We start from the raw sequence: 57671 nt of genomic DNA on the forward strand, positions 1-57671 counted from the left end.
GCCGGGGCCGGGGCGGCAGCGACGCCGCCGAGCCGGCCACGGCCGAAGACGCCTGATCAGCTTTATCGCACGTCGACGGTGAATTCAGCGCGGTGGACCTGTCCACCGCGCTGAAACTCGAAATAGAGGCGGTAGCGGCCGACGCTGGGCGCCGACAACCAGAACTTGACCGCCCCGCCGACGAGCTGGTCCTCGGGGTGCACGTGCAGGTAGCCCAGGTCACCGTCGCGCAGGACGACCAGGTGCCCGTAGGCGCCGAGGTAGCGCTGCAGGTCCGTGACGGGCGTGCCCGACGCCAGGACCCGCAGTGACAGCGGCTGGGTGGCGTTGACCGCGGGCGTGCCTTCGAGGGTCACCGTCATCCCGCCGGCTTCCGCGGTACGCACCGGGTCGGGCAGCGTGACCGGCCGGTAGTCCCCGGCGACCGTGGCGTCGACCGCGAGCGTGACCGGCGTCTGTGTGCCCGTCGGGTCGAAGGTGACGAAGTCCGTGTAGATCCGCCAGATGCCGGGGGACGGCAGGCTCAGCGGCACCGACCAGGTGCCGTCCGGCGCCATCTCCGGGTGCAGGTGCTGGAAGCCGGACAGGTCGTGCCGCGCCACCACCAGGTGCATGAGCTTCTCGTGGTTGAGCACGAAGCGGGTGACCGCCTTGCCGTCCGGGCCGAGCACCCGGAACGTGAAGGGCTGCGCCGCCGCACCTGCGCCGAACGTCGTGGTCGACGGGACGAGGGTGAAGCCACCGGCGCTGAGCGACAGCCCGCCGAGGTCGCCCGCGGTGGCGCCGCCGTGGGAGTGCGAGGGGATGGCGGTCGGGGCGGCGGCCGGCGGCGACTCGTTCGCCGTCGACCTCGCGATCACGAAGCCCAGGAGCAGCGCCAACACGAGTCCACCAGCGACGACCGGGCCCTTCATGCCAAAGACCGTAACCGTCGTCCCGTCCTACCACTCCACCGGGGGACATTTGGTGACGTTTGTCCAAAATGTTTCGTTAGTGGAACGTGGGGTCAATCCGGAACTCGCGTAGCACCGCCGTACTCGCCGCCGCAGCGCTCGTCGCCGGGCTCGCCGTCGGCGCGCTCGCCGCGCCCGGCGCCGGGCACGCGGACCCGGTCACGGACCGGCAACGCCAGCTGGCGACCGCGTGGCAGGAGCTCGAAGGTGTCATCGAGCGGTTCAACGCCGTCCGGGACGATCTGCGCACCACCGACGCCCAGCTCGAACGGGTGAACTCCCGCACCGGCCCGCTCCAGGCCCGCGTCGACGCCGCGCAGCGCGACACCGACGAGGTCGCCGCCGCGCTCTACCGCAGCGGCGCCGTCACCAGCACCGCGGTGCTCATCAGCGCGCCGTCGCCCGGGTCGTTCATGGACCAGTTGGCCACGCTCGATCACCTGCAGCGCCGTCGTACCGACGCGCTGCGCCGGCTCAAGGCCGACAAGGACGCCCTGCAGCGGGAGCACGACGAGCTCAACGGCCTGAAGGTCCGGCAACGCGCCCAGCAGCAGGAGCTCGGCCAGCGCAAGGCGACGATCGAGGCGCAGGTCAAGCGGCTCGGCGGCGACCGTGCGGCGCGCGGCGCCCGCACTCCCTCCGGGGCCCTGCACGACGGCTACGTGCCGGTCTTCACCGACGACGCCGCGGGCCGCGCGGTCCGCTACGCCTTCTCCCAGCTCGGCAAGGTGTACCGGTGGGGCGCCGACGGCCCCGACACGTTCGACTGCTCCGGACTGACGATGGCGGCGTGGAAGGCGGCCGGCGTGGTCCTGCCGCACAACGCGGCCCGGCAGAAGAAGACGGTCACCCCGATCAAGCGCGAAGACCTGCGCCCCGGCGACCTCGTCTTCTACTACAAGGACGTCAGTCACGTCGGCATGTACATCGGTGACGGCCGGGTCGTCGAGGCGCCGCGCGCCGGCGAACGCATCTCGATGCGGCTGCTCGACTACGCCCCGATCGTGGGCTACGGCCGCCCGGACTACGCCGCGGGATGACCCCGAAGGGGATCGATCGGCACGGGAAGTGATGACGTGATCGCGAACTGCTGATCAACTCCGTGCGGACCGGCTACGACGGTCTTGTTTGTGTCCTAACGGACGAGGCGCGCCAGTCAGCTTGGCGACAGCATCGATCGGACAGGGGACATCTACTGGCTGTTCCCCCAGCGCGTCCGCATCCAGGAGTGCTCGCATGAGGCGTCGTCGCCGCTCTCGTTTGACCTTGGGCCTCGTGCTCGCGCTCTGCGTGCCCGCATCGGCGGCCTTCACCGCGCCGCAGTCGGCCGGCGCGGCGACCACGCTGCCGAACGGCTTCTCCGAGCAGATCGTGCTGTCCGGGCTGACCCACCCGACCAAGCTGGTGTTCGCCCCCGACGGCCGGGTCTTCGTCGCGGAGAAGGGCGGCACGATCCAGGTCTACGACAGCCTGTCCGACCCGACGCCGACCCTGTTCGCCGACCTCAGCGGGCGGGTGCACGACAACGAGGACAAGGGCCTGCTCGGCCTGGCGCTGCCGCCGAACTTCCCGTCGAACCCGTCGGTGTACGTCACGTACACCACGACCACGCCGATCGGCGGCGGCCTCGACATCGGCGACACCTGCCCGACCCCCGGCACCGGCTGCATCGTCAGCGGGCGGCTGTCGAAACTCACTGCCAGCGGCAACACCTGGACCGGCACCGAGCAGGTGCTCATCAACGACTGGTGCCAGCAGTTCGAGACCCACTCGATGGGCGACGTGCGCTTCGGCCCCGACGGCGCGCTCTACGTCAGCGGCGGCGAGGGTGCCAGCCCGGTCTTCACCGACTGGGGCCAGCAGGGCAACCCGGTCAACCCGTGCGGCGACCCGCCCGGCGGCGTCGGCGCGGCGCTCAGCCCGCCCAACTCCGAGGGCGGCGCCCTGCGCTCCCAGGACGTGCGGACCCTGGGCGACCCGACCGGGCTGAGCGGCACCATCATCCGCGTCGACCCCGTCACCGGCGCGGCCAAGACCGACAACCCGCTCTACAACGCGACCACCGACCCGAACGCCCGGCGGATCGTGGCGTACGGCCTGCGCAACCCCTTCCGCTGGACCTTCAAGCCCGGCACCAGCGAGATCTGGATCGGTGACGTCGGCTGGCGGACCTGGGAGGAGATCAACCGGCTGCCCAACCCCCTCGCCACGCCCGTCACCAACTTCGGCTGGCCGTGCATGGAGGGCAACTCGCAGCAGCCCGGTTACCGCGACGCGAACCTGAGCCTGTGCACCACGCTGTACAACACCAACATCGCGACCGGGCCGGTCTACACGTACGGGCACCACCAGCAGGTCAACGACAACGACGGCTGCCCGACCGGCGGCTCCAGCCCGACCGGCGTCGCGTTCTACCCGACCTCCGGCGGCAGCTACCCCGCCCAGTACCAGGGCGCGCTCTTCTGGGGTGACTACGCCCGCCGCTGCATCTACGCGATGCTCCCGACGAACGGCACCCCCGACCCGAGCAAGATCCAGACCTTCGCACCCGGCGCGGCCGGCCCCGTGGACCTGGAGATCGGGCCCGGCGGCGACCTGTACTACGTGGACATCGACGGCGGCACGGTGCGGCGGATCAACTACAGCGCCGGCAACCAGCCCCCGGCGGCGGTGATCGGCGCCGACAAGACCTCGGGCGCGCCGCCGCTCGCGGTGCAGTTCACCTCCGCCGGCACCAGCGACCCGAACGCCGGTGACGTCCTCACGTACCAGTGGGACTTCACCAACGACGGCACCTATGACGCGACCGGGCCGGCGGCGAGCTACACGTACACCACGGCCGGGAACTACACAGCCAAGCTACGGGTCACCGACGCGGGCGGGCTGTCCGACACCAAGACACTGCAGATCCTCGTCGGATCCGACGCGCCCGTGCCGGTGATCGACACCCCGGCCGCCGGCTTCACGTGGGCCACGAACGACACCGTCAGCTTCACCGGCCACGCCACCGACGCCCAGGACGGCACGGTCCCTGCGGCGAACCTGCACTGGCAGCTGATCCTGCAGCACTGCGCCACCCCCGACAACTGCCACCAGCATTACATCAGCGAGGTCGACGGCGCGTCCGGCTCCTTCGTCGGACCCGACCACGAGTACCCGTCCTATGTGGAGCTACGGCTCACGGCGACGGACAGCAGCGGGCTCAGCACGACGGTCAGCCGCCGGCTGGACCCGAAGACGGCGACCATGACGTTCAACTCCGTGCCGAGCGGGCTCAACGTCACCGTCGGCTCGGTCTCCGGCGTCACCCCGTTCGTCGCAACCGTCATCCAGAAGTCGACGCAGACGGTCTCCGCGCCGACGCCGCAGACGCTCAACGGCACCCAGTACACGTTCGGGTCGTGGAGCCAGGGCGGCGCCGCCACGCAGGTGATCACCGCGCCGACCACGGCGGCGACCTACACCGCCACCTACACCGCGACCGGCGGTGGGACGTGCTCGGACAGCTTCGGCTACGTCTGCACCACTTCGACCAGGCCATTCGTCAACGCCGACACGACGGTGCTGGCCCTGACCGGCGACGACGCCGTGCAGCAGATCTCCCTGCCGTTCCCGGTCAAGCTGTACGGCCAGACCTACAGCACCGCCTGGATCGACACGAACGGCCTCGTGAGCCTGGTCAACCCCAACGGGTACAAGTGGGACAACACGACGCTGCCGAACCCCGCGCTGGCCAACGCGGCCGTCTACGCCTTCCACGACGACCTCGTCATGGACGGCAGCGCGTCGGTGCGCACGACCACGACCGGCACCGCACCCAACCGCCAGTTCGTCGTCGAATGGCGTAACGGCTACATCTACGGCAGCACCAGCCGGCGGATCACCTTCGAGGCGATCCTGTCCGAGAACGGTGACGTGATCACCAACTACGCCGGCCTCGACAACGACATCGAGAAGGGCAACGCGGCGACCGTCGGCATCGAGAACGCCGACGGCACCGTGGGCCTCGCGTACTCGGTGAACACGCCGAAGCTGCTGTCCGGCCGGGCGGTCGTCTTCACCGCCCCGGGCGGGACGACCCCGCCGCCCCCGCCGCCGCCGTCCACCGGGACGGTCAGCGGCACGGTGACGGTCGCCGGCGGCGGCGCCGTGGCCGGGGCCACCGTGACCCTCACGGCCGGCACGACGGCCACCACCAACGCATCGGGCGGGTACAGCTTCGCGGACGTGGCCTACGGGTCGTACACCGTGACCGCCGCCGCAAACGGGCAGACGGTGTCGGCCGCGGTCACCGTCGACGGTGCCGAGACCGTCAACCTCACGCTGCCGGCACCCCCGCCGCCGCCCGGGAACTACGGGATCACGACCGTCGCGACCCCGTTCGTCCCCGCCGACGCCACGGTGCTCACGCTCACCGGCGACGACAACATCCAGCAGGTCACCCTGCCGGGGCCGGTCACGCTGTACGGGCAGACCTACACCACGGCCTGGATCGACACCAACGGCAAGGTCTCGTTCGTCAACCCGGGCGGCGCCTATGTGGAGCACTCCGCGCTGCCGTCGACCGCGGCGCCGAACGCGACCGTCTACCCCTTCTGGGACGACCTCGTGGTCGACGGCTCCGCGTCGGTCCGCACGGCGCTGGTCAACGGTGCCGTGGTGATCGAGTGGCGCAATCCGTACATCTACGGCAACGGCGTCCACAACCGGGTGACGTTCTCCGTGGCGTTCGGCTCGGACGGGGTGGTGACGTTCTCCTACTCCGGCCTGGACAACGACGTGGAGAAGGGCAACGGAGCCACCGTCGGCGTCGAGAACGCGGCCGGCACGGTGGCCGCGCAGTACCTGTTCAACCAGCCGCTGCTGGCATCTGGCACGGCGGTTCGCTTCACGCCGTGAGTTTGTGTCATACCTGGTTGCTAGGTTCGTGGGGTGCGATCTGAGGCGTCCCAAGTCCTGAAGAAGCTCGCTGGTCCTTCCGCCGAACTGCGGGAGGACCAGTGGGTGGCCATCTCCGCCCTCGTCGCCGAGCACCGGCGGGTGCTGTGCGTGCAGCGCACCGGGTGGGGCAAGTCGGCGGTGTATTTCGTCGCCACCGCCCTGCTGCGGGCCCGCGGCGCCGGCCCGACGGTCATCGTGTCGCCGCTGCTCGCCCTCATGCGCAACCAGGTCGACGCCGCCGCCCGGGCCGGCATCACCGCCCGCACGATCAACTCCGCCAACCTGGAGGAGTGGGACCAGATCACCGCGGAGATCGCCGCCGGCGGCGTCGACGTCCTGCTCGTCTCGCCCGAGCGGCTCAACAACCCCGACTTCCGCGACAACGTGCTGCCCAAGCTCGCCGCGACCACCGGCCTGCTCGTCGTCGACGAGGCGCACTGCGTCTCCGACTGGGGCCACGACTTCCGCCCCGACTACCGGCGGCTGCGCACCCTCCTGCTCGACCTCGCCCCCGACACCCCGGTCCTGGCGACCACCGCCACCGCCAACGCCCGCGTCACCGCCGACGTCGCCGAGCAGCTCGGCGACGCCCTCGTCCTGCGCGGCTCCCTGGACCGCGAGTCGCTGCGCCTGGGCTCCCTGACCCTGCCGTCGGCACCGCACCGGCTCGCCTGGCTCGGCGAGCACCTCGGCGCGTTCACCGGCTCCGGGATCATCTACACGCTGACCGTCGCCGCCGCCCACGAGACCGCCGCCTACCTGCGCGCCTGCGGCTACGAGGTCGCCGCCTACACCGGGCAGAGCGAGGGCGCCGACCGTCTCGCCGCGGAGGAGGACCTCCTCGCCAACCGGATCAAGGCCCTCGTCGCCACGTCCGCGCTCGGGATGGGCTTCGACAAGCCGGACCTCGGCTTCGTCGTGCACCTCGGCGCCCCGTCCTCCCCGATCGCCTATTACCAGCAGGTCGGCCGCGCCGGCCGCGCCGTCGACAAGGCCGACGTGCTGCTCCTGCCCGGCACCGAGGACCTCGCCATCTGGCGCTATTTCGCGTCCCTGGCCTTCCCGCCCGAGCCGCAGGTCCGCGCCGTCCTCGACACCCTCGCCGAGGCCGGCCGCCCCCTGTCCACCGCCGCCCTCGAGACCCGCGTCGAGCTGCGCCGCACCCGCCTCGAGCTGATGCTCAAGGTCCTCGACGTCGACGGCGCCGTCCACCGCGTCCGCGGCGGCTGGGAGTCCACCGGCATGCCCTGGCGCCACGACACCGAGCGCTATGACCGCATTGCCGCCGCCCGCGCCGCCGAGCAGGACGCGATGCGCGACTATGCCGCGCTGACCAGGTGCCGCCTCGAGTTTCTCCGCGAGACCCTCGACGACCCCGGCGCCGCCCCCTGTGGCCGCTGCGACAACTGCGCCGGCATCTGGTATCCGGACGCCGTCTCCCCGGCCGCCCTCGCCTCGGCCCGCGCCCACCTCGGCCGCACCGGCGTCGAGATCACCCCCCGCCGCATGTGGCCGACCGGCCTCTCCGCCATCGGCGTCCCCCTCACCGGCAAGATCCCGCCGGCTGAGCAGGCCCTCCCCGGCCGCGCCATCGGCCGGCTCAGCGATCTCGGCTGGGGCGACAAGCTCCGCAAGCTCCTCGCCGCCCCCGACGCCGCACTCCCCGACGACATCTTCACCGGCGTCGTCGCCACGCTCACCGAGTGGGCGAAGGGCGACGACCGCTGGCCCACCCGCCCCGCCGGCGTCGTCATCCTCGGCTCGCAGAGCACCCCCACGCTCCTGCACTCCCTCGGCACCCGCATCGCCGCCGTCGGCCACCTGCCCCTGCTCGGCACCATCGAGCCAGCCCACGCCGCGGACGCCGCCTCCCGCACCAACAGCGCCCAGCGGGTCCGCGCCCTGCATGACGCCTTCACCGTCCCGCCCGCCCTCGCCGCCCAGCTCTCCTCCCTGCCTGGCCCGGTCCTCCTCGTCGACGACCTGGTCGACAGCGGCTGGACCATGGCCATCGCCGCCCGCCTGCTGTGCCGGGCCGGCGCTCCGGGAGTGTTGCCGTTCGCCCTGGCCCTGTCCGCCTGACCCGGTCGGCCACTCCGCTGTTCGCCGGGCCTGCCGGTTCGTGCGCCCTGCCCGGTTTGCCGCCCGCCGGTCGCCGCCCTTCGGGTTGACCGCCACCGGCCCGCCCGCCGCCTTTGGCCGGTCCGCTGCCTTTGGCCCGCTCGCTGGCAGCGGTCCCGTGCCGGCTGGCGGTGGTGCTTGCGCACTGTCCGCTTCCATTCGGCCTGTGCGGCACGGTCCTTCGCCACGCTCGTTGCCCACCACCTGGCGGTGGTCCTTGCGCACTGTCCGCGTCCGCTCGGCCTGTCCGGCATGGGTCCTTCGCCATGTTCTCGTTGACCACCAGGGCCGTTCGCCGCTGGCGTCAGCCTCCGCACCTCTTTGCCCGCTGCCACGGCTCGCCTGCATGCTCTGGCCGCGATCGACTCGACGTTCGCACGTCGCGCGCTGCTTGCCCGTCGCGCGGCCCTCACAACCCGGTGGATCACTGATCGCCGAGGAACAGGGATCCACCGGGTTGCGGGATCCACTGGGTTGTGGCGCCCGGGTGCGGCTCGGCCCAGCGGCACGCCAAGGAGCCTGTTTGGTCACGGGCGTCGACCCTGACCTTCGATCGTGGCCGGGCCGTCAGGACAGATCGCGGCGTTACTCCGGAGCCGGGGCGGGGTCGGTGGGGTCGTCCTCGGGCCACCACACGGCACGGCGCATGTCGACCTTGTCCGACTTCAGCGGAGTGCCCTCCAGCTTGTGGCGGCGGAGGGCCTCCTGCTCGTGGCCTGGGACCAGGCGGCCGTTGGCGGCCACGACGCGGTGCCAGGGGACGCCGCCGCCGTAGTGGGACATCACCGCGCCGACCTGGCGGGGGCCGCCGCGGCCCAGGTATTCGGCGATCGCGCCGTAGGACATGACGCGCCCCGGTGGGATGCGTTCGACCACGGTGAGGACCAGTTCGGCATAGTCGTCATCGGCCACGATATGGGAACCTACCGTGGGCCGAGGCGGGCGAGGCGGCAAGATAGGCGGCGTGCGGGAACAGGTCACCGAGGCTCGACGGATCGTGGTCAAGGTCGGGTCGTCGTCGTTGACCACCGCGGCCGGTGGCCTGGACGCCAAGCGGGTCGATGCGCTCGTCGACGCGCTTGCGGGAAGCCCGGCGGAGGTTGTCCTCGTGTCGTCAGGGGCGATCGCGGCCGGGCTGGCGCCGCTGGGGTTGTCGCGGCGGCCGCGGGATCTCGCGACGCAGCAGGCCGCGGCGAGCGTCGGGCAGGGGCTGCTCATGCGGGCGTACAACGACGCGTTCGCCAGGCACGCACGGGTGGTCGGGCAGGTGCTGCTGACCGTCGACGACGTGACCCGGCGGGTGCACTACCGCAACGCGTACCGGACCCTGCGGCGGCTGCTGGACCTGCGGGCCATCCCGATCGTCAACGAGAACGACACCGTGGCCACGGAGGAGATCCGGTTCGGCGACAACGACCGGCTGGCGGCGCTGGTCGCCTCGCTGGTGCACGCGGACCTGCTGGTGCTGCTGTCCGACGTCGACGGCCTCTACACCGGGGACCCGTCATTACCGGATTCGACCGCCGTGACCGACGTGCGCTCGCCGGACGACCTGGCGCGGATCGACGTGAAGCGGCCCGGCAAGGCCGGGGTCGGCACCGGTGGCATGGTCACGAAGGTCGAGGCGGCGAGGATCGCGACGACCAGCGGCATCCCGGTGGTGCTGACGTCCGCGCCCAACGCGGGAGCGGTCCTGGCGGGGGAGCCGGTAGGCACGCTGTTCCACCAGTTGCGGAAGCGGCCGCAGGCGCGGCTGTTCTGGCTCGCGCACGCGACCAGCCCGCGCGGCCGGCTGCACCTCGACCCGGGCGCGGTGCAGGCCGTCATCCAGCGGCACGCCTCGCTGCTGCCGGCCGGGATCACCGCGGTGGACGGCAGGTTCGCGGCGGGGGATCCGGTGGACCTGGTCGACATCGGTGGGGTGCCGATCGCCCGGGGCCTGGTCAACTACGACGCGACGGAGCTGCCGCCGCTGCTGGGCCGCTCGACCGGGGAGCTTGCGGCCGCGCTGGGTCCGGCGTACGAGCGGGAGGTCGTCCACCGCGACGATCTAGTGCTGCTGTAGCAGGCGCCCCACGCCACCGCGGCGCGGGTCGCCGGCCGCGCCGGCCAGGCCGACGGCACTGACCCCGCCGAAGTAGTGATCGAGCCGGTCCCACTGCCGCACCGTATAACCGGCGGCGGCGAAGGGCGTGGGGTCGCAGCCGGGCTCGACGTGCACGCTGCGGGCGCCGTCGACCGACACCGGGTGGAAGCGGGGGCGGCGGATCGCGGTCGTCATGTCGTCGCCGTGCACCAGGACATTGGTGAGGGTCTGGATCAGCGCGGTCCGGATGCGGGTCGCGCCGGCCGAGCCGATCGCCATCACGAGACCGTCGGCGCCGTCCAGGACCACGGTCGGGCTCATGCACGACGCCATCCGCTCGCCGGGCAGCGTGCCGGGCCGGATGAGCTCGCCCTCGCCGAGCATGGAGTTGAGGTGGACACCGAGGCCGGGCAGCCACACCCCGGCGCCGATGCCGAGCGTCATGGTGATCACGCAGGCGTTGCCCGAGCCGTCCACGACCGAGATGTTCGTCGTGTCGCCCAGCCGCTGTGAGCCGTACACCAGGAGCGCGTCGGCAAGCTCGAGCGGCGAGAATCCGGTCGGCAACGCGGCAATGGTGCGAATGGTCTCGTTCAGGTCCGACCGCGCCAACACCCGATAGGGTCCGAACGGCGCGGCGGCGACCGGCACCTGCAGCACCCGGTAGGAGGCCAGGTCGCGGGCGCTCAGCACGCCGCCGCCGGCGTGGACCTGCGCGAGCATCAGCTGCCCGACCGGCCCGGTGTAGAAGGCGGCCGGCCCTTCCGAGGACAGGATCCCGAATGCGGTGTCCAACCCGGGGTGGTGCAGCAGCTCGCCGCCCTCGAGCAGGCGGCCCTCCGGCGCGTACACGGTCGCTCCGAACCCGGGCAGCATCGCCGGTGCCAGCGACACCAGGGTGCGCGCATGCGGGCCCGGCAGGAGCACCCCGCTGTGGGCCAGGTTGAGCGCCGGCGCGACGACCCGCTGCCACGGCAGCCGGCCCCACCGGCGGTGGATCTCGCCGGCACCGGCGGGGATGCCGGGCACGCCCACGCTGGAGGCACCGATCTCGTACTGCTGCGGTACCCCACCGAAGGAGATCTTGATCGGCACCATCGGCGCCGCCGGGGCGGTGCTGTCCAGGCCGGGGACCGCGCAGAAGAAGTCGAGGCAGGTGGTGGCGCCGGTGGCGGCGTCGAAGTAGGTGGCGAACCCACCGCCGGCCAGGCCGGTCAGGACACTCTCCGTGGCGCACCCGGCCAGCATCGCGGCAACGGCCGCGTCGGCGGCGGATCCGCCCGCCGCGAGGACCCGCAACCCGACCTCGGTCGTGGCGGGGTGCCCGGCGGCGACCCCGGCCGGGACCGTTGCCCGGGGACGCGAGTGGGCCGGCAGCAGGGCGGTCGACAGCGGAGGTTCCTTTCCGAGATGGTGATCGCTAGCATTCGTGGACCATGGCCCCAGTCGTGCAAACCCAGGTCCTGCCGGGACGTGTGCGGGCGGGCTATGCGCTCGGTTCGCTGGTCACCGGCGCGTTCGGCACCGTGCCTGGGCTGCTGCTGCTGCCCTACCTGACGGACACCCTCGGCGTCGCTGCCGGGGTCGCCGGGCTGCTGGTGCTGGCGCCGAAGGCGTGGGACGTGCTGATCAACCCGGTTGCCGGGAGGATTTCCGATCGTACTCGCACTTCGATGGGTGCCCGGCGACCATTTCTGCTCCTCGGCGGCCTCGCGCTCGCGGTGCTCTTCGCCGGCATCTTCGCCGCGCCGCTGCGCACCGGCCAGGCCGCCTACGCGGCCGTGATGTTCCTGCTCGCGGCGACCGCGTTCGCGTTCTACCAGGTGCCCTACGTGGCGATGCCGGCCGAGATGACCGACGACTACGCCGAGCGGACCCGGCTCATGAGCTGGCGGGTCGCCATCCTCGCGGTCGCGATCCTGGTCTCCGGCGCGCTGTCGCCGATGGTGACGAAACAGTTCGGCGGCGGCATCCCCGGTCACCGGGCGATGGGGGTCTTCGTCGCCGCGCTGATTCTGGTCGGCACGTTCGGCTCCTTCTTCGGCACCCGCGGCGCCCCGGTCGGCAAGGTCCTGCCGAGCGAGCCGTCCTTCGCCGCGCAGCTGCGGGTGGTGCGGGCCAACCGGCCGTTCCGGCTGCTGCTGATCTGCTTCGTCGTGCAGGCCGCGGGCATCGCCACGATGCTGGCCGGGGTCAGCTACTTCGCCACGCAGATCCTCGAGTCCCCGGACACGGGCGCGACCCTGCTGTTCGCGTGTTTCGTCGGCCCGGCGCTGCTGGTCATGCCGCTGTGGACGCGGGTCGGCCAGCGCGTCGGCAAACTCAAGGCCTACGTGTTCGCGTCGGTGCTGTTCGCGGCCGCCGCGGCGCTGCTGGCCCTCGCCCCGTTCCTGCCGGCCGTCGCCGTGTACGTGCTGACGGGGCTGGTCGGCAGCGGGTACGCCGGCCAGCAGGTCTTCGGCATGGCCATGCTGCCGGACTGCATCGCGTTCGACGCGCAGCGCACCGGGCGGCGCCAGGCGGGCGTCTTCACCGGCCTGTGGACGGCGGGCGAGACGTTCGGCATGGCGCTCGGCCCCGGCATCTTCGCGGTGCTGCTCGCCGCCTTCGGCTACGTGTCCAGCTCGTCCGGTGAGGCCGCGGCCCAGTCCGGCACCGCGAAGGTCGGCGTGCTCATCGGGTTCACCCTCGTGCCGGCCGTCGTCGTGGCATCGGCACTCATCGGTCTGCGAGGCTACGACCTGGACGAGCGGCGTCTGACCGAGGGGGTTTCGTGAAGGGCATTCCGGCCGAGCAGGTCCTGCAGGAGCTGGCCGAGCTGCGCAAGGGGGACCTGCCGACGCACGGCGGGCGGCTGTTCGCCTACGTCTACGACCCGGCCGTGTCCGGCCTCGACGAGCTCGCCGCCGCCGCGTACGCGACGTCCGCGCACGTCAACGGGCTCGACCCGACCGCGTTCCCGTCGCTGCTGCGGATGGAGAACGACCTCGTCGGCATGGCCGCCGCCGTCCTGGGCGGCGGACCGGACACGGTCGGCAGCGTCACCAGCGGCGGCACCGAGTCGCTGATCCTTGCCGTGAAGGCGGCCCGCGACGGCGCGCCCCACATCGCCGAACCGCGCCTGGTGATGCCGGTCACCGCGCACGCCGCGCTCGCCAAGGCCGCGGCCTACCTTCGGGTGGCGTTGGATGTGGTACCGGTGGGCGCCGACCTCCGTGTCGATCCTGCCGCGGTGGCCGCCGCGATCGGACCCTCCACGGTGCTCGTGGCGTGCTCGGCGCCGTCCTACGCGCACGGCCTCGTCGACCCCGTCGAGCCGATCGCGGCCGCGGCCGCCGCCGCCGGGGTCCGCTGCCACGTCGACGCCTGCTTCGGCGGGTGGACGCTGCCGTTCCTGCGACGCCTCGGCGAGCCGGTCCCGCCGTTCGACCTGTCCGTCCCGGGCGTCACCAGCATCTCCGTCGACCTGCACAAGTACGCGTACGCGCCGAAGGGCGTCTCCGTCCTGCTGCACCGCGACGAGGCGCTGCGCCTGCCGCAGTACTTCGGGTACGCCGACTGGCCCGGCTACACGATGGTCAACCCCGTCATCTCCTCCACCCGCTCCGGCGGGCCGATCGCGGCCGCCTGGGCGACGCTGCGGCACCTCGGCGACGACGGCTACCTGGCGCTGGCCGACACGACCCGGACCGCGGTGCGTGGCCTGGCCGCCGCGGTGTCAGCCGTCGACGGCCTGGCGCTGCTGCCGGTCGAGTCGACGGTGGTCGCGTTCCAGTCCACGGACGTCGACCTGTTCGTCCTGGCCGACGAGCTCGCCGCCCGCGGCTGGCACACGCAGCCACAGTTCCGGCACGGGGACATTGCGCCGTCGGTACACCTGACGGTGACGGCATCCGTCGCACCGAGGGTGGCCGAGTTCGCCGCCGACCTCGCCGCATCCGTGGACGCCGCCCGCGCGCTCGGGCCCGTCGAACTACCCGACGGGATCTTCTCCCTGGTCGGCGACGTCTCGTCGCTGGCATCGGCGCTCGGGGTCGGGTCCGGTTCGTCGGTGCTGCCTGCACGTATGGCCGTGATCAATTCCTTGTTGAACGCGGCGCCACCGGCCGTGCGCGAGCAGTTACTGGTCGCGTTCCTCAGTCTGTTGCAGCGGCCGACGAGCGTAGGCTGACGTATATGTCGAGTGTCCTGGGCGACCCGATCAAGTTCGTGCTCAACTGGGGGCGCCGCTATTCGCTGTGGGTGTTCAACTTCGGTCTCGCCTGCTGCGCGATCGAGTTCATCGCCACCTCGATGGGGCGGCACGACTTCATGCGCCTCGGCGTCATCCCGTTCGCGCACGGGCCGCGCCAGGCTGACCTCATGGTCGTCTCGGGCACCGTCACCGACAAGATGGCGCCGGCCGTCAAACGGCTCTATGACCAGATGCCCGAGCCGAAATACGTGATCAGCTTCGGCGCGTGCAGCAACTGCGGCGGGCCCTACTGGGACTCCTACTCGGTGACCAAGGGCGTCGACCAGATCATCCCCGTCGACGTCTACATCCCCGGCTGCCCGCCCCGCCCCGAGGCGCTCCTGCACGGCATCATGAAACTCCAGGACAAGATCGCGGGGGAGCAGTCGGGTCTCGGCGGCGTCAACCGGACCGACGTCAAGGCGCTGACCGCCCCGCCTGTGCGGAGGCCCTGACGTGGATTTCGAGGAGCTCGGTGCGCTGTTCGGCGAAGGCGCCACCGTCAGCGAGTCCGCCGGGGGCGGCCGCTTCGCCCGGCCGACCGTCGACGTGCCGCCGCAGCGCTGGCGCGACGCGTTGCTGATCGCCCGCTCACAGTTGGCCTGCGACTTCTTCGACTGGCTGTCCGCCGTCGACGAGCTGCCCGGCGGCTTCACCGTGGTCGCACACGTCTATTCGACGTCGCTGCTGCACGGGCTGCTGCTGCGCACCGAGCTTCCACGGGTCGCGCCCGCCGTTGATTCCGTCGTCGAGGTGTATCCGGGCGCCGCCTGGCACGAGCGCGAGACGCACGAGATGTTCGACATCGACTTCGTGGGCAACGACCAGCTCACGCCGCTGCTGCTCCCGCCGGAGTTCGAGGGGCACCCGCTGCGCAAGGAGTTCGTCCTCGCCTCCCGGGTCGCGAAGCCGTGGCCGGGCGCGAAGGAGCCGGGGGAGAGCGAGCACACCGTGAACAAGCGCGCCCCGATGCGACCGCCGGGCGTCCCCGACCCCAGCGAATGGCCGGGAGGCCGGGTCTGATGCCGATCTGGTTGGAGCTGGCCCTGCGGGTCCTCGTCGTCGTCGGCGCGTTCCTGACCCTGCCGCTCATCGTCGGCCAGGCCGAGCACAAGGTGATGGCGCACATGCAGGGCCGCCTCGGCCCCATGTATGCCGGCGCGTTCCACGGCTGGGCCCAGCTGGTCGCCGACGGGGTCAAGTTCGTGCAGAAGGAGGACATCACCCCGCGCGCCGCCGACCGGCAGGTCTTCCGGCTCGCCCCGGTCGTCGCCCTCCTGCCCTACCTGGCCGTCCTGCTCGTGATCCCCCTCGGCCCGCACGGCCTGGTCGCCCAGCCGCTCGACGTGGGGCTGTTCTTCGTCCTCGCGGTCGTCGGCATCGGCGTGATCGCCGTGCTCATGGCCGCCTGGTCGTCGGCCAACAAGTATTCGCTGCTCGGCGGGCTGCGGGCGGCCGCGCAGCTGCTCGGCTACGAGCTGCCTTTCGTGCTGTCGGCGGCGTCGGTCGCCATGGCCGCCGGCACGCTGTCGCTGTCCGGCATCGTCGAGGCGTGGCGCCCCTGGTGGCTGCTGTGGCAGCTCCCGGCGATGCTGATCTTCTTCACCGCCGGCCTCGCCGAGATCCGCCGCCCGCCGTTCGACATGCCGATCGCCGACTCCGAGCTGGTCTTCGGCTACCTCACCGAATACACCGGCCTGCGGTTCGCCTTCTTCCTGCTGGCCGAGTATGTCGGCATCGTCGTCATCTCCGCCCTCACCACCGTGCTGTTCCTCGGCGGCTGGAAGGGGCCGTTCGACGACCAGCTCGGCTGGCTGTGGACACTGCTCAAGGTGTTCGCCGTCGCGTTCGTGGTGATCTGGCTGCGGGTCGCATATCCCCGCCTGCGCGAGGACCAGCTGCAACGGCTGTGCTGGCTGATCCTCGTCCCCCTCGCCCTGCTGCAGCTGGTCGTCACCGCCGCGGTCAAGGTCGCACTGTGAGATTGGACGGGACCCATGGAACTTCCCGGTAAGGGCCTCGTCAAAGGGCTCGCCGTCACCCTCGGCACGATGACCCAGCGCTCCGGCACCCAGCAGTATCCCGACGTCGAGCCCGACCTGCCGCCGCGCACCCGCGGCGTCATCGCGCTCATCGAGGAGAACTGCACGGTCTGCATGCTGTGCGCCCGGGAATGCCCCGACTGGTGCATCTACATCGACTCCCACAAGGAGGAGGTCGTCGTCCCGGGCGCGGCGCGGGCCCGGCAGCGCAACGTGCTCGACCGGTTCGCGATCGACTTCTCGCTCTGCATGTATTGCGGGATCTGCATCGAGGTGTGCCCCTTCGACGCGCTGCACTGGACGCCGGAGTTCGAATACGCCGAACACGACATCCGTGACCTGCTGCACGAGAAGGACCGGCTGGAGGAGTGGGTCGCGACCGTGCCCGCCCCGCCGGCCCACGACCATCGCGGCGAACCGGCCAAAGAGCAGACCGCCGCCGCAAAACGCTCAGGTCAGGGCGCCGCCTGACCGATCCGAGAGATGAGTCGCGCCCACGGCGCGGCCGACTGCTCGGAGGTGGCGGCATGTCCCGGCTGGGGATCTCGCAGAAGCTCTTCATCAGCTTCCTGCTCGTCTCGGTGGTGACGGTGGTGGTCGGTGTCTACGGCATCACCCGGTTGCGCGTCCTGAACCAGGCCACCGACGACGTCTACGCCACCGCGGGCGCGCCGGGGTACTCCGCGCAGCGGATGCAGAACCACTGGACCGAGACGCAGCTGCTGATGTACGCCGCGGTCCTCAGCCCGCCGGCGAACCTGGAGCAGATCGTGTCCGGGTACATCAAACCGGTCGACGCCAGCTTCGACCAGGCGTACGCCGACTACCTGGCCAGCCGGCACACCGCCGAGGGCAAGACCCTCGCCGACGAACTGGCGCGGCAGATGGCCACGATCCGCAAGATCCGCGACGAGCAGATCCTGCCGGCCGTCCGGCAGGGCAACCCGCCCGCCGCCATGGGGGCCCTGTTCAACCCCGACATGGGCGCGATCCTGGAGGCGCAGCAGAACGTCGGCAGCAAGATCGCCGACATCGAGCAGGCCAACGCGAAAACGATCTCCGAGGACGCCACCGACACGTACGACGCGGCCCGCACCGGCCTGATCGTCATGCTGGTGCTCGGCGTCGTGCTGTCGATGGGGCTCGCCGGGCTCGTCGCCCGGTCGATCGTGCGTTCGATGCGTCGCGCCAAGCTCGTCCTCGACGAGGTCGCCGGCGGTGACCTGACCACCCGCATGGACGTGACCAGCGGTGACGAGGTCGGTCAGATGGGACGGGCGCTCAACGAGAGCCTTGACCGGATCGCCGAGATGGTCCGCCTCGTCGGCACGTCGGCCACGTCCCTCGCGGGCTCGTCGACCCGCCTCACCGGCGTGGCCCGCACCATCGCCGCGGGCGTCGACGACGCCGCCGAGCAGGCCACCGCCGTCAGTGGCGCGGCCGGCGAGGTGTCGCGCAACGTGCAGACCGTCGCCGTCGGCACCGACGAGATGAACGAGAGCATCCGGGAGATCGCGCAGAACGCCACCGAGGCCGTACGGGTGGCGAACGAGGCCATGGAGGCCGCCAACGAGACGACCCGCACGATGGCCAAGCTGGGCGAGTCCAGCGCCGAGATCGGCAACGTCATCAACGTGATCACCAGCATCGCCGCGCAGACCAACCTGCTCGCGTTGAACGCGACGATCGAGGCCGCCCGCGCCGGCGAGTCCGGCAAGGGCTTCGCGGTCGTCGCGAACGAGGTGAAGGACCTCGCGCAGGAGACCGCGAAGGCCACCGAGGACATCAGCCAGCGGATCTCGGCGATCCAGGCCGACGCGGCGAGCGCCGTGGCCGCGATCAGCCGCATCAGCGAGGTCATCGAGAGCGTCAACGGGTATCAGACGACGATCGCCTCGGCGGTCGAGGAGCAGACCGCGACGACGAACGAGATGGGGCGCAACGCGGCGAACGCGGCCAGCGGCAGCACCGAGATCGCGGCCAGCATCGACCGGGTGGCGCGGGCGGCCCAGTCCACCAGCGCCGGCGTGCAGGAGACCGAGTCGGCGGCCGCCGAGCTGGCCGGGATGTCGCAGGAGCTGAGCCGGGTCGTCGCGCGGTTCCGCGCATAGGTTTTTCTACGTCTTGTCGCCCGGCCGGTCGAATCCTGTCGGACCCTGATGGCAGGATGTCGGCCATGAGGGTGGCATCCGGATGACAGCGGCGGACGTGCTGCTCGCCGCGCTCGGCGCCGTCGCGCTGGGCGCGGGCCTGCTGGTCGTGACGACCCGGCACGTGGTCCGCGCCGGGCTGTGGCTCGTCGTCACGCTGGGCGCGGTCGCCGGGCTCTATCTCGTCCTGTCCGCGGAGCTGCTCGCCTGGGTCCAGGTGCTGCTCTATGTCGGCGCCGTCGTGGTGCTGCTGCTGTTCGCCGTGATGCTGACCCGCGCGCCGATCGGCGCCAGCGACGACCTCGACCGGGTCCGCTGGCCCGGCGCGCTCGTCGGCGCCGGCGCCGCCGCCGGCCTCACGGTGCTCTTCATCGACGCGTTCCACTGGAGCCGGGTGGGGCTGCCCGCGCCCGGCACCGCCGAGGCGATCGGCGGCGCGGTGTTCCGCACCTGGGTGCTGCCGTTCGAGCTGGTGTCGGTGCTGCTGCTGGCCGCGCTGGTCGGTGCGATCGTGGTGTCCCGCCCCGACGTCAGCGCCGGCGGCCGCTCCGGCGACACCCTAGATCGGGGGCGCTGATGCATCCGGTCCTGCCGTTCACGATCGCGGCGCTGCTGTTCGGCATCGGCGTCTATGGCGTCATCGTCCGGCGCAACGCCGTGCTGCTGCTGATGGCGGTCGAGCTGCTGCTCAACGCGGTGAACCTGGTCCTCGTCACCGCCGACGCGACGATCCGGTCGCTGGTGCCGCACAGCGGCCAGTCGTTCACCCTGTTCATCATCGTGCTCGCCGCCGCCGAGATCGGCGTGGGCCTCGCGCTGATCCTCCAGCTCTATCGGCTGCGCCGCTCCGTCGACGTCGAGGAGCTGCCGCTCACCGAGACCGCCCCCTCCGCTCCCGCTGCTCCCACCGCCCCCTCCGACGTCGAGCAGGAGGTGGCGCGGTGAGGGTCGACCTGCTCGGGCTCGCCCTGCCCGCCGTTCCCCTGGTCGCCGGCCTCGCCGGGCTGCTGCTGCGCTATCAGCGCCGCGGGGTCGCCGCGGCGCTCGGCACCGGCGCCGCGGCCGTCGCGCTGATCTGCGCGGTCGCCGTCGCCCTGCGCGGGGCGCGGGAGGCCGACACCGGGATCGTCGTCGCCGACTTCGGGCGGCTCACCGTCACCTTCGGCACCTGGCTCGACGGCACGGCCGGCCTCGTCGCGATCGCCGTCGGCGTGGTCGCGCTGTGCGTGCAGATCTACTCCGTGGCCTACCTGCACGACGACGACCGCTACGCGCCCTATGCCGCGCAGGTCAGCCTGTTCACCGGCGCGATGCTGCTGGTGGTGGTCTCCGGTGACCTGATCGCCCTGCTGGTCGGCTGGGAGGTCATGGGCATCTGCTCCTATCTGCTGATCGGTCATGACCGGCGGCTGCCGGAGGCGCCCCGCGCCGCGGTCAAGGCGTTCCTCGTGACCCGCGTCGGCGACGTCGGCTTCCTGCTCGGCATCGTGCTGCTCGGGCTGCGCGCCGGGAGTTTCCGCATCGCGGACGTGTTCGACGCCGACCTGTCCGCGGGCACCGTCACCGCCGCCTGCGTGCTGCTGCTCGCCGGCGTCGCCGGCAAGAGCGCCCAGTTCCCGCTGCACACCTGGCTGCCCGACGCGATGGCCGGCCCGACCCCGATCTCCGCCCTGATCCACGCCGCGACGATGGTCGCCGCCGGGGTCTATGTCGTGGCCCGGCTCTATCCGCTGTTCGAGCGCTCCGGTGCGGCGCTCACCGTGCTCGCCGTCATGGCGTCGATCACGATGCTGCTCGGCGCCCTCGCCGCCCTCGGCCAGGACGACATCAAACGGGTCCTGGCCTGGTCGACGGTCAGCCAGCTGGGGTACATGACCGGTGGCCTCGCCGTCGGCGCACCCGATGCGGCGCTGTTCCACCTGCTCACCCACGCCGCGTTCAAGGCACTGCTGTTCCTCGCCGCCGGGGCGGTCATCCACGCCGTCGGCACCAACCTGATGGCCGCCATGGGCGGACTGCGCACCCGCATGCCGGTCACGTTCTGGACGATGACGGCGGGCCTCGCCGCCCTCGCCGGCGTCCCGCCCCTGGCCGGCTTCTTCAGCAAGGACTCGATCGTCGAGGCCGCCTGGCACGCGGCCCGCGGCGAGTCCCTGCACTTCCCCGCCGGCACGCCCCTCGTCGCGGCCCCGGTGTCCACGGCGACCGCCTGGCTAGTGTTCATCGCCGCCGCACTCACCGTGCTGCTCACCGCCGCCTATGTCGTGCGCCTGTGGCGCCGCACGTTCCTCGGCGAGCCCCGCAGCGCCGCCGCCCGCACCGGGCACGAGCCACCGTGGGCGATGCGCGGCCCGCTGCTCGTCCTCGCGGTGCCGACCGTCCTGCTCGGGTTCGCCGGCTTGTCGGCCGCCTTCGCGCGGCGGCTCGGCGGTGTCCAGGCCATCACGGAGATCGGCCCGTTCGCGCTGGTGCCGTTCGCGCTGCTGCTCGCCGGTGCCGCGCTCGCCTGGCGCCGGGACCCGGCCGCAGACCTGCCCGACACCGCGCTCACCCGGCTCCTCGCCAACGCGTTCTACCTCGACGCCGTCCAGGACGCACTGGTCACCCGCCCGGTGACCGCGCTCGCGCGGTTCGCCCGGCGCACCGACGAGAGCGTCGTCGACGGCGCCGTCGCCGCGACCGGCACCGGGGCCACCGGCGCCGGCGGGCTCCTCGCCAGGGCGCACTCCGCCGGGCTGCCCCGCGCCACCGGCGCCGTCCTCGGCGGCGCGGTCATCCTCGCCGCCGCCATCGCCTTGGTCGTGGGGGTGTCCTGGTGAGCACCGGTCAGACCCTGCTCCTCGCGCTGCTGATCCTGCCCGCCATCGGCGCGCTGTTCGCCGCGGCCATGCCGGCCCGGCTCGACCGCGCCGCCCGCGTCGGCGGCACCGCGTTCGCCGCCGCCACCTTCGGCGCCGCCCTGTTCTTCCTGCCCGGCGCCACCACTGCCACCACGGTCGGCACGGCCGCCATCGTTCCGTGGGCGGAGATTGACGTGCCATGGGCGCCCGACCTCAGCCTGCGCTTCCATCTCGGCGTCGACGGCATCTCCTATCCGCTCGTGGTGCTCACCGCCGCGCTGACCATGCTCTGCTGCGCGTATTGCCTCTGGCGGGTCCCCGACCCGGGCCGCGGCCGGCTCCTCGTGGCGCTGCTGCTGGTCCTCGAGGTCGGCATCATCGGCGTGTTCCTCGCCCTCGACCTGGTGCTGTTCTTCGTGTTCTTCGAGGTCGTCCTGCTGCCGATGTATGCGGTGATCGCCGTCTGGGGCGGCCCCGATCGCCGCCGCGCGGCCCGCAAGTTCGTGCTCTACACGCTGTTCGGATCCGTCCTGCTGCTCGTCGGGGTCTTCACCGTCGTCTCCGCCACCGGCACCGCCGACCTCGTCGCGCTCACCGACCCGGCGACCCGCCCGATGAGCAGCGGCCTGCAGCTGTTCGCGTTCGTGCTGCTCGCGACGGCGTTCGCGGTCAAGAGCCCGCTCTGGCCGCTGCACACCTGGCTGCCCGCCGCGCACACGGAGGCCCCGACCGTCGGCTCGGTCATCCTCGCCGGTGTCCTGCTGAAGATGGGCACCTATGGCCTGCTCCGGGTCGCCGTCGGCGTCGCACCCGACGCCGCCGCCCGCAGCGCCCCGGTCCTCGGGATCCTCGCCACCGCCGCCATCATCGTCGGCGGCCTCGTCTGCCTCGCCCAGACCGAGCTCAAGCGCCTCATCGCCTACTCGTCCGTGGGCCACATGGGCTTCGTCCTCCTCGGCGTCGCCACCCTCACCACCACCGGCTTCCAGGCCGCCCTCATCGGCAACATCGCCCACGGCATCGTCACCGGCCTGCTGTTCTTCGTCGCCGGTGGGATCAAGGACCGCGCGCACACCGGCGACCTCGCCCAGCTCGGCGGCCTCCGCGAGACCGCACCCGCCCTCAGCGGCGTCCTCGCTTTCGCCGCCATCGCCTCCCTCGGCCTGCCCGGCCTGGCCGGCTTCTGGGGGGAGGCCTTCGCCGTCGTCGCCGCCTTCGAACGCGGCGGCGCGCTCTGGACCACGCTCGGCGTCCTCGCCGCGGGCGGTGCGGCCCTCGCCGCCGCGTATTTCCTGCGCCTGCTGCGCCGCGTCACGCACGGCGCCGCGAGCCCGCCGGTCGTCGCCCTCACCACCGAGGGTCGCCTCCGGCCGGGCGAGCTGGTCGCGTGGTCCCCGCTGATCGCGCTCGCCCTCGCGGTCGGCGTCGTCCCGGCCCTGGTCCTCGGCTACTCCGCCGACCCGGTCGCCGCCCTGGCGGAGGTGATCACCCGATGACCTTCCCTCTGCTCACCGGTCCGGTCGTGCACCTGGCTCCTGGTTCTCGCGGCTCCGGGGTGCGCCGGGTGGCGCGGGCTGCCTTGCGTCCGGTTTCCACGTCGGCTTCGCGTCCGGCTGGAGTGCGGCGCGCTGGTCGGGGGAGGGCCGGCGTCCTTGCGGCGGTTGCTCAGCCAGCTGTGCCACGCGTCCGGCTGACGGGCGGTCCGCTGCGAGGGGCAGGTCGAGCGGCGACCCGGTCGCCCCTGTTCTTGCTCGCTCAGCCGCACGCTCCCGGCGTTCCTGCGGCCGCAGGCGAGGACGTACGTCGAGCCGGGCCTGCGGTTGGTGCCGCCCGGCCGCTCGGTTTCGGTGTTCAGGTGTCTGTGGTTGGTGTTGCCCGGCCGGTCGGTTTCGGTGTTCAGGTGTCTGCGGTTTGCGCCACCCGGCCGCTTGCCCGCTCGGTGGGCCACGCCGGCCCGGCGCCGGACCACCGTCGACTGGTGGCCATCCGGCCGTCGGTGCCGTTCATGGGGGCTTCTGGCCAGTTGGCCGGCCGCGAGCCGGCCGGGGAGGTCGGGCGATGAGGATCGACCAGATCGCGCTCCTGCCGACGTATGTCGCCGCCGCCACCGCCGTCCTGGCCCTGCTCGTCGACCTGCTCGTGCCCGGCAGGCGCGGCGCCGTCGTCGGGGCGACCGCGTTCGGCATGATCGCCACCGCGGCCACCGCCGTCGGCGTGGGGCTCGGGCTCGGCGACGCCGGGCAGCGCACCGCGTTCTGCATCGGGCCCGACCAGTGCTCGCTGGTCGCGGACCCGGCGGCCGCCGCCGTCGGTGCCGCCTTCGCGGTCCTCGCGCTCGGCGCCGTCGCGCTGTCGTTGCCGCTGCTGCGGACCGGCGAGGTGCCCGTCGGGGAATACTGCTTCCTGCTCGCCTGCTCACTGACCGGGGCGGTCGTTCTCGGCGGCGCCCGCGACCTGATCACGCTGATCGTGGCGCTGGAGACCCTGACCCTGCCGCTGTATCTGCTGGTCGGCATCAGACGCGGCGCCGCCACCGGCGCGGCCGCCGCCGTCACGTTCTTCGTAGTCAGCGTGGTGTCGACGGCCGTGGCGCTGCTCGGCGCGGCGCTCGTCTACACCGCGACCGGCGGCGTGCACCTCGCCGACATCTCCCACGCCGGCGCGAGCGCCCCGCAGCTGCAGCCGCTGCTCAAGGTCGGCATGGTTCTGCTCCTGGCGGGCCTGGCGTTCAAGGTGGCCGCGGTGCCCGCGCACGCCTGGGCACCGGCCACCTATGACGGCGCCCCGCTGCCGGTCGCCGCCTACCTGTCGACCGCCTCGAAGCTCGGTGGCGTCGTCGCGCTGCTGCTCGTCGGCGTGCTCGCCGGCGGCCCGGTCCTCGCCACGTCGGGCCTGACTCTCGCGGTCCTCGCCGTGCTCAGCATGACCGTCGGCAACCTCGTCGCCCTCCGGCAGCGGCGCATGGTCCGCCTGCTCGCCTGGTCGTCGGTGGCGCAGGCGGGCTATCTGCTCGCCCCGCTCGGCGCGCTCCTGGCCTCCGGTGGTCGCACCCCCGACGCGATCGGGCTCGTCGTCGCGGCGACCGTGGCCTACGCCCTCTTCTACGTGGTCCTCGAGTTCTCCGCCTTCTCCGCCGTGGTCGCGGTCCGGGGCAGCGCCGACGGCGGCGACGTCGCCGACTACCGCGGCCTGGCCCGCCGCTCGCCGTGGCTGGCGGCGGTCCTGGTGATCGCGTTGACTGGGCTCGCCGGTCTGCCCCCGGGGCTGGCCGGCCTGTTCGCCAAGGTGGCCGTGGTCCGGGCCCTGCTCGGTGGCGACGCCGCCTGGCTGGCGGTCGTCGTCGCGCTCAACGCGGTCATCGGCCTCGCGTACTACGTCCGCGTCGTCGCCACCCTGTTCGCCGCCCCGGCCGCGGTGGCCGCTCCCGACGCCGCAGTCCCGGCGGTCCAGGTCGCATCCGGCCATCCCGCCGGCGCCCGGGTGCGGGTCGGCTGGCCTGTCGGCGTGGCTGTCGGCGTGGCCGCGGTCCTCGCGGTGCTGCTCGGGTTCGCCCCGCAGGGTGTCCTGGAGCTTGCCGCGTTCTTCCGCTGACGCCGTTTCAGGCAGCTCACAGCCGGCACGGGGAAGGGACACAGCGGGCCGCGGTGTTGTAGAAGATATGCAGCACAGGCATCTCAACGGTCTCAAGACGGCGGCCCTGTTGGGGCTGCTGACCTCGCTGATCCTGCTTGTCGGCTATTGGCTCGGCGGTAGCACCGGTCTGGTCGTCGCCGTGTTCCTGTCGCTCGGCATGAACGCGTTCAGCTACTTCTTCTCCGACAAGCTCGCCCTGCGCGCGATGAACGCCCAGCCGGTCACCGAGGCGCAGGCGCCAGACCTCTACGCGATGGTGCGGGAGCTGGCCACCTCCGCCGGGCAGCCCATGCCCCGGCTGTACGTGAGCCCGACGATGCAACCCAACGCCTTCGCCACCGGCCGCAGCCCGAAACACGCGGCGGTCGCGGTCACCCAGGGCATCCTCGGCGTCCTGACCCCACGCGAGCTGCGCGGCGTCATCGGCCACGAACTGTCCCACGTGTACAACCGCGACATCCTCATCGCCAGCGTCGCCGGCGCGCTCGGCGGCATGATCACGATGCTTGCCCAGCTGGCGATCTTCCTGCCACTCGGTGGCTCCTCCGATGACGACGACGGTCCCGGCATCGCCGGCCTGCTGCTGATGCTCATCCTCGGTCCGCTTGCCGCCACTGTGATCCAGCTCGCCATCAGCCGTAGTCGCGAATATCAGGCCGACGAGTCCGGCGCGAGGCTGACGGCCGACCCGCTCGCCCTGGCCAGCGCATTGCGCAAGATTCATCGCGGTACCCAGGCGCTGCCACTGCCGGCCGACGGCCAGATCGCCACCCAGGCGCATCTCATGATCGACAACCCGCTGCGGGGCGGTGGGATCGCATCGCTGTTCTCGACCCACCCGCCGATGGAGCAACGGGTCGCCAGGCTGGAGGAGATGGCGGGCGTCACGTACCGCTGACGCAAAAACCCGGTCGGGTAACCGGAGCCTGCCGTTAGGATCGGCAGGCTCTTCACCCGTTACCGAGTTTGAGATGAGGCACGGCGTTGCGGCAGTACGCGGCGGTCTGGCGGCTTCCTGGCGCGCCCGTTCTGCTGGTCGTCGGGGTGCTCGCCCGGCTCGGCCTCGGCATGGTCTCGCTGTCGCTGCTGCTGCTCCTGCAGCAGACGACCGGCCGGTACGCGCAGGCCGCCGCCGCGTGCGCCGTCTACGCACTCGCCGGCGCGGCCGCCAGCCCGGTCGCCGGGCGGCTCGCCGACCGGATCGGCCCCGCGCCGGTGCTCCTCGTCACCGGCGTCGCCCACCCGCTCGCGCTCGGGCTGCTGATCTTCGCCGCGCTCCGGCAAGCGCCGCTGCCCGCGATCGTCGGTGCGGCCGTCGTCGCCGGCGCCACGTTCCCGCCGATGACCGCCGCCGTGCGCGGCACCTGGAACGCGCTGACCGCCGACCTGCCACACGTCCGGGTGACCGCCCTCGCGGCCGAGACGGCGCTGTTCGAGGTCGTCTTCGTGGCCGGGCCGATGCTGGTCGCGCTGTGCGTCGTGCTGTGGCAACCCGCGGTCGCGCTCGGCGCCGCCGCCGGCATCACCCTCCTCGGCACCCTGGTCGTCGCCCGCGGCCAGGCCATCCGGTCATGGCGCCGGCACGCCGACCACACGGACGCCAAGGGCCTCGGCCCTTTGCGGACCCCAGGCTTCGTGCCGCTGCTGGTGACCGCGTTCGGCCTGGGGTTCGCATTCGGCGGGATGGGGGTCGCCGTTCCCGCGTACGCCACCGCGTACGTCGAACACGACCCGGAAAGCATCGGCGGGCTGCTGCTCGGCGTGTGGGGCATCGGCAGCGCCGTGAGCGGCTTCTACTTCGGCACCCGCCCGCCGGGGCGACTCGGCTGGCTGCTCGGCGGGGTGGCCGCCAGCATCCTGGTCCTCGCCGCCATGCCCAGCGCGCTGGCGCTCGGCATCGCCCTCATCGTCGGCGGCGCCACCATCGCGCCGGCGCTGACCGTGCAGAACTCGCTCGTCGGGCAGATCGTGCCGGGTTCGATGCTCAACGAGGCGTACACCTGGCTGGTGACCGTCTCGGTAGCCTCCAGCGCCGCCGGTGTCGCCGTCATGGGACTCGTCGTCGACCACCCCGGCGGCGTCATCTGGGCGTTCCTGCTGGCGGGCACCGCGGTCGCGCTCGGCGCGCTGGTGGCGGGCAACCCGCGCGGTGCGATCGCGCGGGCTGCCACGCAGGCGTCACTGACCTGAGCGTGTGCGTCACCCGGTCGAGTGCGGGCCACCACGCTTGCGTCACTCACTTGAGTGATGCCGGCCGCACGTCCGTGTATGGTCACGCCTCATGGCATTGCCGATCCACGCCGTGCTGGCAGACCCCGACCACCGGGAAGAGCCCGACACCGAGATCTGTGACACCGACAGCTTCGTGCTGATCCGCGCCGAGGAGACCCCTGAGCGTCCCGAGCGGCGCCCACCGGCCCGCCGGGACTGAAGCTCAGCGGTAGTTCGTGAACTGCAGCGCGATCCCGAAGTCCTCGCCCTTGAGCAGCGTGATGACCGCCTGCAGGTCGTCCTTCTTCTTGCCGGTCACACGCAGCTGATCCCCCTGGATCTGCGCCTGGATGCCCTTCGGCCCCTCGTCGCGGATCTTCTTGGAGATCTCCTTCGCCTTGTCCGACTCGATGCCCTGGACGATCTTGGCATCGATCTTGTACGTCTTGCCGGATGCGCGCGGCTCGCCCGCATCGAGTGACTTGAGCGAGATGTTGCGCTTGACCAGCTTCTCCTTGAAGACTTCGAGGGCCGCGACCACGCGCTCCTCGGTCTCCGCCTGGAGGCTGACCGTCTCCTCCCCGGCCCACTTGATCTCAGCGCCGGTGCCGCGGAAGTCAAACCGCTGCCCCAGCTCCTTGTCGGCCTGGTTGAGCGCGTTGTCGACCTCCTGCCGGTCGACCTTGCTGACGATGTCGAACGAGGGTGCCGAAGCCATGGCAGATGCTCCTGTGGTGCGTTCGTTGGCGGTTGCGGGCGTGCCGAGGGTACCCGTTTGCGTTGCCCCCGGGGCGTACCGCTATTCTTGCTTCCGCCAGGCGGGTTGCCCGAGCGGCCAATGGGAGCGGACTGTAAATCCGTCGCGAAAGCTACAGAGGTTCGAATCCTCTACCCGCCACTGGCAGGAAAGTAAGGCCCCCAAGCAGGGGAAACTCTGCTCGGGGGCCTTACTCGTTGGTCCCACTGGGTCTCACCGGGTGCCGCTCAATCTCACCCGTCGCGACAAAGCTTGGCGCCACGTTTGAGCGGCTCGACATCCTCCGCGTCGCCCTGGTCGTCGGCCTCGGTCTGCTTCGCGCCGGTGCCGCACGCCTCGGGCATCCATGGTCAGCCCCGGCGGCCGGCACGTCAGTCGGCATGCGCATAACGGTCGCCGGCGTAGCGTTGCAACGCCGCGCGGACCTGGTCCGGCGACTCCCGCACGTCCGCGATGTTGACCAGGATGACCGACGGTCGGCCGTCGACGCCGTTGCGATACTCGGCCGGCACGCCAAGGTCCGCGCCCGCCGCCGGCACGAGCACCAGCCGTGGGTGACCGTCCGGACGAGGCTCAAACATGATCGCCTCGATCGAGGCCCAGCCCACCGAGCGGAACAGGACGCCGGCCAGTACCCCGCCCGGGCCGCCGACCAACAACTTCCAGTCGAGGATCAGCGCTTCCGACTCCCAGTCGCGGACGATCACCGCCAGCAGGGCAATGCCTCCCACCAGCATCGCCGCCCCGAGCCACGCCCACCGGCGTCTGCGATGAAGATCCATCGGCGCTCCGTCCTCTGCGTCACGGCAATACGCGGCGAAGTTCGCGACATGATCACCCGGTTGAGCGGCGGAGGAGCGCGGCGCGGCGGTGCCCCCACACGGCAAGGCCGGCGCCGCTGATCAGGATCACGACCGCAGCCGCCACCCGCCACCACGCGAGCGGGGAACCCGGATCAGCCGTCCCCGCCTCCACAGGCCCCGGAGCGGACTGCACCGTCAGCACGGTGGTGTTGTTGCCGGCGTCCAGGTCGGCCGGCTCCCGGTACTCGACCCGGCCGTAGCCGCCACTGACCGCGCGGACGATCCTGAACGACAGGTTCCAGCTGTGTGACCTCCCGCTCGCCAGGATCGGCGCAAGGCACTGCGTCGTCTGCTGGACAGGCTCGCCGTTCGGGTTCGGCAGCGGCAGCGCCACGCTGGAAGGGCCGCAGCCTTGGGGGTAACCAGTGATCTCGGTGCCCGCCGGCGACTCGAAGTAGACGGTCCCCGCCTCGGTGGCGTCGGCCGGGCCGAGGTTGCGGATCGTCAGCACCGCGGAGGCGACCTCGCCGACCAGACCGGCGGCGGTGCTGCCCTCCACGGCGATGTCCGCGTCCGTTTTGCCGGTCGCGTGCACGTCGAAGGACGCCTTGGTGTTGTCGTACGGGACCCCAGGGGGTCGGCCCGTCGGCTCGACCCAGTAGTTGAGCGCGACATCACCGACCTTGCCGTTCATCCGGAAGGTGTACGGGGTGCCCTCGTAATGCCCGCCCGGTCTGATCCGCTCGTCCACCCGGCAGCGGGTCACCACCGTCTCCCCGAAGGCCTCCGGCTGGCAACCGGGAACATCGACGCCAAAGGGAGCATTCGACTCCAGCCTGAGGTCGAAGCCGTCGGCGGCCTCGTCGCCCCAGTTGGTGAACTCGACCGGCGGCGTCACCGGCCCCGTGGCGTCAGCCTCCACCGCGGTCCTGTCGTGGGCGGGGACCAGGTCCGCTCCGTGACCGATATGCACCGTTGATGTGCGCGGCTGGGAAGCGACGCCCTGTCCGGTCACCGTGCTGCTGATCGTGACCTCGGCACCGGCGACGGCATCAGGCCCGGCCCGCAGGATCAGGATGATCTCGGGCGCCTCGTGTACGGGGCAGCTCAGCACCCGGCCCGCACGGGTGCAGCATGCGCCGGCTTCACGGACCGCCACGCTACCGGTCGAACCCGCGCCCCGGAGCCCCAAAATTGTCGTACACCCGTTCTAAGATGTACCCATGAACGAACGGCAGTGGTGGAACGGGCGGTGGTCCCGGCTGGTGCGTCGGGACGTCTTCGTGCGCAACGCAGCCGAAGGCCGGTGGCAGGTGGAGCTCCGACGCGGCGGACCCGACGGACGGCTCCGGGTGCGGACGTTCGACTCCGAAGGGGCCGCCGTCGAGTGGGTCCGCTCGACGGTCCTGGATCCCGACGGCGACTGGCGCGAGATGCGGGACGCGAAGGTCCTGTCCGTCAGTAAGCGCAAGAGGGTCAAGTCCGACTCCTCGCGTCGCGAAAAAGTTGCGCCAAATCTAGATCGGACGGGTTGATATAGCCGTACCTCCACTGCCGGAATCGGCCGAAAGGTCGATTCTTCCGCGCGGGCGCGTCATCCTGGGCTGCGCACTGTTGGTTCTACCGTTAGCTGTGGCACGATCGTGGGTATCCAAGCCACACCTGGTGTCACTGTGATCGCATGGGAGCGACAGATGCGTGAGAAGACGCTCGGCCTGTGGATGGTGCGTCTGGCAGTCACGATCGGAGCTGGGGCTGTGGCCCTTGGGTTATCGCCGGCCGTCGCGCAGGCGAGCCACAGCTTCGAGGCCCGTGGACTGACCTCACTCTCCGGATCGGTGCAGATCGTCGGCGCGGCCGACTCGCTCCGCGTCACCGAAGACTTCGACTGGTCATAGGCCGGCCCCTCACATCACCACCCAGCGGGCGTGGTGAAGTGAACGCCGGCTCGGCGCGATTGGGGAACGGGTGCCCGCTCCGAAGGCTCCGGTCACCCGGCGCGACAGCTACTCCTGGTTAATCACCGCACCTCTACTCCTGCTCGGTGCCCTGCTCTCGCTGCCACCGCTGCTCTCGCCGCACGCGCGGCCGCTGGACTACCACCTGCAATACGCGCCGATCCTGCTGCTGCTCTCGCTGCTGGCCACGCACATGGTGCTGCGGTTCGACGTCCGGCGGCAGGGTCTCAACATCCGCATGAACGACCTGCCGGTGCTGCTGGCGCTGTTCTACCTGTCTCCGCTGATGGCCATCGGCGTGCGGCTCGTCGCCGGCCTGATCTGGAACGTGTTCAGCGGGAAGCTCGGACCGCACAAGACCGCATTCAGCGCCGCCGGTCATATCGCGGGCGTGGCGACGGCCAATCTCATCGTGTTCCAGCTCGGCCTCGGCGATGCGGGTTCACCCGCCACCTGGTTCGTGCTCGGCACCGCGGTGCTCGCCGGCAACCTCGTTTCCTGGGCGGCAATCGCCGGCGTGATGGTGCTGTTGCAGGGCGTCGCGCACCTCCCGCAGTTCCTGCGGTCCTCGGTGCCCGGTTTCGCCGTTATTGGCGTCAATATCGTGCTCGGCCTCATCATGCTGCTGACCTTGCAGGCGAGCCGCTGGGGCAGCCTCCTGCTGGTGCTGCTCGCCGCGGTGCTCGCCGTGCTGTACCGCTCCTACTCGCACTTCTTCCAGCAGCACCGCAACCTCGCGGAGATGTACGCCCTGACCCGCGACATCGCCACGACCAACCACGACGGCACGCTGCCGGACGTGCTGCTGGTGCGGGTCCGGGCGCTGCTCGCCGCCGACTCGGCCACGCTGTGGTTGCCCGCGCAGGGGCGGCACCCCGAGGTGCTGCTGTCGGCCCGCTTCGACTATCGCGGCCTGCTCGACAACGCGCCGACGCCCGACATCTTCCGGCAGCAGGCGATGCGCACCGGCGACACTGTCGCGGTCGGACCCAAGGTCGGTGAGCCCGAGCTCCGCGCCGCCCTGCAGCACGCCGGCGTCAAGGACGTGATCGTGGTGCCGTTGCGCTCCAGCGGTGTGACGATCGGCACTCTGGAGGTCGCCGGCCGGCTCGGCGCGGAGACCGCCTTCGGCAAGGACGACACGCAGCTGCTCGAGACGCTGTCAGCGCACGCCAGCATCGCCGTCGAGAACAGCCGGTTGGTCGATCGCCTGCAGTTCGACGCCAACCACGACGCGCTCACGGGCCTGGCCAACCGGCGCAGGATGCTCGAGGCGCTCGGCGAGGCGATGACCGGCCGCGGCCAGCGCGACGTGGTTGCCGTGCTCCTGTTCGACGTCGTCGCCCTGCGCGAGGTCAACGAATCGCTCGGCCAGGACGCCGGCGACGAGGTCCTCATCCAGGTCGCCCGCCGGCTGCGGGACCTGGCGCCGCAGGGCGCACTCGTCGCCCGGGTCGGCGGCGACAAGTTCGCCGTCGAGCTGCGCACCGTCAGTGCCGACGCCGCCGTGGCGGTCGCCGACACCCTGCGTGCCGGCACCCGGGATCGCATGGTCATCGAAACGCTGACCGTCGACGTCGACACCAACGTCGGCGTCTCGATCTACCCGGACCACGGCTCGGAGCCCGAGGCGCTGCTCCAGCGGGCCGCCGTGGCCACCTCCGTGGCGAAGTCCCGGGGGATCGTCCAGCTGTTCAACGCCGGCCTGCAGTCACGCTCCGTCCGCCGCGTCGGCCTCGCCGCCGACCTCGAGGCCGCGCTCAACACCGGCGAGCTCGAGGTGTACTTCCAGCCGAAGGTCGCCCTCAAAGACCGCCGGCTCGTCGGCGTCGAATGCCTCGCCCGCTGGGAGCATCCCGTGCACGGCCAGGTCGCCCCGCCGGACTTCGTCTCCGTCGCCGAGCACACCGGCCAGCTCTCCCGGCTCAACGGCGTGGTCCTCCGCGAAGGCATCCGCAGGGCCCGCGAATGGGCCGACGCCGGCCGCTCGCTCACCGTCGCGGTCAACATCTCGGCCCGCACCCTCAACGACGCTGACTTCCCGTTACAGGTGTCGGAGCTGCTCGAGGAGCACGGCGTGCCCGCCGACCGGATCATCCTCGAGCTCTCCGAGGATGAACTGCTCGGCAGCGGCCGCACCATTCCCGCCCTGAAACGCCTCCGCGACCTCGGCGTCCGGCTGTCCGTCGACGACTTCGGCGCCGGCCGCTCCTCGTTCGCAGACCTCAGCCGCTTCCCCGTCCAAGAGGTCAAGATCGACCGTACCTTCGTCCAGGGCATGGCCACCGGCGCCAGCGATCTCGCGATCGTGCGGACCGTCGTCGACATGGCCCGGCACTTCGGCCTGGCCGTCGTCGCCGAGGGTGTTGAGAGCGAACTCACACTGGGTCTGCTCGAAGACATGCACTGCGACATGGGCCAGGGCTTCCTGTTCAGCCGCGCGCTGCCGTACGAGCGCTTCGAGTCCTGGCTCCAGGTCCAGGCCGACGCCGACCCCACGGCCGCGCCCGCCGTCGAGGTCCGCTGGCTGCGCGCCGTGCCGTAAGGACGGCAGAGGCCTGCTCAGGTCCGCCGTGGGCACGGCCCGCCGCTCCCGTCAGCCACCGGTCGGCCGTGAACGGCCTCCCTGCCACCTCCGCGGACAGTCACGCAGCCGCGACCTGCGGCCGCGACGGCGGCCGTCCCGGCCGCGACGGACCGCGACCTGCGGCCGCGACGGACCGTCCCGGCCGCGCCGCGACAACCCGTAGCCAGTTGGTCAACCACCGTCACTGAGCCATGCGATGCGACCGCTCCGCGGTCCGCTCACGATCGAAGTCGCGTTCCGGTCACCCGGACGATGCCCCGACGACACCCCCACGACCGCAGCTCGGCTCTGACCAACATCGCGAAAACCCGTGCCGACACGCCGAAGCAGGCCTCACAAGCTGGGCGGACACCAGTTCGGGGAAGTCGATTTCGTGCCACGGCGAGGGCCGTGTACGCTTAGCGAGCGCATGTGCGGGTTCGCACTTGATGCGCCCCCTTAGCTCAGTCGGCAGAGCGTCTCCATGGTAAGGAGAAGGTCTACGGTTCGATTCCGTAAGGGGGCTCGAGAGACCGGGCTTGAGTCATCGAGTCCGCCGCGGCGGTGTAGCTCAGATGGTAGAGCAAGCGGCTCATAATCGCTGTGTCGCCGGTTCAAGTCCGGCCACCGCTACAGACGCACCACAGAGGTCGCCGATTCGGCGACTGCCAGTGTGAGCCGCTATGCTCGTTCGCTGGACCTGAACCCCGCTCTGAAGGAAGGCACTTCGCCATGGCCAAGGCGACCGACGTTCGTCCGAAGATCACGCTGGCATGCACGGAGTGTAAAGAGCGGAACTACATCACCAAGAAGAACCGCCGCAACGACCCGGACCGCATCGAGCTGAAGAAGTTCTGCCCCCGGGACGGCAAGCACACCGTGCACCGCGAGACGCGATAACCGCACCCACAGCTCACATCGAAGCCCCGGCCCAGCGGCCGGGGCTTCGGCATGCGGACGGTAAGTTGCACATCATGCCGTTGGATCAGTCGTTCATGGGTCGGGTGTATCCGCCGACCCCGCCCTATGAGGTCGGCCGGGAGAAGATCCGGGAGTTCGCCGACGCGGTCAGCGCCAGCGATCCCGTGCACCGGGACCTCGCAGAGGCGCGCGCCAAGGGCTACAAGGACGTGATCGCCCCGCCGACGTTCGCGATCATTCTGAGTCAGAACGCCGGGCAGCAGCTGGTCGAGGACCAGACGTTCGGGCTGGACTACAGCCGGGTGGTCCACGGCGGGCAGACGTTCCGCTACGTGCGGCCGATCGTCGCCGGCGACCACCTGGTCACCGTGATGGCGGTGGAGGAGATCAGCAGCCGCGCCGGGCACGCGTTCCTGACGACGCGGCACGAGGTGTCGACCGTCGAAGGTGAGCTCGTCGTGACGATCTGGACCCGGCTCGTGGTCCGTGGGGAGGGCTGACATGCAGGTCGGCACCGTGTTCCCGCCGCAGACGTTCCAGGTGACCCGCGCCGACCTGGTGCGGTATGCCGGCGCCTCCGGCGACTTCAACCCGATCCACTGGAGCGATCGCGTCGCGACGTCGGTCGGTCTGCCGGGTGTCATCGCGCACGGCATGCTGACGATGGCCCTGGCGGGGCAGGCGGTTGCCTGTTGGGTAGGTGGCACCGCGGCGATCGTCGAATACTCCACCCGCTTCGCCAATCCGGTGGTGGTGCCGGACGACGACAAAGGCACCGAGATCGTGGTGAGCGGGGTCGTGAAGCGGGTAGGCGAAGACGGTGTCACGCAGATCGACATCACCGCCACGTGCAACGGCGACAAGATTCTCGGAGCCGCGAAAGCCCTGGTCAGAGCGTAAGAGGCGACCCGGAGGAGGGGGGTGGTTGGGATATCCCACCCGAACCCGTACACTGGTCGCCCGTGGGGTGAGCAACCTCTCGACGCCCGTAGAACGGGGGTTGAGGGGCGCGATCACCACGAAGGGGTGTGGCTCAATTGGCAGAGCAGCGGTCTCCAAAACCGCAGGTTGCAGGTTCAAGTCCTGTCACCCCTGCGCCGAAGGCCTGACCTGGGTCTGGGGCGCCCGATCCGCCGATCGGGTCGCAGCCTCCAGCGGTCACGGGTTGGTCCCGCCGAGTGCCGCCGGCTCTTCGCCGGTGGGCCTGGTTGGGCGGATCCGCGGGCCACTCATCGGACCGAGCACTCGCGAGATCACGGAAGAGGGCGAAAGTGGCCGAACGCAGGCGACGCGGGACCGACCCCGCCGACGATCGCCGTGACGAGGAGCTCACCGCCGAGGACGCGGCCATCGAGGAAGAGTTCGCTGACGAGCTCGATGAGCTCGACGACGACCTCGACGGTGACGTGGACGCCGATGACGACGAGGACGAGGACGACGGCAAGCCGGTCCTGACCAAGTCCAAAGACGCGAAGTCGAAGTCCAAGGACGTCAAGGACGAGGACAAGAAGAAGACCAAGGTCAAAGAGGGCAGCTCGAACAACATCTTCGCCCGGCTCATCAACTTCATCCGCGAGGTTGTCGCCGAGCTGCGTAAGGTGATCTGGCCGACCCGCAAGGAACTGACCACTTACACGGTCGTCGTCGTGGTTTTCGTGATCGTGATGCTTACGATTGTGGGTGGCCTCGACTACCTGTTTGCCAAGGGCGTCCTCTGGGCCTTCGGCAACAAAACGGAGTAGTCCGCAGCGGACCGGCCGCAGACGCGAAGACTTGACAGACGGAAGTGAGCAGCGTGCAGGAATTCGACGAGACCGCCGGGACCGACGACGAGCAGCACGAGGAAACGTCGACGGTGATGACGGCCGCCACGCCGAGCACGGCCCCCGAGCCGGCTGCGGCGGCGACCGACGCCGAGGACCCCGTCGCCGAGCTGCGTGCCGCACTGCGCTTCGCACCCGGTGACTGGTATGTGGTGCACTCCTACGCCGGTTACGAGAACAAGGTCAAGACGAATCTCGAGACCCGTATCACGAGCCTCGACATGGAAGAGTTCATCTACCAGGTCGAGGTCCCGACTCGTGAAGAGGTCGAGATCAAGAACGGCAAACGCACCCAGGTGCAGAACAAGGTCTTCCCCGGCTACATCCTGGTTCGGATGGAGCTGACGGCGGAGTCCTACTCGTGTGTGCGCAACACGCCGGGTGTGACCGGCTTCGTCGGCGCGACCGACCGGGCGGACCGCCCGGCGCCGTTGTCGCTCGACGAGGTCCTCAAGTGGCTCGCCCCGGTGGTGCAGCAGGAGGGCAAGAAGGCCGGCAAGCCCGAGGTCAAGGTGCTCGACTTCGAGGTCGGCGACTCCGTCACCGTCACCGACGGTGCCTTCGCCTCGCTCCAGGCCACGATCAGCGAGATCAACGCCGACCAGCAGAAGCTCAAGGTGCTGGTCTCGATCTTCGGTCGGGAGACCCCGGTGGAGCTCAACTTCAACCAGGTCACGAAGATCTAAATCACCTGCGGTACGCTTGAGCGTCCGGCCAAGTGCCGGGCGCTCAGTCGTGCGCAGCGGCAATAGCCGGGCCGGGCATCGACATGCCCGGTCAGCACGAATCATTCCAGCCCAGGAAGACGAAAGCAGCCATGCCTCCGAAGAAGAAGCTCGTCAAGACCTTCACGCTTCAGTTGCCGGGCGGCCAGGCCACTCCGGCGCCGCCGGTCGGCCCCGCGCTCGGTCAGCACGGTGTGAACATCATGGAGTTCGTCAAGGCGTACAACGCCCAGACGGAATCCCAGCGCGGCGACATCATCCCCGCGCAGATCAGCGTCTACGAGGACCGGACGTTCACGTTCATCCTCAAGACCCCGCCCGCCGCCCGGCTGCTGCTCAAGGCCGCCGGCGTGCCGAAGGGTTCCGGCGTCCCGCAGAAGGACAAGGTGGGCTCGATCACCAAGGCCCAGCTGCGTGAGGTCGCCGAGAAGAAGATGTCGGACCTCAATGCCAACGACATCGAGCAGGCCGAGAAGATCATCGCCGGCACCGCCCGTTCCATGGGCATCGTCGTCAAGGACTGACCAACACCCGATCACGTGGGAGGGCGTTCAATCGAAGCGCCCGCACGATCACCACAGGAGTAAAGCGACATGTCGCAGCACGGCAAGAACTACCGCAAGGTCTCGGACCTTGTCGACCGCAACGCGCTGTACAGCCCCATCGCCGCGGTGAAGCTGGCCAAGCAGACCACCACCGTCAAGTTCGACCCCACCGTCGAGGTGGCCATGCGGCTGGGTGTCGACCCCCGCAAGGCCGACCAGATGGTCCGTGGCACGGTCAACCTGCCGCACGGCACCGGTAAGACCGCCCGCGTCATCGTCTTCGCGCAGGGCGCGAAGGCCGCCGAGGCCGAGGCCGCCGGCGCCGACGCGGTGGGCACGGACGAGCTCGTCGCCCGGATCCAGGAAGGCTGGCTGGACTTCGACGCGGCGATCGCGACGCCCGACCAGATGGCCAAGATCGGCCGGATCGCGCGGATCCTGGGCCCGCGCGGCCTGATGCCGAACCCGAAGACGGGCACGGTCACGATGGACGTCACCAAGGCGGTCAACGAGATCAAGGGTGGCAAGATCACCTACCGCGTTGACAAGCACTCCAACCTGCACCTGATCATCGGCAAGGCGAGCTTCACCGAGCAGCAGCTGGTGGAGAACTACGCGGCGGTCCTCGACGAGGTCAACCGGGCCAAGCCGAGCGCGTCCAAGGGCAAGTACCTGCGCAAGGTCTTCATCACCACCACCATGGGTCCCGGCATCCCGGTCGACCCGAGCCGCACGCGCAACCTCCTCGAGGACGACGCCAACGCGGAGCAGTAACCAAGCAGCACGACGACGGCGGGCATCCGATGGTGCCCGCCGTCGTCTATGTTCGGGGCGTGCACCTGCAGGACGTCTGGTTCCGATACGCCCGCAAGGCCGCGTGGACCCTCCAACACGTCGACCTGGCGCTCGGACCGGGTGAGACCGCGGTCGTGCTCGGCCCCAACGGCTCCGGCAAGTCGACCCTGCTCCAGCTCGCCGCCGGGGTGCTGCGGCCGGCACGGGGCGCCGTGGCGGACCGGCCGCCGGTCGTGGGCTGGGTTCCGGAGCGCTTCCCGGCCGACCAGCCGTTCACCGCCCGCGCCTACCTCACCCACATCGCCGCCGTCCGCGGGGTGCACGGCGAGGCCATCGACGAGTGGGCCGGGCGGCTCGATTTCACCGGCTTCCTCGATGTACGCCTGAGCCGCCTCTCCAAGGGCTCCGCCCAGAAGGTCGGCCTCGTCCAGGCGCTGCTGGACCCGCCGGGGCTGCTGGTGCTGGACGAGCCGTGGGAGGGCCTGGACGCCAAGACCCGCGAGCAGGTGCCGGCCATCGTCGCCGACGTCGTGGGCCGCGGCGGCTCCGTCCTCATCAGCGACCACCTCGGCGAGGTGTCCCGGCTGCCCCACGCCCGCCGCTGGCACGTCCGCGACGGCCGGGTGACCGAGGGGGAGCGCCCCGTGGCGAGACGCATCATCGAGCTCGCGGTGGCGCCGGCGCACGCGGACCGCGCCGTGGCGAAGCTGCGGGCCGACGGGTTCGACGTCCTCGGTGTCCGGGAGGAGCGATGACGGCCCTGATCAGGATGCGGCTCGCGGGTTTCCTGCAGACCGGCCGGGCCGCCGCCCCGCTCCTGGCCGCGCTCGTCGTGCTGTCCATCCTGTACGGCGGTGGCCAGGCGCAGGCCGGCGAGGCCTACGGGGTGTCCGCCGCCATCCTGTTCGCGGTCCTGGCCTGGCAGACGAAGATCCTGCTCGACGTGGAGCCGGACGTGCAGCGGCGCCTCGGCCGGGTGGCGGTCGGCGCGGCCCGCGAGACCGCCGCCGGGATCGTCGCGGCGCTGGTCGCCGGCCTGCCCGTCATCGTGGTCGCGTTGATCCTGCCGTGGCTGGTCGGCGGCGTGACCACGCCCGGCGCGGGCGACCCGCCCCTCACCGAGGGCGTCGTGCTCGGCGTCTGGGCGCACCTGCTGCTGCTCCTGCCCGCGGTCGCCCTCGGCGCGCTGTCCAGCCGCGCGGTGTCGACGCAGGCGGCCCGGGGGCTGGCGATCCTCGTCGGCGGCGTGGTGATGGCGATCGTGCTGGGCCTGAAGAGCTCGCCGGCGCCGTGGCTGGCCCCGCCGCTGATGACCGCGGCCCGCGACACGGTCGGCGGCACGCACCTCGCGCCGGTCCTCGTCACCACCGGATGGGGCGTCGCGTGGGCGGGGGTCGCGCTCGCCGCCTACGTCCACCTGCGCCGCGGCCGACCGTGATTTGGTGACACACCGTCTGTCAAGTACAGTTCCGATCGAAACCCGAAGACCGCTGGTCATGTCCGCGTGAGCGGATGTCGAAGGCCCTGTGTCAACGCAGGCGACCCGCGCAGGGCCGGACAAGCGCTGCCGACATATGTCGCTCCGCCCCGTGCGCCCCTGCGCCGGGGCGTTTTTCGTTGCTGCAAGCGGGCCCCAGAGCGTGGCCAGCACCGTAGCAAGAGAGAGGAGGGACATGGCGGACAAGCCGGTTCGAGACGACAAGGCCACCGCGGTCGCGGAGCTCACCGAGAACTTCCGGGGCTCGACGGCCACCGTGCTGACCGAGTACCGCGGCCTGACCGTGGCGCAGCTCAAGACCCTGCGTCGCAACCTGGGCCGCGAGACCACGTACGCCGTCGCGAAGAACACGCTCGCGAAGCGTGCCGCGACGGACGCGGGCATCAGCGGGCTCGACGATTTGTTCTCCGGTCCTACCGCGCTCGCTTTCGTCTCCGGCGACCCTGTCGAGGCGGCGAAGAGCCTCCGCGAGTTCGCGAAGGCGCACCCGCTGCTCGTCATCAAGGGCGGCGTTTTCGAGGGCAAGGCCATCAGCGCGGACGAGGTCCGCCGCCTGGCCGACCTGGAGTCCCGTGAGGTGCTGCTGGCCAAGCTGGCCGGCGCGATGAAGGGCACCATGTCCAAGGCCGCTGCGCTGTTCCAGGCGCCGCTGTCGAAGGCTGCCCGCACCGTCCAGGCCCTGGCCGACAAGCGCGAACAGGAATCCGGCAGCGCCCAGGAATCCGGCAGCGCGGCCGAATAGGCCCGTGCTCCACATCACTTTTTCGAAAGGAACGCCAACATGGCGAAGCTGAGCACCACCGAACTCCTGGACGCGTTCAAGGAGATGACCCTGATCGAGCTCTCCGAGTTCGTGAAGGAGTTCGAGACCACGTTCGACGTCACCGCCGCCGTTGCGGTCGCCCAGGGCCCGGCCGGCCCGGCCGCCCCGGTCGAGGCCGTTGAGGAGCAGTCGGAGTTCGACGTCGTCCTCGAGGCTGACGGTGGCAAGAAGATCCAGGTCATCAAGGTCGTGCGCGAGCTCACCGGCCTGGGCCTGAAGGAGGCGAAGGACCTCGTCGAGGCCGCGCCGAAGGCCGTCATCGAGAAGGCCAACAAGGAGACCGCGGACAAGGCCAAGGCCAAGCTCGAGGCCGAGGGCGCGAAGGTCTCCCTCAAGTAACTCGACTGCCGACAGGGCGGTCGCCGGGAAACCGGTGGCCGCCCTTTCTGGTCCCCCGGCCCCTGGCGGGCCGCGGCTCCGTGGGGCGGCCGCGGGACCCACGCCCCCATGATCGCCGTGCCTTCTTTTGTGTAAGGACCCAAGATCTAGGGGTGGGCACCACAACACCTTGTGATCGGAGTGCGAGATTTCCGTCACGGTGGCCCGACGCGCGTGGGAACCCTTGACGCGATGACCGGCGGGCAGGCACGCTAATCAGGCACTGCCTTTCCGCGGACGCGGCGGCCCGAGGCCCGACAGATGTGCCCCGGCCCTTCTTGGGTCGGCTCAGCGCACATCGACCGGTGAGCCCCAGGCCACGACCGACGCGAGCGGCTCGGCCGGTGGAACAACGATCTTCAAAAAAGATCGTTGAAACATCGTGCACGGGGCCGCTCGACAGCGGTTAGCCTTTCGGCTACACTGCTAGTTTGCGCTGTCTTCTGACTTCACCTCTGGCGTGGAGTGCCTCTTCGTGGGCACTTTGCGTCGGGGGTCGTCAGGCTGCACGCGAAACGGCCTGTCTGCACCACCGGTCCTCGGAAGGACGCATCTTGGCAGCTTCCCGCCCTGCGAAGACCAGTTCGAGCGCATACGCTCCCCGCCGGGTCTCCTTCGGCAGGATCACCGAACACCTTGAGGTTCCCAACCTCCTTGCCATCCAAACCGATTCGTTCGACTGGTTGGTTGGCAACGAGAAGTGGCAGAGCCGCTCGGCCGGTGATCAGCACGCCCGTTCCGGGCTGGCGGAGATCCTTGATGAGATCAGTCCCATTGAGGACTTCTCCGGCACGATGTCCCTGTCGTTCTCCGCGCCTCGCTTCGACGAGGTCAAGGCTCCCATGGAGGAGTGCAAGGAGAAGGACCTCACCTACTGCGCGCCGCTGTTCGTGACGGCGGAGTTCACCAACCACACCACTGGCGAGATCAAGAGCCAGACGGTGTTCATGGGTGACTTCCCGATGATGACGCCGAAGGGCACCTTCATCATCAACGGCACCGAGCGCGTCGTGGTGAGTCAGCTCGTCCGGTCTCCGGGCGTGTATTTCGACAAGCAGCCGGACAAGACCTCCGACCGCGACCTCACCAGCGTGAAGGTCATCCCGAGCCGGGGTGCCTGGCTGGAGTTCGACATCGACAAGCGCGACACCGTCGGTGTCCGCATCGACCGCAAGCGCCGGCAGGCGGTCTCCGTCCTGCTCAAGGCCATCGGCTGGTCCGCCGAGCGCATCCGTGAGAAGTTCGGCTGGTCCGAGCTCATGATGACGACGCTCGAGAAGGACCACATCGCCGGCCAGGACGAGGCGCTGTTGGACATCTACCGCAAGCTCCGCCCTGGCGAGCCGCCGACGCGTGAGAATGCGCAGACCCTGCTCGACAACCTCTTCTTCAACCCGAAGCGATACGACGTCGCCAAGGTCGGTCGATACAAGTTCAACAAGAAGCTCGAGTTGGACCTCCCGATCAACCAGGGTGTGCTGACCGAAGAGGACGTCGTCGCCACGGTCGAGTATCTCTGCCGCCTGCACACGGGCGAAGAGGGCTACGAGGCCGACGACATCGACCACTTCGGCAACCGGCGCCTGCGCACGGTCGGCGAGCTCATCCAGAACCAGGTCCGCGTGGGCCTGTCCCGGATGGAGCGCGTCGTCCGCGAGCGGATGACCACCCAGGACGTCGAGGCGATCACGCCGCAGACCCTGATCAACATCCGTCCCGTCGTGGCGGCGATCAAGGAGTTCTTCGGCACGTCGCAGCTGTCCCAGTTCATGGACCAGACCAACCCGCTGGCGGGTCTGACCCACCGGCGCCGGCTGAGCGCGCTCGGCCCGGGTGGTCTGTCGCGCGAGCGGGCCGGCTTCGAGGTCCGCGACGTGCACCCGTCGCACTACGGCCGCATGTGCCCGATCGAGACCCCTGAGGGTCCCAACATCGGTCTCATCGGCGCGCTGTCGACGTTCGCGCGGGTCAACCCGTTCGGCTTCGTCGAGACGCCCTACCGCAAGGTCGTCGACGGCAAGGTGACCGACCAGATCGACTACCTGACCGCCGACGAAGAGGACCGCTACGTCAAGGCGCAGGCCAACGCTCCGCTCAAGAGCGACGGCAACTTCGCCGAGGACCGCATCCTCGTCCGACGCAAGGGCGGCGAGGTCGACAACGTCCCCGCCGACCAGGTCGACTACATGGACGTCTCGCCGCGGCAGATGACCTCGGTCGCCACCGCGATGATTCCGTTCCTCGAGCACGACGACGCCAACCGTGCACTCATGGGCGCCAACATGCAGCGCCAGGCGGTGCCGCTGGTCAAGGCCGAGGCTCCGCTCGTCGGCACCGGCATGGAATACCGTGCCGCCGTCGACGCCGGTGACGTGGTCGTGGCCGAGGTCGCCGGTGTGGTCGAGGACATGTGCGCCGACTACATCACGATCCACCAGGACGACGGCCACCGCCGCACGTATCTGCTGCACAAGTTCCGCCGCTCGAACTCCGGCTCCTGCGTCAACCAGAAGCCAGTGATCTTCGAGGGCGACCGGGTGGAGCAGGGCCAGGTCATCGCCGACGGTCCGTGCACCGACGAGGGCGAGATGGCGCTCGGGCGAAACCTGCTCGTGGCCTTCATGCCCTGGGAGGGTCACAACTACGAAGACGCCATCATCCTGTCCCAGAAGCTGGTGCAGAACGACGTCCTCACCTCGATCCACATCGAGGAGCACGAGGTCGACGCGCGCGACACCAAGCTGGGGCCGGAGGAGATCACCCGCGACATTCCGAACGTCAGCGAGGAAATGCTCGCCGACCTCGACGAGCGCGGGATCATCCGGATCGGCGCCGAGGTCGTGACCGGTGACATCCTGGTCGGCAAGGTCACCCCCAAGGGTGAGACCGAGCTGACCCCGGAGGAGCGTCTGCTCCGCGCGATCTTCGGTGAGAAGGCCCGCGAGGTGCGCGACACCAGCCTCAAGGTGCCGCACGGCGAGACCGGCACGGTCATCGGTGTGCGCACGTTCAGCCGGGAGGACGGCGACGAGCTGTCCCCGGGCGTCAACGAGCTGGTGCGCGTCTACGTTGCCCAGAAGCGGAAGATCCAGGACGGCGACAAGCTGGCCGGCCGCCACGGCAACAAGGGCGTCATCTCGAAGATCCTCCCGGTCGAGGACATGCCGTTCCTCGAGGACGGCACCCCGGTCGACATCGTGCTCAACCCGCTCGGCGTGCCGAGCCGGATGAACATCGGCCAGGTCCTGGAGACCCACCTCGGGTGGGTGGCCAAGACCGGCTGGAAGATCGACGGTGACGACACCGAGTGGAAGCGGGCGCTGAAGGCCATCAACGCGGGGGAGTCCGAGCCGGACACCAACGTGGCGACCCCGGTCTTCGACGGCGCCAAAGAGGAAGAGATCGCCGGGCTGATGAGCAGCACGCTGCCCAACCGGGACGGCACGCAGCTCATCGGGTCCAGCGGCAAGGCGCGGCTGTTCGACGGCCGCTCCGGTGAGCCGCTGCCGGACCCGATCGCGGTCGGCTACATCTACATCCTCAAGCTCAACCACCTGGTCGACGACAAGATCCACGCTCGGTCCACCGGTCCGTACTCCATGATCACGCAGCAGCCGCTGGGTGGTAAGGCGCAGTTCGGTGGTCAGCGCTTCGGTGAGATGGAGTGCTGGGCGATGCAGGCCTACGGCGCGGCATACGCGCTGCAGGAGCTGCTGACGATCAAGTCCGACGACGTCCTCGGACGCGTCAAGGTCTACGAGGCGATCGTCAAGGGCGAGAACATCCCGGAGCCGGGCATCCCGGAGTCCTTCAAGGTGCTCCTCAAGGAGCTGCAGTCGCTGTGCCTGAACGTCGAGGTGCTGTCCAGCGACGGTGTGGCCCTGGAGATGCGCGAGACGGACGACGAGGTGTTCCGCGCCGCCGAGGAACTCGGCATCGACCTCTCCCGGCGTGAGCCGAGCAGCGTCGAGGAAGTTTGATTCGTGGCGGGCGCCCGACAGGGCGCCCGCCCACGACCTAGCAATTACCCGAGCAACTGAATCGTGAGGACATAGACGAAGTGCTCGACGTCAACTACTTCGACGAACTGCGCATCGGTCTGGCCACTGCCGACGACATCCGCCAGTGGTCGCACGGCGAGGTCAAGAAGCCCGAGACGATCAACTACCGCACCCTGAAGCCGGAAAAGGACGGGCTCTTCTGCGAGAAGATCTTCGGTCCGACCCGGGACTGGGAGTGCTACTGCGGCAAGTACAAGCGGGTCCGGTTCAAGGGCATCATCTGTGAGCGCTGCGGCGTCGAGGTGACCCGGGCCAAGGTCCGCCGTGAGCGCATGGGCCACATCGAGCTCGCTGCCCCGGTCACGCACATCTGGTACTTCAAGGGTGTGCCCAGCCGGCTCGGCTACCTGCTCGACCTTGCGCCCAAGGACCTTGAGAAGATCATCTACTTCGCGTCGTACGTGATCACCAGCGTCGACAAGGAGGCCCGCCACCGCGACCTCGCCACCCTCGAGAACGAGGTCTCGGCGGAGAAGCGTCAGGCGGAGAACGCCCGCGACTCGGAGATCGAGAAGCGCGCCGCGAAGCTGGAGCAGGACCTCGCCGAGCTTGAGGCCGAGGGTGCGAAGGCCGACGTGCGCCGCAAGGTCAAGGAGTCCGGCGAGCGCGAGATGCGCCAGATGCGGGACCGCGCGCAGCGTGAGATCGACCGTCTCGACGAGGTCATGGACACGTTCCGCAAGCTGGACCGCAAGAACCTCATCACCGACGAGCTGCTCTACCGCGAGCTGCGCGACCGGTTCGGTGAGTACTTCACCGGCGCCATGGGTGCCGAGGCGATCAAGGCACTGCTGGAGAACCTGGACCTCGACGACGAGGCCGAGTCGCTGCGCGAGACCATCCGCAGCGGCAAGGGCCAGCGCAAGATCCGGGCGCTCAAGCGGCTCAAGGTCGTCGCGGCGTTCCTCAACACCGCCAACTCGCCGCTGGGCATGGTCCTGGACTGCGTCCCGGTCATCCCGCCGGACCTGCGTCCGATGGTGCAGCTCGACGGTGGCCGGTTCGCCACCAGCGACCTCAACGACCTGTACCGGCGCGTGATCAACCGCAACAACCGGCTCAAGCGCCTGATCGACCTGGGTGCCCCCGAGATCATCGTCAACAACGAGAAGCGGATGCTGCAGGAGGCCGTCGACGCGCTGTTCGACAACGGCCGCCGCGGTCGTCCGGTCACCGGCCCGGGCAACCGGCCGCTGAAGTCGCTGTCCGACATGCTCAAGGGCAAGCAGGGCCGCTTCCGGCAGAACCTGCTCGGCAAGCGCGTCGACTACTCCGGCCGTTCGGTCATCGTCGTCGGCCCGCAGCTCAAGCTGCACCAGTGCGGCCTGCCGAAGCAGATGGCGCTCGAGCTGTTCAAGCCGTTCGTGATGAAGCGCCTGGTGGACCTTAACCACGCGCAGAACATCAAGTCGGCCAAGCGCATGGTCGAGCGTCAGCGGCCGGTCGTGTGGGACGTGCTGGAGGAGGTCATCGCGGAGCACCCGGTGCTGCTCAACCGCGCGCCGACCCTGCACCGCCTGGGCATCCAGGCCTTCGAGCCGCAGCTGGTCGAGGGCAAGGCCATCCAGATCCACCCGCTCGTCTGCACCGCCTTCAACGCCGACTTCGACGGCGACCAGATGGCCGTGCACGTGCCGCTGTCCGCTGAGGCGCAGGCCGAGGCCCGCATCCTCATGCTGTCCAGCAACAACATCCTCAAGCCGGCCGACGGCAAGCCGGTCACCATGCCCACCCAGGACATGGTCATCGGCCTGTACCACCTGACGCACATCCAGAAGAACCTGCTCGGCGAGGGGCGCACCTTCAGCTCCGACGCCGAGGCCCGGATGGCGTTCGACAACGGCGAGCTGCACCTGCAGGCCCTGGTGAAGATCCGGCTCAAGGAGATCATCGGCGTCGACAACGGTGCTGCCGGCCCGCAGTGGGAGGCCCCGGAGGGCTGGCAGCCGGGCGGCACCGTCACGGTCGAGACCACCCTGGGCCGGGTCCTGTTCAACGAGACCCTCCCGGTGGGCTACCGCTTCGTCAACTACGAGATCCGCAAGGGTCAGCTGTCGGCGATCGTCAACGACCTGGCCGAGCGCTTCCCGAAGGTCTCCCTCGCGGCGACCCTGGACGCGCTCAAGCTGGCCGGCTTCCACTGGGCCACCTGGTCCGGCGTCACCATCGGCATGGAAGACGTCATCCAGCCGCCTCGCAAGCGCGAGATCCTCGAGCGCTACGAGAAGGAGGCCGAGCGGATCGACAAGCAGTACCAGCGCGGTCTCATGACGGCCGAGGAGCGCCGCGGCGAGCTCATCGAGATCTGGACCAAGGCGACCGGCGAGGTTGCCAAGGAGATGGAAAGCGCGCTGCCGCAGGAGAACCCGCTGTGGAAAATGATCAACTCGGGTGCCCGCGGTAACCTGCTCCAGCTCCGCCAGATCGCCGCGATCCGTGGCCTGGTGGCCAACCCGAAGGGCGAGATCATCCCGCGGCCGATCAAGGCCAGCTATCGGGAGGGTCTGTCCGTGCTGGAGTACTTCATCTCCACGCACGGCGCGCGTAAGGGTCTGGCCGACACCGCGCTGCGGACCGCCGACTCGGGTTACCTGACCCGTCGTCTGGTGGACGTGTCGCAGGACGTCATCATCCGCGAGGAGGACTGCGGCACCGACCGCGCCATCCCGATGACGGTCGGCGAGCTGCACGACGGTGCCATGCGCATCCACCAGCACGCGGAGACGGGCGTGCACGCCCGCACCCTCGCCGACGACGTCCGTGACAAGGACGGCAAGATCGTCGCCGAGCGCGGCACGGACATCAACTCGATCACGGTCGACCAGCTGGTCGCCGCCGGGACCGAGATCGTCCGGGTCCGCAGCGTGCTCACCTGCGAGTCGAAGCTGGGCGTCTGTGGCGCCTGCTACGGCCGGTCGCTGCCCACGGGCAAGACCGTCGACGTCGGCGAGGCGGTCGGCATCATCGCCGCCCAGTCGATCGGTGAGCCGGGCACGCAGCTGACGATGCGTACCTTCCACACCGGTGGCGTCGCGGGTGAGGACATCACCCAGGGTCTGCCCCGTGTGCAGGAGATCTTCGAGGCCCGCGTGCCGAAGGGTAAGGCGCCCATCGCCGACACCCCCGGCCGCGTGCGCATCGAGGACGGCGAGCGGATGCGGAAGATCATCATCGTGCCGGACGACGGCAGCGAGGAGATCGTCCACGACAAGCTCAGCCGGCGCGTCAAGCTGCGCTACCAGGACGGCGAGCACGTCGAGGTCGGCGAGAAGCTCACCGAGGGCACCATCGACCCGCACGAGCTGCTGCGCATCATGGGTCCCCGGGCGGTTCAGGTCCACCTGACCTCCGAGGTCCAGGAGGTGTACCGCTCGCAGGGCGTGCTCATCCACGACAAGCACATCGAGATCATCATCCGGCAGATGCTCAAGCGGGTCACGGTCATCGACTCCGGCTCGACCGAGTTCCTGCCGGGCGTGCTGGTCGACCGTGCGCTGTTCGAGGCGGAGAACCGCCGTGTCGTCGCCGAGGGCGGCGAGCCGGCGGCCGGCCGTCCCGTGCTGATGGGCATCACCAAGGCGTCGCTGGCGACGGAGTCGTGGCTGTCCGCGGCCTCGTTCCAGGAGACGACCCGGGTGCTGACCGACGCGGCGATCCACGCGCGCAGCGACTCGCTGATCGGTCTCAAGGAGAACGTCATCATCGGCAAGCTCATCCCGGCGGGTACTGGCATCAGCAAGTACCGCAGCATCCGGGTCGAGCCGACCGAGGAGGCGAAGGCGAAGGTCTACTCGATGACCGGCTACCCGGAGGCCGACTACGGCTTCGGCCCGGCCAGCGGGCAGGCGGTCCCCCTGGACGACTTCGACCTGGGCTCCTTCCGCTAACCGTTAGAAGCTGGAAGGCACCACCGCGTAGAGGGCGGGGACCCGACGGGTTCCCGCCCTCTGGCGTGCCCGGCCGGCGGAGGCCCGCACCGGATATGGTCGTGGGGTGACGTCCTCGACCCGCCACCCGCTCGACCCCGACCCGGTCCGCGCCAGCAAGGCATCGGCGGTGTTCGGGCTCGGCCTGCTGTCGGTGGTGACCGGGCCCTTCCTCGGCGGCGCGATCCCGGCGACCCTGGCGCTGCTGATGGCCCGGGAGTCACACCGGGAGCTGGTGGCCGCGGAGGGCTTCCTGCTGGGCGCCAGGAGGCTCCGCAACGGTGTGCGGCTGGCCTGGACGGGCATCGTGCTGTCCATCGCCACGCTCGTCGTCCTGGCGATCCTGGGCCTGCTGGCGTATGCCCGTGGCCGCGGCACCGACTTCGACCCGTTGGTGAACTGACGTGAGCTACCCGTATCAGCACCAGCCGGTGCCCCAGCACGCCCCGCCGCCGCCGGGCATGCGGATCGACCTCGTCCAGGGGACCCCGTTCGGGGTCGCCTATCCGCTGGTCCAGCCGACCCCCAGCGGCCCGGCGATCGGCAGCCTCGTCGCCGGCATCGTCTCCATCTTCGTCGGCCTGACGGTGAGCTGCCTCGGGGCGGCCGGCGCCGCGGAGGGCTGGGGGCCCGTCGCCGGCGGCGCCTTCACGGTCCTGTCGGTGTTCCTCGGCCTGGGTGCGATCGGCCTCGGCGTCTTCGCCATGCGGCAGGTCCGCAGGGCCGGGCGGCTGGTCAGCGGGCGGGGGATGGCGATCACCGGCCTGGTGCTCGGCTCGGTCGGCGCCGCCATCGGCGTCCTGTCCCTCCTGGCCGCGTTCCTCATCGCCGCAGCCGCCTAGCCCGCGACTGGCGGCCCGCCGCGGCCCGCGTTCCGCGGCCAACGGTCCGGCTCCCGCAACGCCACCGCCACGGCGGAACACGGCCAACTGACCTGCGAGAACACCGATGATGCGACCCCGACGATGTTCCGATCAGACACCAGGTACTCTTGGTGTGAAGAGTGTTCCGTCATGGGGCCAAGCCGGCGATTTTGACCAGCGTCCTCACGGTGGGTACTCTTTCCCCTCGTGCCCGGCTTTGCCGGGCAACTCGTGCGTGCGTCCACAACGGCCCGCCTCCGCGGGTTGAGGGTGGATGCAAACCGCGAAACCCGGTTGGCACTTCTTGGACCGGGTTCGCGCGGCGGGCGACACGCCCGACCGCGGGTGCCGGTCACGCCGTGGAGACAGCGAAGAAGAAGACGTGCGGCCGCGAGGCCGAAGGGAGACAGGCCCAGTGCCTACGATCCAGCAGCTGGTCCGCAAGGGCCGCCAGGCGAAGCTGAGCAAGACCAAGACGCCGGCGCTCAAGGGCAGCCCGCAGCGGCGTGGCGTCTGCACGCGTGTGTACACCACCACGCCGAAGAAGCCGAACTCGGCGCTGCGCAAGGTGGCCCGTGTGCGACTGAGCAACGGTATCGAGGTGACGGCCTACATCCCCGGTGTCGGTCACAACCTTCAGGAGCACTCGATCGTGCTGGTCCGTGGTGGCCGTGTGAAGGACCTCCCCGGCGTCCGGTACAAGATCATTCGTGGTTCGCTGGACACTCAGGGTGTCCGCAACCGCAAGCAGGCTCGCAGCCGGTACGGCGCGAAGAAGGAGAAGAGCTGACATGCCGCGTAAAGGCCCCGCGCCGCGCCGGCCCCTGGTGGCGGACCCGGTCTACAACTCCCTGCTCGTCACCCAGCTGATCAACAAGATCCTGGTTGAGGGCAAGCGCCAGCTCGCCGAGCGCGTTGTCTACAACGCCCTCGAAGGCTGCCGGGAGAAGTCAGGAACCGACCCCGTCGTCACGCTGAAGCGCGCGATGGACAACGTCAAGCCGACCCTCGAGGTCCGCAGCCGCCGCGTCGGTGGCGCGACCTACCAGGTGCCGGTCGAGGTCCGCCCTCCCCGGGCGACGACGTTGGGCCTGCGCTGGCTGGTCACCTACTCGCGCGCCCGTCGTGAGAAGACCATGGTCGAGCGGCTCATGAACGAGCTGCTGGACGCCAGCAACGGGCTCGGTGCTTCGGTGAAGCGCCGCGAGGACACCCACAAGATGGCGGAGTCCAACAAGGCCTTCGCGCACTACCGCTGGTAAGCGACGCTTCACCCAGCAATCCGACGAGAGACGAAGTAGGGATTCGAAGTGGCTGCCTCAGACGCTGCCCTTGCCAAGGTCCGGAACATCGGCATCATGGCGCACATCGACGCCGGTAAGACGACGACGACTGAGCGCATCCTGTTCTACACCGGCATCACGTACAAGATCGGTGAGGTCCACGAGGGCGCTGCCGTCATGGACTGGATGGAGCAGGAGCAGGAGCGGGGCATCACCATCACCTCCGCCGCCACGAAGTGCGAGTGGAAGGGCCACGTCATCCAGATCATCGACACGCCCGGCCACGTCGACTTCACGGTCGAGGTCGAGCGGTCGCTGCGGGTTCTGGACGGCGCGGTGGCGGTCTACGACGGCGTGGCCGGCGTGGAGCCGCAGACCGAGAACGTCTGGCGGCAGGCCGACAAGTACAACGTCCCGCGTATGTGCTTCGTCAACAAGCTGGACCGCACCGGCGCCGACTTCTTCCGCTGCGTGCAGATGATGATCGACCGGCTCAACGCGACCCCGCTGGTCCTGCAGATCCCGATCGGCCTCGAGGGCGACCACATCGGTGTCGTCGACCTTCTGGAGATGCGCGCGCTCACCTGGCGCGGCGAGACCCAGAAGGGCGACGACTACACGATCGAGGAGATCCCCGCGGATCTCGCCGACCAGGCCGCCGAGTGGCGCGACAAGCTGCTCGAGACGCTGTCGGAGACCGACGACGACATCATGGTCCGCTACCTCGACGGCGACACGTTCGACGTCAAGGAGCTCAAGGCCGCGATCCGCCGGGCGACCATCGCCGGCAAGCTCAACCCGGTCGTCTGCGGCTCGGCGTTCAAGAACAAGGGCGTTCAGCCCATGCTCGACGCCGTCGTGGAGTTCCTCCCGTCGCCGCTGGACATCCCCGCCGTCGAGGGCATCGCCATCGACGGGGAGACCCCGCTGCTGCGCAGGCCGGACAACGCCGAGCCGTTCTCGTCCCTGGCCTTCAAAATCCAGACGGACAAGCACCTCGGCAAGCTCACGTATGTGCGCATCTACTCCGGCACGCTCGAGTCCGGCGCTCAGGTGGTCAACTCCACCAAGGAGCGCAAGGAGCGGATCGGCAAGATCTACCAGATGCACGCCAACAAGCGTGAAGAGCGGCCCAGTGCCCAGGCGGGTGACATCATCGCCGTGCAGGGTCTCAAGCAGACCACGACCGGTGACACCCTCTGCGACCCGGCCAACCAGGTCATCCTGGAGTCGATGACGTTCCCGGAGCCGGTCATCCAGGTCGCCATCGAGCCGAAGAGCAAGGCTGACCAGGAGAAGCTGGGCACCGCCATCCAGCGCCTGGCCGAGGAGGACCCGACCTTCCGCGTCAAGAACGACGAGGAGACCGGCCAGACCATCATCGCCGGCATGGGCGAGTTGCACCTCGACATCCTGGTCGACCGGATGCGGCGCGAGTTCAGCGTCGAGGCCAACATCGGCAAGCCGCAGGTGGCCTACCGCGAGACCATCAAGGGCACCGTCGACAAGATCGACTACGTGCACAAGAAGCAGACCGGTGGCTCGGGTCAGTACGCGAAGGTCATCGTCAAGCTTGAGCCTCTCGAGATGACGGCGGACGGGCCGACCTACGAATTCGTCAACGCGGTCTCGGGCGGTCGCATCCCGAAGGAGTTCATCCCTTCGGTCGACGCCGGCGCCCAGGACGCGATGCAATACGGCGTGCTCGCGGGCTACCCGGTGGTGGGCGTCAAGCTGACGCTGCTCGACGGGCAGTACCACGAGGTTGACTCGTCGGAAATGGCGTTCAAGATCGCTGGTTCGATGGTGATGAAGGAGGCGGCCCGCAGGGCTACTCCCACCCTCCTCGAGCCGTTGATGGCCGTCGAGGTCACCACCCCGGAAGAGAACATGGGTGACGTCATCGGCGACCTCAACTCCCGGCGGGGCACCATCCAGGCGATGGAGGAGCGCGGCGGTGCCCGTGTCGTCCGCGCCACGGTGCCGTTGTCGGAGATGTTCGGCTACGTCGGCGACCTGCGGTCGAAGACCCAGGGCCGGGCGAGCTACTCGATGCAGTTCGACTCCTACGCCGAGGTTCCCGCGAACGTCGCCAAGGAGATCATCGCGAAGGCGACCGGGGAGTAATTCCCGGTCCGCGGCCGCGAGGCTGCATCAGCGGGCCTGAGGCTTCAGCCGCCAGACCCAAGTCGACAGGGTGCGTTGATGCTTCAGGCGTCAACGCACCGCGAACCAGAAGTCCACAGGAGGACACCAGTGGCGAAGGCGAAGTTCGAGCGGACTAAGCCGCACGTCAACATCGGCACCATCGGTCACATCGACCACGGGAAGACGACGCTGACGGCGGCCATTACCAAGGTGCTCCACGACCGCATGCCGGACGTGAACCCCTACACCCCGTTCGACGAGATCGACAAGGCGCCGGAGGAGAAGGCCCGCGGCATCACGATCTCGATCGCACACGTCGAGTACCAGACGGAAGCCCGGCACTACGCGCACGTTGACTGCCCGGGTCACGCCGACTACATCAAGAACATGATCACCGGTGCCGCGCAGATGGACGGCGCGATCCTGGTGGTTGCGGCGACCGACGGCCCCATGCCGCAGACCCGCGAGCACGTGCTGCTGGCCCGCCAGGTCGGCGTCCCCTACATCGTGGTGGCGCTGAACAAGAGCGACATGGTCGACGACGAGGAGCTCCTGGAGCTCGTCGAGCTCGAGGTTCGTGAGCTGCTGTCGAGCCAGGAGTTCCCGGGCGACGACGCTCCGGTCGTGCGTGTCTCGGCCCTGAAGGCCCTCGAGGGCGACCCGAAGTGGTCGGACTCCCTCATGGAGCTCATGGGTGCCGTGGACAGCGCGATCCCGCAGCCCGAGCGCGAGACCGAGAAGCCGTTCCTCATGCCCGTCGAGGACGTCTTCACGATCACCGGTCGTGGCACGGTCGTGACCGGTCGTGTCGAGCGTGGCATCCTCAAGCCGAACGAGGAGGTCGAGATCGTTGGCATCCGTGCCAAGTCGATGAAGACCACCTGCACGGCGATCGAGATGTTCCGCAAGATCCTCGACGAGGCGCGTGCCGGTGAGAACGTCGGCCTGCTCCTGCGTGGTATCAAGCGCGAGGACGTCGAGCGCGGCATGGTCGTGGTGAAGCCGGGTAGCAACACCCCGCACACCGAGTTCGAGGCGACCGTCTACATCCTCTCCAAGGAGGAGGGTGGCCGGCACACCCCGTTCTTCCAGAACTACCGCCCGCAGTTCTACTTCCGCACCACGGACGTCACGGGCGTCGTCACGCTGCCGGAAGGCACCGAGATGATCATGCCCGGCGACAACACGGCGATGACTGTGTCGCTCATCCAGCCCATCGCGATGGAGGAAAACCTCCGCTTCGCGATCCGCGAGGGTGGCCGCACCGTCGGCGCCGGCCGTGTGACGAAGATCCTCAAGTAACGACCTGAAGCACCCCGATTTCACTTTGTCGCACCTCGTGCGGCATAATGGTTGGGTTGCGTCGCGGGGCGGTCGAGACTGCTCAAGGCAAAAGCTGTCACGCCATTTCGGCAGCTCTTGGAAGTCTCGACCGCTTCCGCGCGGCGTCAGTCTTACCACTGGCGCTCACCTCCGTGAATTGGGCGTGGCACGCCCTGGGGTAGGTCTCCTCAGCCACCAGCGGTCCTGAGAAGGACGTCGGTGGCGGAGCCTGGCCCTTGGCCGCGACACGCCCGACCGCGGGGGTCGGACAGACCAAATAGGCGGCACCGGACCCTTCGGGGTTCCGCGAGGTCGAAAGACCTCGCATGAGAGAGGGAACTGAAGCCACCATGGCGGGACAGAAGATCCGCATCCGGCTCAAGGCCTACGACCACGAGGTCGTCGACTCCTCGGCGCGGAAGATCGTCGAGACGGTCACGCGCACCGGGGCTCAGGTCGCTGGGCCGGTGCCGCTGCCCACTGAGATCAACCGCTACTGCGTGATCCGCTCGCCGCACAAGTACAAGGACTCGCGCGAGCACTTCGAGATGCGCACGCACAAGCGTCTGATCGACATCATCGACCCGACCCCGAAGACGGTTGACTCGCTCATGCGGCTCGACCTGCCGGCTGGTGTCGACATCGAGATCAAGCTGTAGGGACCGGACTTATGGACAGGCAAGTCAAGGGCATCCTGGGTGAGAAGCTCGGCATGACCCAGATCTGGGACAACGGCAAGGTCGTCCCGGTGACTGTGGTGCAGGCCGGCCCGTGCGTCGTGACCCAGGTGCGCACGGCTGACAACGACGGCTACTCCGCGGTTCAGCTCGCGTGGGGCCAGATCGACCCGCGCAAGGTGAACAAGCCCCGGTCGGGCCACTTCGCCAAGGCGGACGTCGCCCCCCGTCGCCACATCGTGGAGCTGCGGACCACCGACGCCGGCGAGTACTCGCTCGGCCAGGAGATCACCGCTGAGACCTTCACCGCCGGCCAGCGCATCGACGTGACCGGCCGCACCAAGGGCAAGGGCTACGCCGGCGTCATGAAGCGGCACGGCTTCCACGGCCTGCGGGCCAGCCACGGTGTCGAGCGCAAGCACCGCTCGCCCGGCTCGATCGGCGCCTGCGCGACCCCCGGTCGCGTCTTCAAGGGCGTCAAGATGGCCGGCCGCATGGGTGGCGTGCGCTTCACCGTGCAGAACCTCACCGTCCAGTCGGTCGAGCTGGAGCAGGGCCTGATCCTGATCCGGGGCGCGGTGCCGGGCCCGAAGGGCAGCCTCGTGCTGGTTCGCAGCGCGGCCAAGACCGACCTGAAGTCGCAGAAGGGTGGGATCACCAAGTGACCACCGTTGACATCAAGACGGTCGACGGCGCCACGAACGGCACCGTCGAGCTGCCGGACGACATCTTCGACGCCCAGGCCAGCATTCCGCTGCTGCACCAGGTCGTCGTCGCGCAGCTGGCCGCGGCCCGTCAGGGCACGCACAAGGTCAAGACGCGGGGCGAGGTGTCCGGCGGCGGTAGGAAGCCCTACAAGCAGAAGGGCACCGGCCGCGCCCGTCAGGGCTCGATCCGCGCGCCGCAGTTCACCGGCGGTGGCGTCACGCACGGCCCCGTGCCGCGTGACTACACCCAGCGGGTGAACAAGAAGATGAAGGCCGCCGCCCTGCGCGGCGCCCTCTCCGACCGGGCCCGCGAGGGTCGCATCCACGTCGTGGAGAGCTTCATCGACGGCGACGCCCCGAAGACCAAGGACGCCCTGAGGGTGCTGCGCGGGATCACCGACGCGCGCCGGGTGCTCGTGGTCCTCCCGCGCGACGACGAGGCCAACTGGCTGAGCCTGCGCAACGAGCAGTCGGTGCACCTCCTGGTCGCCGACCAGCTCAACACGCACGACGTGCTCGTTGCCGACCAGGTCATCTTCACGGCCGCGGCGCTCAACGAGTTCCTCGGCGTGCCGGCCGAGACCAGCACCGACGAGACCGCCGAGGAGGCCTGATCATGGCGACGATCGCCGATCCACGCGACGTGATCATCCAGCCGGTGGTCTCCGAGAAGAGCTACAGCGAGCTCAACCGCAACTGGTACACGTTCCTGGTGCACCCGGACGCGAACAAGACCGAGATCAAGATCGCTATCCAGCAGATCTTCGACGTCCGCGTCCTGTCGGTCAACACCATCAACCGCGAAGGCAAGCGCAAGCGGACCCGCACGGGTTGGGGCAAGCGCAAGGACACGAAGCGGGCGATGGTCAAGCTCGCCGACGGTGACCGGATCGAAGCCTTCGGCGGACCGGTCAGCTGAGGGGTATAGACGATGGCTATCCGTAAATACAAGCCGACGACCCCGGGTCGTCGTGGTTCGAGCGTTGCCGACTTCGCGGAGATCACCCGATCGACGCCGGAGAAGTCGCTGCTCGTCCCACTGCCCAACAAGGGCGGACGCAACGTCCACGGCCGCGTCACCGCGCGCCACCAGGGCGGCGGCCACAAGCGCCAGTACCGGTTGATCGACTTCCGTCGCGCGGACAAGGACGGCATCCCCGCCAAGGTCGCGCACATCGAATACGACCCCAACCGGACCGCGCGGATCGCACTGCTGCACTACGCCGACGGCGAGAAGCGCTACATCATCGCGCCGAAGGACCTCAAGCAGGGCGACCGTGTCGAGGCCGGCGTCGGCGCCGACATCAAGCCGGGCAACAACCTGCCGCTGCGCAACATCCCGGTCGGCACCACCGTGCACGCGGTGGAGCTGCGCCCGGGCGGTGGCGCGAAGCTGGCCCGTTCGGCCGGCGTCGGCGTCCAGCTGCTGGGCCGCGAGGGCCAGTACGCGACGCTGCGCATGCCGTCCGGCGAGATCCGGCGCGTCGAGGTCCTCTGCCGGGCCACCATCGGCGAGATCGGCAATGCCGACCAGTCGAACATCAACTGGGGCAAGGCCGGCCGCATGCGCTGGAAGGGCAAGCGCCCGACCGTCCGTGGTGTCGCGATGAACCCCATCGACCACCCGCACGGTGGTGGTGAGGGTAAGACCTCGGGTGGTCGTCACCCGGTCAACCCGAAGGGCAAGCCGGAGGGCCGTACGCGGCGCAAGGGCCAGCCGAGCGACCGACTCATCGTCCGTAGGCGTTACGCCACCCGGAAGCGCGGCTAAGGAGCCTGAGCAATGCCTCGCAGCCTCAAGAAAGGCCCGTTCGTCGACGACCACCTCATCAAGAAGGTGGAAGTCCAGAACGCCAAGAACTCCAAGAACGTCATCAAGA

General features: G+C 69.9%; 52 protein-coding genes, 4 tRNA genes and 1 pseudogene (1 of these 57 running past the window's edge). 51 read left to right on the plus strand and 6 right to left on the minus strand.

Translation table 11 applies throughout. From position 1 onward, the window contains the following. Positions 1 to 62: 62 nt before the first annotated feature. The gene (locus AB0K00_RS37240) at positions 63 to 914 is read right to left on the minus strand and encodes a hypothetical protein (RefSeq protein ID WP_363530748.1); all 852 of its coding nucleotides are present in this window, start codon (positions 912 to 914) and stop codon (positions 63 to 65) included. A gap of 86 nt (positions 915 to 1000) precedes the next feature. Between AB0K00_RS37240 and AB0K00_RS37245 the strand changes: the two genes are divergently transcribed. The 3 genes from AB0K00_RS37245 to AB0K00_RS37255 all read left to right on the plus strand — a co-directional run bounded on the left by AB0K00_RS37245 (position 1001) and on the right by AB0K00_RS37255 (position 7976). Continuing rightward, complete coding sequence (locus tag AB0K00_RS37245) at positions 1001 to 1993, plus strand: NlpC/P60 family protein (protein WP_363530750.1); 993 nt, start codon at positions 1001 to 1003, stop codon at positions 1991 to 1993. Positions 1994 to 2228: 235 nt separating this feature from the next. Beyond that, positions 2229 to 5852 carry a PQQ-dependent sugar dehydrogenase gene (locus AB0K00_RS37250; protein WP_363530995.1) on the plus strand — a complete coding sequence of 1208 codons (3624 nt, stop codon included), beginning with the start codon at positions 2229 to 2231 and terminating at the stop codon, positions 5850 to 5852. Between the two features lie 33 nt (positions 5853 to 5885). Further along, positions 5886 to 7976, plus strand: coding sequence for a DEAD/DEAH box helicase (locus AB0K00_RS37255; RefSeq protein WP_363530753.1), 2091 nt, complete (start codon positions 5886 to 5888; stop codon positions 7974 to 7976). 624 nt (positions 7977 to 8600) lie between these two features. Here the strand turns inward: AB0K00_RS37255 and AB0K00_RS37260 are convergent. Further along, positions 8601 to 8927: an MGMT family protein gene (locus AB0K00_RS37260; RefSeq protein ID WP_363530756.1), complete on the minus strand. Its 327-nt coding sequence runs from the start codon at positions 8925 to 8927 to the stop codon at positions 8601 to 8603. Between the two features lie 52 nt (positions 8928 to 8979). Here AB0K00_RS37260 and proB point away from each other — a divergent pair, with 52 nt between their 5' ends. Next, on the plus strand, positions 8980 to 10080 hold the full coding sequence (proB, locus tag AB0K00_RS37265) for a glutamate 5-kinase (RefSeq protein WP_363530759.1): 1101 nt from the start codon (positions 8980 to 8982) through the stop codon (positions 10078 to 10080). Here proB and AB0K00_RS37270 read toward each other — a convergent pair. After that, positions 10066 to 11400, minus strand: coding sequence for a gamma-glutamyltransferase (locus AB0K00_RS37270; protein ID WP_363530762.1), 1335 nt, complete (start codon positions 11398 to 11400; stop codon positions 10066 to 10068). The two genes, proB and AB0K00_RS37270, sit on opposite strands and share 15 nt — an antisense overlap. 137 nt (positions 11401 to 11537) lie before the next feature. Here AB0K00_RS37270 and AB0K00_RS37275 point away from each other — a divergent pair, with 137 nt between their 5' ends. From AB0K00_RS37275 to AB0K00_RS37345, 15 genes and pseudogenes are all read left to right on the plus strand, one after another. After that, a complete protein-coding gene (locus AB0K00_RS37275) occupies positions 11538 to 12878 on the plus strand; it encodes an MFS transporter (protein ID WP_363530765.1) in 1341 nt (446 codons plus the stop codon). Beyond that, complete coding sequence (locus AB0K00_RS37280) at positions 12875 to 14272, plus strand: aminotransferase class V-fold PLP-dependent enzyme (protein ID WP_363530768.1); 1398 nt, start codon at positions 12875 to 12877, stop codon at positions 14270 to 14272. The genes AB0K00_RS37275 and AB0K00_RS37280 overlap by 4 nt, the downstream gene beginning before the upstream one ends. Positions 14273 to 14277: 5 nt before the next feature. Beyond that, entirely contained in the window at positions 14278 to 14790 is a 513-nt protein-coding gene (locus tag AB0K00_RS37285) for an NADH-quinone oxidoreductase subunit B family protein (RefSeq protein WP_363530771.1), read from the plus strand. Position 14791: 1 nt separating this feature from the next. Next, complete coding sequence (locus AB0K00_RS37290) at positions 14792 to 15358, plus strand: NADH-quinone oxidoreductase subunit C (protein WP_363530774.1); 567 nt, start codon at positions 14792 to 14794, stop codon at positions 15356 to 15358. Next, on the plus strand, positions 15358 to 16317 hold the full coding sequence (gene nuoH / locus AB0K00_RS37295; protein ID WP_363530777.1) for an NADH-quinone oxidoreductase subunit NuoH: 960 nt from the start codon (positions 15358 to 15360) through the stop codon (positions 16315 to 16317). Before AB0K00_RS37290 ends, nuoH begins: the two co-directional genes overlap by 1 nt. A 15-nt stretch (positions 16318 to 16332) precedes the next feature. Continuing rightward, positions 16333 to 16830, plus strand: a pseudogene (locus AB0K00_RS37300) (NADH-quinone oxidoreductase subunit I); the annotation flags it as partial. A 74-nt stretch (positions 16831 to 16904) separates the two neighbouring features. Then, on the plus strand, positions 16905 to 18488 hold the full coding sequence (locus AB0K00_RS37305; RefSeq protein WP_363530780.1) for a methyl-accepting chemotaxis protein: 1584 nt from the start codon (positions 16905 to 16907) through the stop codon (positions 18486 to 18488). An 82-nt stretch (positions 18489 to 18570) separates the two neighbouring features. Then, positions 18571 to 19104 (plus strand): NADH-quinone oxidoreductase subunit J, encoded by a 534-nt coding sequence (locus tag AB0K00_RS37310; protein WP_363530783.1) that lies wholly within the window; start codon positions 18571 to 18573, stop codon positions 19102 to 19104. Continuing rightward, positions 19104 to 19472, plus strand: a complete 369-nt coding sequence (gene nuoK, locus AB0K00_RS37315; RefSeq protein WP_363530786.1) for an NADH-quinone oxidoreductase subunit NuoK — start codon at positions 19104 to 19106, stop codon at positions 19470 to 19472. The genes AB0K00_RS37310 and nuoK overlap by 1 nt, the downstream gene beginning before the upstream one ends. Next, positions 19469 to 21346, plus strand: a complete 1878-nt coding sequence (locus tag AB0K00_RS37320; protein WP_363530789.1) for an NADH-quinone oxidoreductase subunit L — start codon at positions 19469 to 19471, stop codon at positions 21344 to 21346. The genes nuoK and AB0K00_RS37320 overlap by 4 nt, the downstream gene beginning before the upstream one ends. Next, complete coding sequence (locus AB0K00_RS37325) at positions 21343 to 22863, plus strand: NADH-quinone oxidoreductase subunit M (protein WP_363530792.1); 1521 nt, start codon at positions 21343 to 21345, stop codon at positions 22861 to 22863. The genes AB0K00_RS37320 and AB0K00_RS37325 overlap by 4 nt, the downstream gene beginning before the upstream one ends. A gap of 562 nt (positions 22864 to 23425) precedes the next feature. Further along, positions 23426 to 24958, plus strand: coding sequence for a proton-conducting transporter membrane subunit (locus AB0K00_RS37330; RefSeq protein WP_363530794.1), 1533 nt, complete (start codon positions 23426 to 23428; stop codon positions 24956 to 24958). A gap of 67 nt (positions 24959 to 25025) precedes the next feature. Then, on the plus strand, positions 25026 to 25898 hold the full coding sequence (htpX, locus tag AB0K00_RS37335; protein ID WP_363530797.1) for a zinc metalloprotease HtpX: 873 nt from the start codon (positions 25026 to 25028) through the stop codon (positions 25896 to 25898). Positions 25899 to 25984: 86 nt separating this feature from the next. Further along, complete coding sequence (locus AB0K00_RS37340) at positions 25985 to 27190, plus strand: MFS transporter (RefSeq protein ID WP_363530800.1); 1206 nt, start codon at positions 25985 to 25987, stop codon at positions 27188 to 27190. 91 nt (positions 27191 to 27281) lie between these two features. Further along, complete coding sequence (locus tag AB0K00_RS37345; protein ID WP_327008106.1) at positions 27282 to 27431, plus strand: hypothetical protein; 150 nt, start codon at positions 27282 to 27284, stop codon at positions 27429 to 27431. A 3-nt stretch (positions 27432 to 27434) separates the two neighbouring features. Here AB0K00_RS37345 and AB0K00_RS37350 read toward each other — a convergent pair whose 3' ends face one another. Then, positions 27435 to 27929 (minus strand): YajQ family cyclic di-GMP-binding protein, encoded by a 495-nt coding sequence (locus AB0K00_RS37350; RefSeq protein ID WP_203845059.1) that lies wholly within the window; start codon positions 27927 to 27929, stop codon positions 27435 to 27437. Between the two features lie 99 nt (positions 27930 to 28028). Between AB0K00_RS37350 and AB0K00_RS37355 the strand changes: the two genes are divergently transcribed. Then, positions 28029 to 28109: transfer RNA gene (locus AB0K00_RS37355), tRNA-Tyr, on the plus strand. Positions 28110 to 28339: 230 nt separating this feature from the next. Here AB0K00_RS37355 and AB0K00_RS37360 read toward each other — a convergent pair. Next, positions 28340 to 28675 (minus strand): hypothetical protein, encoded by a 336-nt coding sequence (locus AB0K00_RS37360; protein ID WP_363530804.1) that lies wholly within the window; start codon positions 28673 to 28675, stop codon positions 28340 to 28342. Positions 28676 to 28802: 127 nt separating this feature from the next. Beyond that, complete coding sequence (locus tag AB0K00_RS37365; RefSeq protein ID WP_363530806.1) at positions 28803 to 29930, minus strand: hypothetical protein; 1128 nt, start codon at positions 29928 to 29930, stop codon at positions 28803 to 28805. A 64-nt stretch (positions 29931 to 29994) separates the two neighbouring features. Here AB0K00_RS37365 and AB0K00_RS37370 point away from each other — a divergent pair, with 64 nt between their 5' ends. From AB0K00_RS37370 to rpsS, 31 genes are all read left to right on the plus strand, one after another. Further along, positions 29995 to 30306: a hypothetical protein gene (locus AB0K00_RS37370; RefSeq protein ID WP_363530809.1), complete on the plus strand. Its 312-nt coding sequence runs from the start codon at positions 29995 to 29997 to the stop codon at positions 30304 to 30306. 159 nt (positions 30307 to 30465) lie between these two features. Further along, the gene (locus AB0K00_RS37375; protein WP_363530812.1) at positions 30466 to 30669 is read left to right on the plus strand and encodes a hypothetical protein; all 204 of its coding nucleotides are present in this window, start codon (positions 30466 to 30468) and stop codon (positions 30667 to 30669) included. 70 nt (positions 30670 to 30739) lie between these two features. Beyond that, on the plus strand, positions 30740 to 33274 hold the full coding sequence (locus AB0K00_RS37380; RefSeq protein ID WP_363530815.1) for a sensor domain-containing phosphodiesterase: 2535 nt from the start codon (positions 30740 to 30742) through the stop codon (positions 33272 to 33274). 474 nt (positions 33275 to 33748) lie between these two features. After that, positions 33749 to 33821: transfer RNA gene (locus AB0K00_RS37385), tRNA-Thr, on the plus strand. Between the two features lie 34 nt (positions 33822 to 33855). Next, positions 33856 to 33928, plus strand: a tRNA-Met gene (locus tag AB0K00_RS37390). Between the two features lie 99 nt (positions 33929 to 34027). Further along, positions 34028 to 34195: a 50S ribosomal protein L33 gene (gene rpmG / locus AB0K00_RS37395; RefSeq protein ID WP_033357682.1), complete on the plus strand. Its 168-nt coding sequence runs from the start codon at positions 34028 to 34030 to the stop codon at positions 34193 to 34195. A 74-nt stretch (positions 34196 to 34269) separates the two neighbouring features. Then, the gene (locus AB0K00_RS37400; RefSeq protein ID WP_203845061.1) at positions 34270 to 34716 is read left to right on the plus strand and encodes a MaoC family dehydratase N-terminal domain-containing protein; all 447 of its coding nucleotides are present in this window, start codon (positions 34270 to 34272) and stop codon (positions 34714 to 34716) included. 1 nt (position 34717) lies between these two features. Further along, positions 34718 to 35116: a MaoC family dehydratase gene (locus AB0K00_RS37405; protein WP_327008124.1), complete on the plus strand. Its 399-nt coding sequence runs from the start codon at positions 34718 to 34720 to the stop codon at positions 35114 to 35116. Between the two features lie 122 nt (positions 35117 to 35238). Then, positions 35239 to 35311: transfer RNA gene (locus tag AB0K00_RS37410), tRNA-Trp, on the plus strand. 176 nt (positions 35312 to 35487) lie between these two features. Then, positions 35488 to 35958, plus strand: a complete 471-nt coding sequence (gene secE / locus AB0K00_RS37415; RefSeq protein WP_363530820.1) for a preprotein translocase subunit SecE — start codon at positions 35488 to 35490, stop codon at positions 35956 to 35958. A gap of 53 nt (positions 35959 to 36011) precedes the next feature. Further along, the gene (gene nusG / locus AB0K00_RS37420; protein ID WP_033357759.1) at positions 36012 to 36725 is read left to right on the plus strand and encodes a transcription termination/antitermination protein NusG; all 714 of its coding nucleotides are present in this window, start codon (positions 36012 to 36014) and stop codon (positions 36723 to 36725) included. Positions 36726 to 36856: 131 nt separating this feature from the next. Next, positions 36857 to 37288, plus strand: a complete 432-nt coding sequence (gene rplK / locus AB0K00_RS37425) for a 50S ribosomal protein L11 (RefSeq protein WP_203845065.1) — start codon at positions 36857 to 36859, stop codon at positions 37286 to 37288. Positions 37289 to 37357: 69 nt separating this feature from the next. Then, positions 37358 to 38083, plus strand: a complete 726-nt coding sequence (gene rplA, locus AB0K00_RS37430; protein ID WP_363530824.1) for a 50S ribosomal protein L1 — start codon at positions 37358 to 37360, stop codon at positions 38081 to 38083. A 59-nt stretch (positions 38084 to 38142) separates the two neighbouring features. Next, positions 38143 to 38859 (plus strand): ATP-binding cassette domain-containing protein, encoded by a 717-nt coding sequence (locus AB0K00_RS37435; RefSeq protein ID WP_363530827.1) that lies wholly within the window; start codon positions 38143 to 38145, stop codon positions 38857 to 38859. Beyond that, a complete protein-coding gene (locus AB0K00_RS37440; protein WP_363530830.1) occupies positions 38856 to 39542 on the plus strand; it encodes a hypothetical protein in 687 nt (228 codons plus the stop codon). Before AB0K00_RS37435 ends, AB0K00_RS37440 begins: the two co-directional genes overlap by 4 nt. A 235-nt stretch (positions 39543 to 39777) precedes the next feature. Beyond that, positions 39778 to 40344 (plus strand): 50S ribosomal protein L10, encoded by a 567-nt coding sequence (gene rplJ, locus AB0K00_RS37445; RefSeq protein WP_354776670.1) that lies wholly within the window; start codon positions 39778 to 39780, stop codon positions 40342 to 40344. A gap of 39 nt (positions 40345 to 40383) precedes the next feature. After that, entirely contained in the window at positions 40384 to 40764 is a 381-nt protein-coding gene (gene rplL / locus AB0K00_RS37450) for a 50S ribosomal protein L7/L12 (protein WP_363530834.1), read from the plus strand. A gap of 593 nt (positions 40765 to 41357) precedes the next feature. Next, positions 41358 to 44783 (plus strand): DNA-directed RNA polymerase subunit beta, encoded by a 3426-nt coding sequence (locus AB0K00_RS37455; protein ID WP_363530837.1) that lies wholly within the window; start codon positions 41358 to 41360, stop codon positions 44781 to 44783. Positions 44784 to 44863: 80 nt separating this feature from the next. Beyond that, positions 44864 to 48751 carry a DNA-directed RNA polymerase subunit beta' gene (locus AB0K00_RS37460; protein WP_363530839.1) on the plus strand — a complete coding sequence of 1296 codons (3888 nt, stop codon included), beginning with the start codon at positions 44864 to 44866 and terminating at the stop codon, positions 48749 to 48751. Positions 48752 to 48857: 106 nt separating this feature from the next. Beyond that, positions 48858 to 49193 (plus strand): hypothetical protein, encoded by a 336-nt coding sequence (locus tag AB0K00_RS37465; RefSeq protein ID WP_363530842.1) that lies wholly within the window; start codon positions 48858 to 48860, stop codon positions 49191 to 49193. Position 49194: 1 nt separating this feature from the next. Next, positions 49195 to 49632 carry a DUF4190 domain-containing protein gene (locus AB0K00_RS37470; protein ID WP_363530845.1) on the plus strand — a complete coding sequence of 146 codons (438 nt, stop codon included), beginning with the start codon at positions 49195 to 49197 and terminating at the stop codon, positions 49630 to 49632. Between the two features lie 436 nt (positions 49633 to 50068). Continuing rightward, positions 50069 to 50443 (plus strand): 30S ribosomal protein S12, encoded by a 375-nt coding sequence (rpsL, locus tag AB0K00_RS37475; RefSeq protein ID WP_033357671.1) that lies wholly within the window; start codon positions 50069 to 50071, stop codon positions 50441 to 50443. A 1-nt stretch (position 50444) separates the two neighbouring features. Beyond that, entirely contained in the window at positions 50445 to 50915 is a 471-nt protein-coding gene (gene rpsG, locus AB0K00_RS37480; protein WP_363530847.1) for a 30S ribosomal protein S7, read from the plus strand. A gap of 48 nt (positions 50916 to 50963) precedes the next feature. Beyond that, positions 50964 to 53063 (plus strand): elongation factor G, encoded by a 2100-nt coding sequence (gene fusA, locus AB0K00_RS37485; protein ID WP_363530850.1) that lies wholly within the window; start codon positions 50964 to 50966, stop codon positions 53061 to 53063. Positions 53064 to 53192: 129 nt separating this feature from the next. Then, the gene (tuf, locus tag AB0K00_RS37490; protein WP_203845076.1) at positions 53193 to 54386 is read left to right on the plus strand and encodes an elongation factor Tu; all 1194 of its coding nucleotides are present in this window, start codon (positions 53193 to 53195) and stop codon (positions 54384 to 54386) included. 371 nt (positions 54387 to 54757) lie between these two features. Beyond that, the gene (rpsJ, locus tag AB0K00_RS37495) at positions 54758 to 55066 is read left to right on the plus strand and encodes a 30S ribosomal protein S10 (protein ID WP_018347762.1); all 309 of its coding nucleotides are present in this window, start codon (positions 54758 to 54760) and stop codon (positions 55064 to 55066) included. Between the two features lie 11 nt (positions 55067 to 55077). Next, positions 55078 to 55749: a 50S ribosomal protein L3 gene (gene rplC / locus AB0K00_RS37500; protein ID WP_363530853.1), complete on the plus strand. Its 672-nt coding sequence runs from the start codon at positions 55078 to 55080 to the stop codon at positions 55747 to 55749. Then, positions 55746 to 56405: a 50S ribosomal protein L4 gene (gene rplD / locus AB0K00_RS37505; protein WP_363530856.1), complete on the plus strand. Its 660-nt coding sequence runs from the start codon at positions 55746 to 55748 to the stop codon at positions 56403 to 56405. The genes rplC and rplD overlap by 4 nt, the downstream gene beginning before the upstream one ends. Before the next feature lie 2 nt (positions 56406 to 56407). Then, entirely contained in the window at positions 56408 to 56710 is a 303-nt protein-coding gene (gene rplW, locus AB0K00_RS37510; RefSeq protein ID WP_363530859.1) for a 50S ribosomal protein L23, read from the plus strand. 12 nt (positions 56711 to 56722) lie between these two features. Beyond that, positions 56723 to 57562, plus strand: a complete 840-nt coding sequence (gene rplB / locus AB0K00_RS37515) for a 50S ribosomal protein L2 (protein WP_327008141.1) — start codon at positions 56723 to 56725, stop codon at positions 57560 to 57562. A 12-nt stretch (positions 57563 to 57574) separates the two neighbouring features. Further along, positions 57575 to 57671: the start of a 30S ribosomal protein S19 gene (gene rpsS / locus AB0K00_RS37520; protein WP_203845081.1), read on the plus strand. It continues 185 nt past the right edge of the window; 97 of the gene's 282 nt are visible here — the first part of the coding sequence; the start codon lies at positions 57575 to 57577; the stop codon falls past the right edge of the window.

Source organism: Dactylosporangium sp. NPDC049525, from assembly GCF_040676755.1.
GTDB lineage: Bacteria > Actinomycetota > Actinomycetes > Mycobacteriales > Micromonosporaceae > Dactylosporangium.

Excerpts from the sequence above, each read along its gene's own strand:
- AB0K00_RS37240 (WP_363530748.1), bottom strand. The coding sequence starts at position 914 with ATGAAGGGCCCGGTCGTCGCTGGTGGACTCGTGTTGGCGCTGCTCCTG.
- AB0K00_RS37275 (WP_363530765.1), top strand. The coding sequence starts at position 11,538 with ATGGCCCCAGTCGTGCAAACCCAGGTCCTGCCGGGACGTGTGCGGGCG.
- AB0K00_RS37285 (WP_363530771.1), top strand. The coding sequence starts at position 14,278 with ATGTCGAGTGTCCTGGGCGACCCGATCAAGTTCGTGCTCAACTGGGGG.
- nuoH (WP_363530777.1), top strand. The coding sequence starts at position 15,358 with ATGCCGATCTGGTTGGAGCTGGCCCTGCGGGTCCTCGTCGTCGTCGGC.
- AB0K00_RS37305 (WP_363530780.1), top strand. The coding sequence starts at position 16,905 with ATGTCCCGGCTGGGGATCTCGCAGAAGCTCTTCATCAGCTTCCTGCTC.
- AB0K00_RS37310 (WP_363530783.1), top strand. The coding sequence starts at position 18,571 with ATGACAGCGGCGGACGTGCTGCTCGCCGCGCTCGGCGCCGTCGCGCTG.
- nuoK (WP_363530786.1), top strand. The coding sequence starts at position 19,104 with ATGCATCCGGTCCTGCCGTTCACGATCGCGGCGCTGCTGTTCGGCATC.
- AB0K00_RS37330 (WP_363530794.1), top strand. The coding sequence starts at position 23,426 with ATGAGGATCGACCAGATCGCGCTCCTGCCGACGTATGTCGCCGCCGCC.
- htpX (WP_363530797.1), top strand. The coding sequence starts at position 25,026 with ATGCAGCACAGGCATCTCAACGGTCTCAAGACGGCGGCCCTGTTGGGG.
- AB0K00_RS37345 (WP_327008106.1), top strand. The coding sequence starts at position 27,282 with ATGGCATTGCCGATCCACGCCGTGCTGGCAGACCCCGACCACCGGGAA.
- AB0K00_RS37350 (WP_203845059.1), bottom strand. The coding sequence starts at position 27,929 with ATGGCTTCGGCACCCTCGTTCGACATCGTCAGCAAGGTCGACCGGCAG.
- AB0K00_RS37370 (WP_363530809.1), top strand. The coding sequence starts at position 29,995 with ATGAACGAACGGCAGTGGTGGAACGGGCGGTGGTCCCGGCTGGTGCGT.
- AB0K00_RS37375 (WP_363530812.1), top strand. The coding sequence starts at position 30,466 with ATGCGTGAGAAGACGCTCGGCCTGTGGATGGTGCGTCTGGCAGTCACG.
- rpmG (WP_033357682.1), top strand. The coding sequence starts at position 34,028 with ATGGCCAAGGCGACCGACGTTCGTCCGAAGATCACGCTGGCATGCACG.
- AB0K00_RS37400 (WP_203845061.1), top strand. The coding sequence starts at position 34,270 with ATGCCGTTGGATCAGTCGTTCATGGGTCGGGTGTATCCGCCGACCCCG.
- AB0K00_RS37405 (WP_327008124.1), top strand. The coding sequence starts at position 34,718 with ATGCAGGTCGGCACCGTGTTCCCGCCGCAGACGTTCCAGGTGACCCGC.
- rplK (WP_203845065.1), top strand. The coding sequence starts at position 36,857 with ATGCCTCCGAAGAAGAAGCTCGTCAAGACCTTCACGCTTCAGTTGCCG.
- rplA (WP_363530824.1), top strand. The coding sequence starts at position 37,358 with ATGTCGCAGCACGGCAAGAACTACCGCAAGGTCTCGGACCTTGTCGAC.
- AB0K00_RS37440 (WP_363530830.1), top strand. The coding sequence starts at position 38,856 with ATGACGGCCCTGATCAGGATGCGGCTCGCGGGTTTCCTGCAGACCGGC.
- rplJ (WP_354776670.1), top strand. The coding sequence starts at position 39,778 with ATGGCGGACAAGCCGGTTCGAGACGACAAGGCCACCGCGGTCGCGGAG.
- rplL (WP_363530834.1), top strand. The coding sequence starts at position 40,384 with ATGGCGAAGCTGAGCACCACCGAACTCCTGGACGCGTTCAAGGAGATG.
- rpsG (WP_363530847.1), top strand. The coding sequence starts at position 50,445 with ATGCCGCGTAAAGGCCCCGCGCCGCGCCGGCCCCTGGTGGCGGACCCG.
- rpsJ (WP_018347762.1), top strand. The coding sequence starts at position 54,758 with ATGGCGGGACAGAAGATCCGCATCCGGCTCAAGGCCTACGACCACGAG.
- rplC (WP_363530853.1), top strand. The coding sequence starts at position 55,078 with ATGGACAGGCAAGTCAAGGGCATCCTGGGTGAGAAGCTCGGCATGACC.
- rplW (WP_363530859.1), top strand. The coding sequence starts at position 56,408 with ATGGCGACGATCGCCGATCCACGCGACGTGATCATCCAGCCGGTGGTC.
- rplB (WP_327008141.1), top strand. The coding sequence starts at position 56,723 with ATGGCTATCCGTAAATACAAGCCGACGACCCCGGGTCGTCGTGGTTCG.